This window comes from Agrobacterium larrymoorei (assembly GCF_005145045.1).
In the GTDB taxonomy this organism is placed as follows: domain Bacteria; phylum Pseudomonadota; class Alphaproteobacteria; order Rhizobiales; family Rhizobiaceae; genus Agrobacterium; species Agrobacterium larrymoorei.
The window spans coordinates 315,344-371,073 of the sequence record NZ_CP039691.1 but is presented as its reverse complement, the minus strand read 5'-3'; the positions used below and the strand labels follow the sequence as shown (position 1 = coordinate 371,073).

General features: G+C 57.6%; 55 protein-coding genes (2 of these 55 running past the window's edge). 34 read left to right on the top strand and 21 right to left on the bottom strand.

The window, feature by feature from the left end; translation table 11 throughout:
- Together CFBP5473_RS01720 and CFBP5473_RS01715 are read right to left on the bottom strand one after the other, a co-directional pair.
- On the bottom strand, positions 1-100 hold the 5' end (the start) of the coding sequence (locus tag CFBP5473_RS01720; protein ID WP_027673586.1) for a FadR/GntR family transcriptional regulator. It extends 620 nt beyond the left edge of the window; only the first 100 of its 720 coding nucleotides appear in the window; it begins with the start codon at positions 98-100; its stop codon lies off the left edge, out of view.
- A gap of 46 nt (positions 101-146) precedes the next feature.
- Positions 147-1,523 (bottom strand): FAD-binding oxidoreductase, encoded by a 1,377-nt coding sequence (locus CFBP5473_RS01715; protein ID WP_413228964.1) that lies wholly within the window; start codon positions 1,521-1,523, stop codon positions 147-149.
- A gap of 223 nt (positions 1,524-1,746) precedes the next feature.
- On the opposite strand from CFBP5473_RS01715, the gene denD reads away from it, so the two are divergent.
- From denD to CFBP5473_RS01690, 5 genes are all read left to right on the top strand, one after another.
- Positions 1,747-2,733: a D-erythronate dehydrogenase gene (gene denD, locus CFBP5473_RS01710; protein WP_027673584.1), complete on the top strand. Its 987-nt coding sequence runs from the start codon at positions 1,747-1,749 to the stop codon at positions 2,731-2,733.
- Positions 2,730-3,635: an NAD(P)-dependent oxidoreductase gene (locus tag CFBP5473_RS01705; protein ID WP_027673583.1), complete on the top strand. Its 906-nt coding sequence runs from the start codon at positions 2,730-2,732 to the stop codon at positions 3,633-3,635. The genes denD and CFBP5473_RS01705 overlap by 4 nt, the downstream gene beginning before the upstream one ends.
- A gap of 165 nt (positions 3,636-3,800) precedes the next feature.
- Complete coding sequence (locus CFBP5473_RS01700) at positions 3,801-5,234, top strand: aldehyde dehydrogenase family protein (protein WP_027673582.1); 1,434 nt, start codon at positions 3,801-3,803, stop codon at positions 5,232-5,234.
- Between the two features lie 114 nt (positions 5,235-5,348).
- Positions 5,349-6,323, top strand: coding sequence for a threonine ammonia-lyase (locus CFBP5473_RS01695; RefSeq protein WP_027673581.1), 975 nt, complete (start codon positions 5,349-5,351; stop codon positions 6,321-6,323).
- A gap of 30 nt (positions 6,324-6,353) precedes the next feature.
- Entirely contained in the window at positions 6,354-6,752 is a 399-nt protein-coding gene (locus tag CFBP5473_RS01690; protein WP_027673580.1) for a (R)-mandelonitrile lyase, read from the top strand.
- A gap of 15 nt (positions 6,753-6,767) precedes the next feature.
- Here the strand turns inward: CFBP5473_RS01690 and CFBP5473_RS01685 are convergent, their stop codons facing one another.
- Positions 6,768-7,871 carry an NAD(P)/FAD-dependent oxidoreductase gene (locus CFBP5473_RS01685; RefSeq protein ID WP_027673579.1) on the bottom strand — a complete coding sequence of 368 codons (1,104 nt, stop codon included), beginning with the start codon at positions 7,869-7,871 and terminating at the stop codon, positions 6,768-6,770.
- A gap of 229 nt (positions 7,872-8,100) precedes the next feature.
- On the opposite strand from CFBP5473_RS01685, the gene CFBP5473_RS24985 reads away from it, so the two are divergent.
- Positions 8,101-8,244, top strand: coding sequence for a hypothetical protein (locus CFBP5473_RS24985; protein ID WP_169696864.1), 144 nt, complete (start codon positions 8,101-8,103; stop codon positions 8,242-8,244).
- Positions 8,245-8,273: 29 nt separating this feature from the next.
- Here the strand turns inward: CFBP5473_RS24985 and CFBP5473_RS01680 are convergent, their stop codons facing one another.
- Positions 8,274-9,380 (bottom strand): cobalt-precorrin-5B (C(1))-methyltransferase, encoded by a 1,107-nt coding sequence (locus CFBP5473_RS01680; protein ID WP_027673578.1) that lies wholly within the window; start codon positions 9,378-9,380, stop codon positions 8,274-8,276.
- Positions 9,381-9,470: 90 nt separating this feature from the next.
- On the opposite strand from CFBP5473_RS01680, the gene CFBP5473_RS01675 reads away from it, so the two are divergent.
- The 4 genes from CFBP5473_RS01675 to CFBP5473_RS01660 all read left to right on the top strand — a co-directional run bounded on the left by CFBP5473_RS01675 (position 9,471) and on the right by CFBP5473_RS01660 (position 13,544).
- A complete protein-coding gene (locus CFBP5473_RS01675) occupies positions 9,471-10,784 on the top strand; it encodes a cobyrinic acid a,c-diamide synthase CobB (protein ID WP_027673577.1) in 1,314 nt (437 codons plus the stop codon).
- Between the two features lie 112 nt (positions 10,785-10,896).
- A complete protein-coding gene (gene yghU, locus CFBP5473_RS01670) occupies positions 10,897-11,793 on the top strand; it encodes a glutathione-dependent disulfide-bond oxidoreductase (protein ID WP_027673576.1) in 897 nt (298 codons plus the stop codon).
- Positions 11,794-11,804: 11 nt separating this feature from the next.
- Complete coding sequence (locus CFBP5473_RS01665; protein WP_027673575.1) at positions 11,805-12,182, top strand: hypothetical protein; 378 nt, start codon at positions 11,805-11,807, stop codon at positions 12,180-12,182.
- A gap of 111 nt (positions 12,183-12,293) precedes the next feature.
- Positions 12,294-13,544: a cytochrome-c peroxidase gene (locus CFBP5473_RS01660; protein ID WP_027673574.1), complete on the top strand. Its 1,251-nt coding sequence runs from the start codon at positions 12,294-12,296 to the stop codon at positions 13,542-13,544.
- A gap of 350 nt (positions 13,545-13,894) precedes the next feature.
- Here CFBP5473_RS01660 and leuB read toward each other — a convergent pair whose 3' ends face one another.
- The 3 genes from leuB to CFBP5473_RS01645 all read right to left on the bottom strand — a co-directional run bounded on the left by leuB (position 13,895) and on the right by CFBP5473_RS01645 (position 16,165).
- On the bottom strand, positions 13,895-15,001 hold the full coding sequence (gene leuB / locus CFBP5473_RS01655; protein ID WP_027673573.1) for a 3-isopropylmalate dehydrogenase: 1,107 nt from the start codon (positions 14,999-15,001) through the stop codon (positions 13,895-13,897).
- A 187-nt stretch (positions 15,002-15,188) separates the two neighbouring features.
- Positions 15,189-15,794: a 3-isopropylmalate dehydratase small subunit gene (gene leuD, locus CFBP5473_RS01650; RefSeq protein ID WP_027673572.1), complete on the bottom strand. Its 606-nt coding sequence runs from the start codon at positions 15,792-15,794 to the stop codon at positions 15,189-15,191.
- Positions 15,795-15,928: 134 nt separating this feature from the next.
- Positions 15,929-16,165, bottom strand: a complete 237-nt coding sequence (locus CFBP5473_RS01645; protein WP_027673571.1) for a hypothetical protein — start codon at positions 16,163-16,165, stop codon at positions 15,929-15,931.
- Between the two features lie 111 nt (positions 16,166-16,276).
- Between CFBP5473_RS01645 and CFBP5473_RS01640 the strand changes: the two genes are divergently transcribed.
- Complete coding sequence (locus CFBP5473_RS01640) at positions 16,277-17,179, top strand: HpcH/HpaI aldolase/citrate lyase family protein (RefSeq protein ID WP_027673570.1); 903 nt, start codon at positions 16,277-16,279, stop codon at positions 17,177-17,179.
- A 6-nt stretch (positions 17,180-17,185) separates the two neighbouring features.
- Positions 17,186-17,392 (top strand): DUF1737 domain-containing protein, encoded by a 207-nt coding sequence (locus CFBP5473_RS01635; RefSeq protein ID WP_027673569.1) that lies wholly within the window; start codon positions 17,186-17,188, stop codon positions 17,390-17,392.
- A 111-nt stretch (positions 17,393-17,503) separates the two neighbouring features.
- Here the strand turns inward: CFBP5473_RS01635 and CFBP5473_RS01630 are convergent, their stop codons facing one another.
- Positions 17,504-17,944, bottom strand: coding sequence for a metallopeptidase family protein (locus CFBP5473_RS01630; RefSeq protein WP_027673568.1), 441 nt, complete (start codon positions 17,942-17,944; stop codon positions 17,504-17,506).
- 328 nt (positions 17,945-18,272) lie between these two features.
- Here CFBP5473_RS01630 and rplU point away from each other — a divergent pair, with 328 nt between their 5' ends.
- From rplU to CFBP5473_RS01560, 14 genes are all read left to right on the top strand, one after another.
- On the top strand, positions 18,273-18,587 hold the full coding sequence (gene rplU / locus CFBP5473_RS01625) for a 50S ribosomal protein L21 (protein WP_027673567.1): 315 nt from the start codon (positions 18,273-18,275) through the stop codon (positions 18,585-18,587).
- Between the two features lie 40 nt (positions 18,588-18,627).
- Positions 18,628-18,897, top strand: coding sequence for a 50S ribosomal protein L27 (gene rpmA, locus CFBP5473_RS01620; RefSeq protein ID WP_027673566.1), 270 nt, complete (start codon positions 18,628-18,630; stop codon positions 18,895-18,897).
- Between the two features lie 130 nt (positions 18,898-19,027).
- On the top strand, positions 19,028-19,660 hold the full coding sequence (locus CFBP5473_RS01615) for a GNAT family N-acetyltransferase (RefSeq protein WP_027673565.1): 633 nt from the start codon (positions 19,028-19,030) through the stop codon (positions 19,658-19,660).
- On the top strand, positions 19,657-20,247 hold the full coding sequence (locus CFBP5473_RS01610; protein WP_027673564.1) for a GNAT family N-acetyltransferase: 591 nt from the start codon (positions 19,657-19,659) through the stop codon (positions 20,245-20,247). Before CFBP5473_RS01615 ends, CFBP5473_RS01610 begins: the two co-directional genes overlap by 4 nt.
- A 169-nt stretch (positions 20,248-20,416) precedes the next feature.
- Positions 20,417-21,484 carry a GTPase ObgE gene (obgE, locus tag CFBP5473_RS01605; protein WP_027673563.1) on the top strand — a complete coding sequence of 356 codons (1,068 nt, stop codon included), beginning with the start codon at positions 20,417-20,419 and terminating at the stop codon, positions 21,482-21,484.
- The gene (proB, locus tag CFBP5473_RS01600) at positions 21,481-22,662 is read left to right on the top strand and encodes a glutamate 5-kinase (protein WP_027673562.1); all 1,182 of its coding nucleotides are present in this window, start codon (positions 21,481-21,483) and stop codon (positions 22,660-22,662) included. The genes obgE and proB overlap by 4 nt, the downstream gene beginning before the upstream one ends.
- Positions 22,655-23,941 (top strand): glutamate-5-semialdehyde dehydrogenase, encoded by a 1,287-nt coding sequence (locus CFBP5473_RS01595; protein WP_027673561.1) that lies wholly within the window; start codon positions 22,655-22,657, stop codon positions 23,939-23,941. Before proB ends, CFBP5473_RS01595 begins: the two co-directional genes overlap by 8 nt.
- A 42-nt stretch (positions 23,942-23,983) precedes the next feature.
- Positions 23,984-24,568, top strand: coding sequence for a nicotinate-nucleotide adenylyltransferase (locus tag CFBP5473_RS01590; protein ID WP_106389307.1), 585 nt, complete (start codon positions 23,984-23,986; stop codon positions 24,566-24,568).
- Positions 24,569-24,698: 130 nt separating this feature from the next.
- Entirely contained in the window at positions 24,699-25,136 is a 438-nt protein-coding gene (gene rsfS / locus CFBP5473_RS01585) for a ribosome silencing factor (RefSeq protein WP_027673559.1), read from the top strand.
- Between the two features lie 100 nt (positions 25,137-25,236).
- Positions 25,237-25,719 carry a 23S rRNA (pseudouridine(1915)-N(3))-methyltransferase RlmH gene (gene rlmH / locus CFBP5473_RS01580; protein ID WP_027673558.1) on the top strand — a complete coding sequence of 161 codons (483 nt, stop codon included), beginning with the start codon at positions 25,237-25,239 and terminating at the stop codon, positions 25,717-25,719.
- Between the two features lie 124 nt (positions 25,720-25,843).
- The gene (locus tag CFBP5473_RS01575; RefSeq protein ID WP_027673557.1) at positions 25,844-27,250 is read left to right on the top strand and encodes a murein hydrolase activator EnvC family protein; all 1,407 of its coding nucleotides are present in this window, start codon (positions 25,844-25,846) and stop codon (positions 27,248-27,250) included.
- A complete protein-coding gene (locus CFBP5473_RS01570; RefSeq protein ID WP_027673556.1) occupies positions 27,240-28,568 on the top strand; it encodes a S41 family peptidase in 1,329 nt (442 codons plus the stop codon). The genes CFBP5473_RS01575 and CFBP5473_RS01570 overlap by 11 nt, the downstream gene beginning before the upstream one ends.
- Before the next feature lie 66 nt (positions 28,569-28,634).
- Positions 28,635-29,831: a divergent polysaccharide deacetylase family protein gene (locus CFBP5473_RS01565; protein WP_027673555.1), complete on the top strand. Its 1,197-nt coding sequence runs from the start codon at positions 28,635-28,637 to the stop codon at positions 29,829-29,831.
- Between the two features lie 37 nt (positions 29,832-29,868).
- Positions 29,869-30,381 carry an RNA pyrophosphohydrolase gene (locus CFBP5473_RS01560; RefSeq protein ID WP_027673554.1) on the top strand — a complete coding sequence of 171 codons (513 nt, stop codon included), beginning with the start codon at positions 29,869-29,871 and terminating at the stop codon, positions 30,379-30,381.
- A gap of 52 nt (positions 30,382-30,433) precedes the next feature.
- Here the strand turns inward: CFBP5473_RS01560 and bfr are convergent, their stop codons facing one another.
- The 4 genes from bfr to CFBP5473_RS01540 all read right to left on the bottom strand — a co-directional run bounded on the left by bfr (position 30,434) and on the right by CFBP5473_RS01540 (position 33,416).
- Positions 30,434-30,925, bottom strand: a complete 492-nt coding sequence (gene bfr, locus CFBP5473_RS01555; RefSeq protein WP_027673553.1) for a bacterioferritin — start codon at positions 30,923-30,925, stop codon at positions 30,434-30,436.
- Entirely contained in the window at positions 30,891-31,202 is a 312-nt protein-coding gene (locus tag CFBP5473_RS01550; RefSeq protein ID WP_084631410.1) for a (2Fe-2S)-binding protein, read from the bottom strand. Before CFBP5473_RS01550 ends, bfr begins: the two co-directional genes overlap by 35 nt.
- Positions 31,203-31,438: 236 nt before the next feature.
- The gene (phbB, locus tag CFBP5473_RS01545; protein ID WP_027673551.1) at positions 31,439-32,164 is read right to left on the bottom strand and encodes an acetoacetyl-CoA reductase; all 726 of its coding nucleotides are present in this window, start codon (positions 32,162-32,164) and stop codon (positions 31,439-31,441) included.
- A 70-nt stretch (positions 32,165-32,234) separates the two neighbouring features.
- Complete coding sequence (locus CFBP5473_RS01540) at positions 32,235-33,416, bottom strand: acetyl-CoA C-acetyltransferase (RefSeq protein ID WP_027673550.1); 1,182 nt, start codon at positions 33,414-33,416, stop codon at positions 32,235-32,237.
- Positions 33,417-33,654: 238 nt separating this feature from the next.
- Between CFBP5473_RS01540 and phaR the strand changes: the two genes are divergently transcribed.
- Positions 33,655-34,230, top strand: coding sequence for a polyhydroxyalkanoate synthesis repressor PhaR (gene phaR, locus CFBP5473_RS01535; protein ID WP_027673549.1), 576 nt, complete (start codon positions 33,655-33,657; stop codon positions 34,228-34,230).
- Here phaR and CFBP5473_RS01530 read toward each other — a convergent pair.
- Together CFBP5473_RS01530 and CFBP5473_RS01525 are read right to left on the bottom strand one after the other, a co-directional pair.
- Positions 34,227-35,597 (bottom strand): MFS transporter, encoded by a 1,371-nt coding sequence (locus tag CFBP5473_RS01530; RefSeq protein ID WP_027673548.1) that lies wholly within the window; start codon positions 35,595-35,597, stop codon positions 34,227-34,229. The two genes, phaR and CFBP5473_RS01530, sit on opposite strands and share 4 nt — an antisense overlap.
- 63 nt (positions 35,598-35,660) lie before the next feature.
- On the bottom strand, positions 35,661-40,424 hold the full coding sequence (locus tag CFBP5473_RS01525) for an NAD-glutamate dehydrogenase (RefSeq protein WP_027673547.1): 4,764 nt from the start codon (positions 40,422-40,424) through the stop codon (positions 35,661-35,663).
- Positions 40,425-40,969: 545 nt separating this feature from the next.
- Between CFBP5473_RS01525 and CFBP5473_RS01520 the strand changes: the two genes are divergently transcribed.
- Complete coding sequence (locus CFBP5473_RS01520) at positions 40,970-41,542, top strand: CarD family transcriptional regulator (RefSeq protein ID WP_027673546.1); 573 nt, start codon at positions 40,970-40,972, stop codon at positions 41,540-41,542.
- A 132-nt stretch (positions 41,543-41,674) separates the two neighbouring features.
- Here the strand turns inward: CFBP5473_RS01520 and CFBP5473_RS01515 are convergent, their stop codons facing one another.
- Entirely contained in the window at positions 41,675-42,220 is a 546-nt protein-coding gene (locus tag CFBP5473_RS01515) for a L,D-transpeptidase family protein (RefSeq protein ID WP_037170647.1), read from the bottom strand.
- Between the two features lie 143 nt (positions 42,221-42,363).
- On the opposite strand from CFBP5473_RS01515, the gene CFBP5473_RS01510 reads away from it, so the two are divergent.
- The 4 genes from CFBP5473_RS01510 to CFBP5473_RS01495 all read left to right on the top strand — a co-directional run bounded on the left by CFBP5473_RS01510 (position 42,364) and on the right by CFBP5473_RS01495 (position 44,292).
- Positions 42,364-43,047, top strand: coding sequence for a response regulator transcription factor (locus CFBP5473_RS01510; RefSeq protein ID WP_027673544.1), 684 nt, complete (start codon positions 42,364-42,366; stop codon positions 43,045-43,047).
- Between the two features lie 142 nt (positions 43,048-43,189).
- Positions 43,190-43,645 carry a cyclic nucleotide-binding domain-containing protein gene (locus CFBP5473_RS01505; RefSeq protein ID WP_027673543.1) on the top strand — a complete coding sequence of 152 codons (456 nt, stop codon included), beginning with the start codon at positions 43,190-43,192 and terminating at the stop codon, positions 43,643-43,645.
- A 79-nt stretch (positions 43,646-43,724) separates the two neighbouring features.
- Positions 43,725-43,886 (top strand): type II toxin-antitoxin system HicA family toxin, encoded by a 162-nt coding sequence (locus CFBP5473_RS01500; RefSeq protein ID WP_084631408.1) that lies wholly within the window; start codon positions 43,725-43,727, stop codon positions 43,884-43,886.
- A 4-nt stretch (positions 43,887-43,890) separates the two neighbouring features.
- Positions 43,891-44,292, top strand: a complete 402-nt coding sequence (locus CFBP5473_RS01495) for a type II toxin-antitoxin system HicB family antitoxin (protein ID WP_027673541.1) — start codon at positions 43,891-43,893, stop codon at positions 44,290-44,292.
- A 13-nt stretch (positions 44,293-44,305) separates the two neighbouring features.
- Here CFBP5473_RS01495 and CFBP5473_RS01490 read toward each other — a convergent pair whose 3' ends face one another.
- From CFBP5473_RS01490 to tesB, 6 genes are all read right to left on the bottom strand, one after another.
- The gene (locus CFBP5473_RS01490; RefSeq protein ID WP_027673540.1) at positions 44,306-45,109 is read right to left on the bottom strand and encodes an exodeoxyribonuclease III; all 804 of its coding nucleotides are present in this window, start codon (positions 45,107-45,109) and stop codon (positions 44,306-44,308) included.
- An 88-nt stretch (positions 45,110-45,197) separates the two neighbouring features.
- Positions 45,198-45,872, bottom strand: a complete 675-nt coding sequence (locus CFBP5473_RS01485; protein WP_027673539.1) for an outer membrane lipoprotein carrier protein LolA — start codon at positions 45,870-45,872, stop codon at positions 45,198-45,200.
- A gap of 165 nt (positions 45,873-46,037) precedes the next feature.
- Positions 46,038-48,689, bottom strand: coding sequence for a DNA translocase FtsK (locus tag CFBP5473_RS01480; protein WP_027673538.1), 2,652 nt, complete (start codon positions 48,687-48,689; stop codon positions 46,038-46,040).
- 200 nt (positions 48,690-48,889) lie between these two features.
- Positions 48,890-50,248 (bottom strand): ammonium transporter, encoded by a 1,359-nt coding sequence (locus tag CFBP5473_RS01475; RefSeq protein ID WP_037170646.1) that lies wholly within the window; start codon positions 50,246-50,248, stop codon positions 48,890-48,892.
- Between the two features lie 31 nt (positions 50,249-50,279).
- A complete protein-coding gene (locus tag CFBP5473_RS01470) occupies positions 50,280-50,630 on the bottom strand; it encodes a P-II family nitrogen regulator (RefSeq protein ID WP_027673536.1) in 351 nt (116 codons plus the stop codon).
- Positions 50,631-50,843: 213 nt separating this feature from the next.
- Positions 50,844-51,728, bottom strand: coding sequence for an acyl-CoA thioesterase II (gene tesB, locus CFBP5473_RS01465; protein ID WP_027673535.1), 885 nt, complete (start codon positions 51,726-51,728; stop codon positions 50,844-50,846).
- Between the two features lie 85 nt (positions 51,729-51,813).
- On the opposite strand from tesB, the gene CFBP5473_RS01460 reads away from it, so the two are divergent.
- Together CFBP5473_RS01460 and CFBP5473_RS01455 are read left to right on the top strand one after the other, a co-directional pair.
- Positions 51,814-53,028 (top strand): ubiquinone biosynthesis hydroxylase, encoded by a 1,215-nt coding sequence (locus tag CFBP5473_RS01460; RefSeq protein ID WP_027673534.1) that lies wholly within the window; start codon positions 51,814-51,816, stop codon positions 53,026-53,028.
- Positions 53,029-53,347: 319 nt separating this feature from the next.
- Positions 53,348-55,730 carry the 5' portion of a helicase-related protein gene (locus tag CFBP5473_RS01455; RefSeq protein WP_027673533.1) on the top strand. 671 nt of this gene lie beyond the right edge of the window, so 2,383 of the gene's 3,054 nt are visible here — the first part of the coding sequence; it begins with the start codon at positions 53,348-53,350; the stop codon falls past the right edge of the window.

The following is a 55,730-nucleotide window of genomic DNA, read 5'->3' as shown; positions in this document are numbered from 1 at the left end:
CGGGTGCGAGCTTGCCATCATTGATCTCCCGCGCAATCTCCACCGCTATCCGGCCCGGCAGATGATCGTTGCGGTGAATCTGGTTGAATTCCAGCGTCATGATGGCTCCCGTAGACAGCGCGATGCTTCCCGCGCGCACTTCCTCTCTAGCTAGCTGGTTGAACAGCAAGCTGGCAACCGGGATTCATACGAAGATCGGGGTCGAACGCCTTTTTCAGCCGCAGGATCATATCGCGCTGCACCGCGCCGAGACGGCTTTCGAAATCCTCACGCTTGAGGCGACCGATACCATGCTCCGCGCTGATGCTGCCCGCATAACGATCCAGCACATCGTTGACGATGACCTTGGCCTTGTAGATGGAGCTTTCGCGATCCGCACGGCTGCTTCCATTGGGCGGCAGGACATTCAGGTGGACGTTTCCATCACCCACATGGCCGTAGGAAACCGCCAGACATTCCGGCATCTTCTCGGCAAGCGCCGCCTCTGCCTCAGCCACAAAATCCGCAAGGCGTGAAAGCGGCACGGAAATATCGGTGCGCATATGCGCGCCGCGTAAGGCCTGCCCCTCATTCATGCCTTCGCGAAACAGCCAGAGCGATTGGGCCTGCGCGCGCGACGATGCAATCACGCCGTCAAGCACCAGCCCATCCTCCATCACCCCTTCGAGAAAACGGCTCATCAGATCATTGGTATCGACCAATCCCGAGCCTGAAATCTCCATCAGAACATAGGCCGCATAGTCCCCGGAAATCGGCATCCTGAGGTCGGGAATAGCTTCCATCGCAAGGGTAAAGGCCACCGGCGGCATGAATTCGAAGGCCGACATCAGGTCGCAGCAACCACGCCGCGCCCGTCGATAAAGCTTGATCGCATCATCCAGCGAGTTCAGCCCAAGCAGAGCCGTCTCGACATGTTCGGGATTGGGATGAAGCTTGACCGCAACGGCAGTGATGATGCCGAGCGTTCCTTCCGCCCCGATAAACAGCTGCTTAAGATCGATCCCGCGATTATCCTTGCGCAGCGTCGAAAGCCCGTTCCAGATCGTGCCGTCAGGCAGAACCACTTCAAGACCGAGCACGAGTTCGCGCGTCATTCCATAGCGCAAGACATTTATCCCGCCAGCATTGGTCGAGACATTTCCTCCGATCCGGCAAGACCCTTGCGCGCCAAGAGAAAGAGGAAAAAACATTCCTTTTTCCTGTACCGCATCCTTGAACTCGGACAGGATGCAGCCCGCCTCGACCACGGCGGAGAAATCATCCGTATCGATTGCGCGAATGGCATTCATACGCTCGAGACTGAGAACCACCTGACCCCGAGGTGCATCGGGAATGCCTCCCAGCACAAGACCAGTATTTCCGCCCTGCGGAACGATGGAAAGGCCAAGTTCGCCACAAAAACGCACCGTGGCAGACACCTCTTCGACAGAACGGGGGCGAATGACGGCAATAGCGGAACTCTCGACATCGCCGTGCCAGTCCCGGCAATAACGAAGCATATTTGCCTCGTCAGTCATCACCATCGCCTCATCAAGGCCCGCCTTGAGGGATGCGCGCAAACCCTCAACCGTCTGTGCCTGAACATCGAGCATGCCGCCCTCGCCTCCACCCCTGCCATCGCACTTCTTCGGCGCGACCGCACTATTGTCTCATGTTTTCCAAAAACCTGTTTTCAACGCAATCATATAAGGTTATCAGACAACCTTACAAGTCAATTTTTCTTGGATGCAGTGGAGGAGCAGACAGATGCATATTGCGATTATCGGCGCGGCGGGGATGGTGGGGCGTAAGCTGACCGAGAGGCTGGTCAAGGATGGCGGCCTGGGTGGCAGTCAGATCGATAGGTTCACGCTGATCGACGTGTTTCAGCCGGAAAAGCCTATTGGTTTCAGCGGAACAGTTGATACCCGCGCTGCCGATCTCTCCGCAACCGGCGAAGCGGAAAAGCTCATCGAGACTCGCCCGGATGTGATCTTCCATCTCGCGGCCATCGTCTCGGGTGAAGCAGAGCTGGATTTCGACAAGGGATATCGCATCAATCTCGATGGGACACGATATCTGTTTGATGCGATCCGCATCGCCCATGGGGAAGATGGCTACAAGCCGCGCGTCGTCTTCACATCTTCGATTGCCGTCTTCGGAGCGCCCCTACCCTATCCCATTCCCGACGATTTCCACACGACACCGCTGACGAGCTACGGCACGCAGAAGGCAATCTCCGAACTGCTGCTGTCCGACTATACCAGACGCGGTTTCTTCGAAGGCATCGGAATCCGTTTGCCGACGATCTGCATTCGCCCCGGCAAGCCCAACGCCGCCGCATCCGGTTTCTTTTCCAACATTCTGCGCGAGCCGCTGGTGGGGCAGGAGGCAATTCTGCCGGTCCCTGAAAGCATCCGCCACTGGCACGCCTCGCCACGCTCCGCAGTTGGATTCCTTCTGCATGGCGCAACAATCGACACGGAAAAGGTCGGACCCCGCCGCAATCTTTCCATGCCGGGCCTCAGCGCCACGGTTGGTGAACAGATCGAGGCTCTGCGCAAAGTCGCCGGAGAAGCGGCGGTCAAGCTCATCCGCCGCGAGCCGAACGAGATGATCATGCACATGTGCGAAGGCTGGGCACCCGGCTTCGAGGCGACCCGCGCGCGCGAATTGGGCTTTACAGCCGAGGCTTCTTTCGAAGAGATCATCACGGTCCATATCGAAGACGAATTGGGAGGTTCGCTGAAATGAGCCAGACGCAGGAAACGCAGAGGCGCGTTATCGCCTTTCTCGGCACAGGCCTCATGGGCGGGCCGATGGCTCGCAATTTGCTGAAAGCAGGATTTACAGTCCGCGTCTGGAACCGCAGTTCCGAAAAGGCCGAAGCACTGGTCGCTGAAGGTGCGGTTCTGTCGGCCTCTCCAGCGCAGGCCGCGAAAGGCGCAAACGTCGTCATCACCATGCTGAGCGATGGACATGCCGTCGGCAATGTCCTGTTCGATTTGGGGGTAGCCGACGCGCTGGAGAAAGATGCAATCGTCATCGACAGCAGTTCCATCGCGCCGCCCATTGCGCGCGACCATTCCGCAAGATTGAAGGCACTGGGCATTCACCACGTCGATGCGCCCGTGTCTGGCGGCGTGCCCGGCGCGACGGCAGGCACGCTCGCCATCATGGCAGGTGGCGACGAGGAAACGGTGAAAAATCTTTCCGACGTGTTTTCGGCCATGGGTCGCCTCACCTATGTCGGACCATCCGGCGCAGGGCAGCTCTGCAAGCTCGCCAACCAGCAGATCGTTGCGATCACCATCGGCGCTGTCGCTGAAGCCATGATGCTGGTGGAAGCAGGCGGCGCATCCCGCGAAGGGTTCCGCAATGCCATCCGTGGTGGCTTTGCCGAAAGCCGGATTCTGGAGCTGCATGGCGAGCGCATGGTGCAGAGAAACTTCGTACCCGGCGGCCCATCCAAGTTCCAGCTGAAGGACTTGAACGGTGTTCTGGCCACAGCAAAGGAGCTCGACCTATCGCTTCCGCTGACGCAACAGGTAACGCGTGAATTCGATGATTTCGTCAGCGATGGCGGAGCCGATATGGATCACAGCGCGCTGCTTCTCTATCTGGAGAAACTGAACAACCGCCAGCGCTCTTCCTGAAATTCTGAAAATATTATCATATGGTGACTTTCGTCCATTGGTAATATGACATAGGGTCCGCACCGACTTCGCCGCGCCCTGCCGCGGCGAGATAGCGTTTGACCGTTCGGTTTCAAAAAGGCGTCGCAAAATCGGCGAACGCCTCGGTATTATAGGGAGCTTGCCATGACAATTCATCAGAACCTTATCGGCGGAGAATGGATCGGATCCGACACGTCGAAGAACATCAATCCCTCCGATACGAACGAGGTCGTTGGCCTTTACGCTCAGGCAACGGCGGACGACGCCAAGCAGGCTATTGCCGCGGCAAAGGCAGCCTTCCCTGCATGGTCGCGCTCCGGCATTCTGGAACGCCACGCAATTCTGAAGAAGACGGCAGACGAAATTCTCGCACGCAAGGATGAGCTCGGCGCATTGCTGGCGCGTGAAGAAGGTAAGGTTCTGGCCGAAGGCATCGGCGAAACCATCCGCGCCGCGCAGATTTTCGATTTCTTCGCTGGCGAAGCTCTGCGCCTGGCAGGCGAAGTCATTCCGTCCGCCCGCCCGAACATCGGCGTTGAAATTACCCGCGAGCCGCTCGGCGTCATCGGCATCATCACGCCCTGGAACTTCCCGATCGCCATCCCGGCCTGGAAGATCGCGCCTGCGCTCTGCTACGGCAACACCGTCGTCTTCAAGCCTGCCGATCTGGTTCCTGGCTGCTCCTGGGCGATCGTCGACATCCTGCATCGCGCCGGTCTGCCTAAGGGCGTGCTGAACCTCGTCATGGGTCGTGGCTCCGTCGTCGGTCAGGCCATGCTGGATAGCCCGGACCTTGCAGGCATCACCTTCACCGGCTCCACCGGCACCGGCCAGCGCGTTGCCGCCTCCTCGCTGCCATTCAACCGCAAATTCCAGCTGGAAATGGGCGGCAAGAACCCGTTCGTCGTTCTTGACGATGCGGACCTCAACGTCGCAGTCGAAGCTGCTGCCAATTCCGGTTTCTATTCCACCGGACAGCGCTGCACGGCATCCTCGCGCATCATCGTCACCGAAGGCATTCACGACAAGTTCGTCGCTGCCCTGTCCGAACGCCTCGCCAAGATCAATGTCGGCCATGCGCTGGACAAGGAAACCCATGTCGGTCCGGTTGTCGATGAAAAGCAGCTGAAGCAGGACACCGACTATATCGAGATCGGTAAGAAGGAAGGCGCAAAGCTTGCCTTCGGCGGTGAGGTTCTGGAGCGCGGAACGCCGGGCTTCTTCCTCCAGCCGACGCTTTTCACCGAGGCCACCAACGATATGCGCATTTCGCGCGAGGAAATCTTCGGACCGGTCGCAGCCGTCATCCGCGTGAAGAATTACGACGAGGCTCTGGCCGTTGCCAATGATACGCCATTCGGCCTGTCCTCGGGCATCGCTACCACCAGCCTGAAGCACGCAACCCACTTCAAGCGCAATGCCGAAGCTGGCATGGTGATGGTGAACCTGCCAACCGCAGGCGTGGATTTCCACGTGCCGTTCGGCGGCCGCAAGGCGTCCTCCTTCGGTTCGCGCGAACAGGGCAAATATGCCAACGAGTTCTTCACCACGGTGAAGACCGCTTACACGCTGGCCTGAACCAGATCACAAACAGACAAATCCCCGGTTTCGACCGGGGATTTTTTTATGGCTTCTCGTCGCGGCATTTGCCCTTATGGTGGAACAATTGATTTTGAATGACGCAGGAATGACATGACCGATATTGTAATGATCGAAGCCGCCCGCGACCGCATTGGTAACGAGGCCGTCCGAACTCCGTTGATGTCCTCTCCCTTTCTGGACAAGATCGCGGGGCGCAAGGTCTTCGTCAAAGCCGAATGCCTGCAACGCACCGGCTCCTTCAAGTTTCGTGGCGGCTGGTCTGCGGTCTCCGCATTGGAGCCGGAGGTACGCCAGCGCGGCGTCATCGCCTTCTCTTCCGGCAACCACGCGCAGGGCGTGGCGCTTGCCGCAAGCCTGCACGGCATCCCCTCCGTCATCATCATGCCGCAGGATGCGCCGAGGATCAAAGTCGAGAATACCAGAGCCTATGGCGCAGAAATCGTGCTTTTCGACCGTTCTAAAGACGACCGTGATGCCATTGGAGCGACGATTTCTGCTGAGCGTGGGCTGACACTGATCCGTCCGTTCGATGAACCGCTCGTCATTGCAGGGCAAGGAACCGTCGGGCTGGAAATAGCGGAACAGGGAAAGGAAGCGGGCATCGAAGAGGCTGAGGTGCTGGTGCCCTGCGGCGGCGGTGGCCTGACCTCCGGCGTTGCACTTGCGCTCGAGGCCAAGGCGCCCGGTTTCAAAGTCCGCACCTGCGAGCCTGAAAATTTCGATGACGTGGCACGTTCCCTGAATTCCGGCAAAATCGAGCGGAATGCTGCCTTATCCGGCTCCATATGCGACGCGATCATCACGCCGCAGCCCGGCCACATTACCTTTCCGATCATGGCGACGCTGTGCGGCAAGGGCATTGTGGTATCGGAAGAAGAGGCCCTGCGCGCCATGGTTCTGGCGTTCCAGCGCCTCAAGGTCGTGGTGGAACCGGGTGGTGCAGTGGCGCTGGCCGCAGCCCTGTTCCACGCGGATCAAATGGAAGCCGAAACCGTTATCGCCGTCGCATCCGGTGGCAATGTCGATGCGGACATCATGGCGGCTGCGCTTTCGAAATACGCTTAAGCGCCCTCGAAACAAGACAGGAGCGATATCATGCAAATCACACGCGCAGGCACGAAACCATCGGGAAAAGGACCAGCCGACTGGTTCACCGGAACAGTGCGCATCGATCCTCTTTTCAACCCGCATGATGCGGAACGCGTACAGGGCGCGCAGGTAACCTTCGAACCCGGCGCCCGCACGGCCTGGCACACCCATCCACTCGGACAAACGCTGATCGTCGTCTCCGGATCAGGCCTCGTTCAGCGTGAAGGTGGCCCCATCGAAAAAATCGCACCCGGTGACGTCGTCTGGTTCGCGCCAGAAGAAAAGCACTGGCATGGCGCTTCGCCCGAAACGGCCATGACCCATATCGCCATTCAGGAAGTGAAGGACGGAAAGGTCGTGGACTGGATGGAGCACGTCACGGATGCTCAATATACAGGCGGCTGAGCTCCTAGCGCGGGCTTAAGTGCCAAGCCTGGAAGCAACCTCTGACGCAATGGCAAGCGAAGCCGTCAGACCCGGGCTCTCGATGCCGAAAAGGTTGACGAGGCCTTCAACACCATGGGATTCCGGCCCATCAATGCGGAAATCCATCGCAGCCTCATCCGACCCGGAAATCTTTGGCCTGATGCCTGAATAAGCGGGCTGAAGCGCATCATCCGGCAGGCCCGGCCAATAACGCCTTATGGCATCGTCAAAACCAGCCGAACGGGAAGGATCGACCGCATAATCGATGCTGTCGATCCATTCTATGTCAGGTCCAAAACGGGCCTGACCTGCAATATCCAGCGTCAGGTGCACGCCGAGACCGTGGCTATGCGGCGCGGGGTAAATCAGACGCAAAAAGGGTGATTTTCCCTTCAGCGAGAAATAGGAGCCCTTGGCGTAATAAGCTCTGGGAACATGTGAGGGAGACAGCCCCTCAATCGACCCGGCAACATGGGGCGCGACGAGGCCAGCCGCGTTGATCAGCACGTCACAGGTCAACTCCGCTGGTTCTGCACCGCCGACGAAAACGCGAAAAGCACCGTGTTCCGACACAGCGCGCAGAAAAGGTGCACGATACGCAATGCTTCCGCCTGCATCCTCAAGGTCTCCCAGCAATGCCAGCATATAACCATGGCTATCGATGATGCCGGTTGAGGGGGAATAAAGGGCTGCTTCACAGGCAAGCAAAGGCTCCATGGCAATGGCATCGCGGGCGCTGATCAATGTCAGATCGTCGCATCCATTTGCACTGCCGCGCTGCTGAAGCTGCTCGATCAGGGGAATTTCTTCCGCCGACGTCGCTACGATCAGCTTACCGCAGCGGCGATGAGCCACACCATGGCTGTCGCAATACTCATAAAGCCGCTTCTTTCCTTCAACACAAAGACGCGCTTTCAGACTGCCCTGCGGATAATAGAGCCCGGCATGGATCACCTCGCTGTTGCGTGACGACGTGGCGCTACCGAATTCGCTCTCCTTTTCCAGCAGAATGACGGACTTGCCCGAGAGTGCCAGTTCACGCCCGATGGCAAGGCCGATAACGCCTGCACCTATGATGATCGCATCGATATCCGCCAACTTGCCCTACCGCCTTATTCGCGTTGAACCGAAACAGGGTCCAGACGTTGATAATCGTGACTCCGGTAGATCGATGCTTGTTGGGAGGCAAGTCACGATCAGGATTTTTCCCGGATGAGCTATCTTATGGAATTTTATCTCTACAGGAACACTAGAGAATAGCGATATTCTGTGTGCAATCGGGCTTAACGGTCGGCTTGGCCGATCATGTATCAATAAGGAGGGTGCGATGTCTTATTCCAAGGTTGGAAAAGTAAAAGATTTCACGCCGTCGACCGCGCCGCATCGCGGCTGGCAGGCATCGATACATACGGCACTGGTCGGCATCTGCTTCGCATTCGTTGCAGCCGTCATATTCGGCCTGGTGACTTAAGCAATATCAGGTCTCTTGAGCGACGCGTTTCAAGAATCCGGCAAATCCCTATCCGATGGCGTGGAGCGCGTCCTCCCCTTCAACCGGCCATCGCGATCGAACACAAGAATATCGAGCGCGATATCCGGTCTGTTCAACGCACTTGCTGCTGTGGACCACGCCTTGCGCGCCACGAGACCTCCAAGGTCTATATCCTTATCCCCCGCAATTCCGAACGCATGAGACACCGTGTTGGCGTTACGGATAGCATCGATCAAAATGCCATCCGCACCCGCTTCCCCCGCCAGAACCGACAAGGCTTCAAGGTCGGCAAGGCCCCGCTTGGAATGAACATCCAGCATGCCCTGCGCGAGCTTCGTCATTTTCGCGACCCCACCCGCCACCGTTACCCGTTCCACCGGGTGACTACGCAGATATTTCAGCATCCCACCGATAAAATCACCCATGTCGATCAGGGCGGTTTCCGGCAGACCGTATAGCGCCTGACCGGCCTTTTCCGATGCATTGCCGGTGGCACCCAGAAGATGTGTCAGCCCTTCTGCCCGCGCCACATCGATCCCGCGCCAGATCGAGTGAATCCATGCGGAACAGGAAAACGGAATGACGACACCGGTTGTCCCCAGAATGGAAATGCCGCCAAGAATGCCGAGCCTGCCATTCAGGGTGTTTTCGGCCAGTTTCTCACCGTCACGAACGGAAATTTCGACTTCGAAATCTGCGCCCTCTCCCACGACCTCATGGATTGCCGCCGCAATCATCTTACGCGGTACGGGATTGATGGCCGGTTCCCCCACCGGCAGCGGCAGACCGGGCCGGGTGACCGTTCCCACACCTCTGCCAGCCTTGAAGCTGATACCGTTTCCTCTGGCAGCCTTACGAACCGTGCTTTCGATCAGCGCACCATGGGTCACGTCCGGGTCGTCACCGGCGTCCTTGATGATGCCTGCGCGAGCGAAATCAACGCCTTTCGTCTGCGTTGCCAAAGCAAAGGCAGGTCGGGCCCCGCTTGGAAGTTCGACCTCGACCAGATCAGGAAACGCCCCGGAAACAAGCGCCTCGCATGCGGCTTTCGTCGCGGCGGCAGCGCAAGTGCCCGTGGTCCAGCCACGGCGGAGATTTTTTCCATCACTTTCCATGATTATCCTATAGACCTTGCAGCCTCTGCCGTCATCGGTAAACAACTGACGCAAGCAATGTCGAACGTGCCTTCAAACGAGAATTCTGCAATGACTGCAAAAGCCATCATCATCGGCGCGCCACGCTCCGGATCCGGCAAAACCAGCGTGACCATCGGTCTGCTGAGAGCCTTTGCCCGTCGTGGCGTGAAGGTGCGTGGCATCAAGACGGGGCCGGATTACATCGATCCGGGCTTTCATGCTTTCGCAACGGGCACACCCGGCCTCAATCTGGACAGTTGGGCCATGCAGCCGGATTTGCTGCGTCATCTGCTCGCCCAGCAGGCCGATGGTGCGGAACTGCTCTTGATCGAAAGCGCCATGGGCCTGTTCGATGGCATTCCCGTTGCGGATAATCGCACCGGCTCGGCTGCCGATCTTTCGCGCCTCTTCGGCATTCCCGTGCTGCTGGTGCTGGATGTTTCCGGCCAGTCCCAAACCGCTGCCGCCATGGCGCATGGCTTTGCCCATTACGACCCCGCCGTGAAGATGGCCGCCGTCGTCCTCAACCGCGCAGGCAGCGAGCGCCATCGCAAGCTCTGCACCGAGGCCATCGAAAAGATCGGGCTTCCCGTCGCTGGATGCGTTATGCGCGATCCATCGCTCATCCTCCCCGAACGTCATCTCGGGCTGGTACAGGCGAGCGAGCATCCAGAAATCGACGCACATATCGAGCGCTTGGCCGATACGATGGAGCGGGCAATCGATCTCGATGCGCTGTTTTCCTTAGCAAAGCCCATCACCATTTCCGAAACGTCGCCAGATGCAGGCATTTCGCCCCCCGGCCAACGCATTGCGCTTGCAGACGATGCGGCGTTTACCTTCCTCTACCCGCATCTCAAGCGCCAGTGGCGCGAAGCGGGTGCTGAAATCGTGTCCTTCTCGCCGCTTGCCGATGAAGGCCCAGATCCGTCCTGCGACATCTGCTGGCTGCCCGGCGGATACCCGGAACTATACGCAGGTCAACTGGCCTGCGCCGCAGGCTTCAAGGCTGAGCTCTCACGTTTCGCCGAAAACAAACCGGTTCACGGTGAATGTGGCGGCTACATGGTGCTGGGCGAAGCGCTGGAAGATGCAGACGGCGTAACGCACCCTATGACCGGCCTGCTCTCCCACGCCACCAGCTTTGCCAAGCGCAAGATGAACCTCGGTTATCGTCAGGCGAAAATTGCGACGGACGGCCCACTTGGCAAAGCGGGTGATGTTCTTCGCGGCCATGAATTCCACTACGCCCGCGTCATCGAACCCGGCAATGATCTGCCCTTTGCCGAAATTGCCGATGGGCAAGGCAAACCGCTCGGTACTTCTGGCGAACGGCGCGGCCATGTTTCGGGTACATTTTTCCACGCAATCGCAAAGGGTTAGATGCTTCTTTGCGGTGTTGGCCTAATTCTGTTTTCATAGGAGTGGAGGAAACGCTTCCACCTTCCTATATTGCTTAGGACACCGAACCCACCTGAAACAAGGACGGATTTTCATGGCCGACAAGTCTCCCGAAAACAACTTCCCCGCTGGTTACCAGCCGCCTGAGGTCTGGCAGTGGGAAAAGGGCAATGGTGGCGCTTTTGCCAACATCAACCGTCCGATTGCAGGTTCCACGCATGAGAAGGAACTACCGGTCGGCAAGCACCCGCTTCAGCTTTATTCGCTGGCGACGCCAAATGGCCAGAAGGTTGGCATTCTTTTGGAAGAGCTTCTCGCTGCCGGTCATTCCGGCGCAGAATATGATGCCTGGCTGATCAAGATCGGCGATGGCGACCAGTTCGGCTCCGGCTTTGTCGAGGTCAATCCGAACTCCAAGATCCCTGCGCTGTTCGATCATTCCACGCCGGAGCCGACGCGCGTTTTCGAAAGCGGCGCGATCCTGCTTTATCTCGCGGAAAAATTCGGCGCTTTCCTGCCAAAGGATCATAAGGGCCGGACCGAAGCTTTGAACTGGCTGTTCTGGCAGATGGGTTCTGCCCCCTTCCTCGGCGGCGGTTTTGGCCATTTCTACGCCTATGCGCCGATCCACATCAAATATGCCATCGACCGTTTCGCCATGGAAGCCAAGCGCCAGCTGGATGTGCTCGATCGTCATCTGGCGAATAATCGCTATATGGCAGGCGATGAATATTCCATCGCGGATATCGCCATCTGGCCGTGGTATGGCAACCTCACGCGCGGCCAGTCCTATCCGAATGCCGAAGTGTTTCTGGATGCGGCGAGCTATAAAAATGTAAAGCGCTGGGCCGATGAAATTGCCGAACGTCCCGCCGTCAAACGTGGACGCATGGTCAACAAGGCTTCCGGTGATCCTTCGGAACAGCTACATGAACGTCACGACGCGTCCGATTTCGATACGAAGACGCAGGACAAGATCGGCAAGAGCTGAAGGATAGACGAATGGCGAACCTGCCCGACATGACGAAACACCGTGGCTTTCCATCTGGCATGCCGGGCACGGGTATTCAATTTACTATCCGCCGCGCCAATCCGCGCGGCGTGACCCCCATCAAGCAGATCCCGCGCAAGGCACGTCCCGGCACGCCGGAGCATAAGGTGGACGCTGCCTTCCTACACGCGCTATGGCATCATTTCGGTGCTGAGCCTTTCGAGCGCGGCAATCTCGATGCCGCCCGCCTTAACCTGCTGTTCGGGCGCGAAGTATTGGCCGCCGAGAAGAATTTCGATCCTCTGTCCTATGAGGCAATGCTGGTCATCGATGAGCGCGTGGCACGCCAGAGCTTCCCGGAATCCTTCGAAAATTACTTCGAAGTCTAAAGCAGACCGAACGGCCTGCGGCAAAGTGGAGCGTGCCAAGAAAGTTTCTGTGCTTCGCGTCATGAAGATGCTATAGAGCCTGCCGGTTTCCACTTTTCCGGCGTTTCTGACATGGTCAGGCATTTCTCTCGTTTCCTTGCCGTTGCGGCGCTCATTCTCCTTCCTGTTGCCGTAGGCGGGGGTGTTGCTGCACATAGCGGCGAGAATTATTCGACGCTTGAAAAGCTCGGGGAAGCGCTGTTCCACGACCCCAATCTGTCGATGAACCGGACAATGGCCTGCTCCACCTGCCACACGCAGGCCAATGGCTTCACCGATATCCGCGAGTCGGAAAAGATCGGTCATGCAGTTTCTCTGGGGGATGACGGCACGTCTCTGGGGGATCGCAACGCACCGACAACGGCCTATGCCAGATTCTCTCCGCCCTTCGGCAAGAACGAGCTTGGAGAATATGTCGGCGGCCAGTTCTGGGATGGTCGCGCTGCGACACTCGAAGATCAGGCTGGCGGCCCACCGCTCAACCCCACTGAGATGGGAATGCCGGACAAGACGAGCGTAGTGAAGCGGCTGAAGGAAAACCCGGATTATGCCAGCGCCTTCGGCACGCAATTCGGAGCCGATGTCTTTCAGAATGACGACGCTGCCTTCGCTGCCATGGGCAAGGCGCTCGCCGCTTTCGAACGCACGGATGCGCTCTCCACCTTCGATTCGAAATATGATCGCTTCCTACGTGGCGAAGAGAAGCTGACCGATCAGGAAGAGCTCGGTCGCGTGCTGATGTCCTCCTCGCAATTCACCAATTGCAACACCTGCCATACGATCCAGGGACAGCACGGCCTCTCGGACGGCGTCTTTACCAACCACAAATATTTCAACATCGGCGTTCCCGCCAATAAGGGCGTGCGTGCCGCCAATGGTTCGAAGACGGACGCGATAGATCTGGGCCTTGCGCAGAACCCCGCAGTCGCTGGTGATCCGGCCCAGCGTGGCAAGTTCAAGGTACCGTCCCTGCGCAATGTCGCGGTGACTGGTCCTTACATGCACAATGGCGTGTTCAAGGACTTGCGGACCGTCGTGCTGTTTTATGTGAAGTACAAGAGCAAGAAACCAAGCCGTCAGATCAACCCGGAAACGGGTGAGAAGTGGGATGCACCGGAAGTCCCGGAAAACATCGCCATGACGGAGCTGACCTCCGCGCCCGCTCTGGATGACAAGCGCGTGGACGCTATCGTCGCCTTTCTAAAGACGCTGACCGACAAGCGCTACGAGCCACTGCTGGCAAAGGGCGAAGACATCGGCCAGCCCTCGGAAGAGCCGACCATTCATTCGATTGCGGTTAAGCCGGATGAGACGGGGAAATAACGGGAAGCGCAGCCTCTGCCGAACCCATAGACATCATCCTCGGGCATGTCCCACTGCTGTCCGGTTGAGACTTATTGGCGTGGTATAGGTCTCGGACTCGCCAGTGCAACGCTGGCTATGAATGCGGCAACGGCACTCCCCACTTCCGTCATCCCGAACTTGATCCGGGATCCATTCAGACCAAGTCCTTGGTCTGAAAGACTCTTTCGACGCGCAGACGCGCGTCTGCTGGACCCCGCATCAAGTGCGGGTGACGGATATGAGAGCTGTTCTCGCCCCAAACTACCAACTCAGTTTAAACCGGACAGCGATGGCAAAGGCCGAGAACGACGAAACTCGATGCCAGCCCCTTACAGAGCCTTGAATTCCGCCAGAACTGCATCACCCATTTCAGACGTGCTGACCTGACGCGAGCCTTCCGCCATGATGTCGGCGGTGCGGATGCCTTTTTCGAGGACATTGGCGATTGCCGTCTCAAGCTTCGTCGCATCCTCAACCATGTTGAAGGAATAGCGCAGGCACATGGCAAAGGAGGCGATCATCGCGATGGGGTTGGCAATACCCTTCCCAGCGATATCCGGTGCAGAGCCATGAACGGGCTCATACATGGCCTTGCGCTTGCCGGTCTTGGCATCCGGTGCGCCGAGAGACGCGGATGGCAGCATGCCGAGCGAGCCGGTCAGCATGGCAGCAACATCGGAAAGCATGTCGCCAAACAGGTTGTCCGTCACGATGACATCGAACTGCTTCGGCTTGCGCACCAACTGCATGCCACCGGCATCTGCCAGCATGTGCTCCAGTTGCACATCCTTGTACTTGGCCGCATGCGTTTCGGTCACGACCTGGTTCCACAGCACGCCGGATTTCATGACATTGCGTTTTTCCATGGAGCAGACGCGGTTGTCGCGCGTGCGGGCCAGTTCGAAAGCAACGCTTGCGATGCGCTCGATTTCGAATGTGTCGTAGATCTGCGTGTCGATACCGCGCTTCTGGCCATTGCCGAGATCAATGATCTGCTTCGGCTCGCCGAAGTATACGCCACCCGTCAATTCGCGAACGATGAGGATATCGAGGCCTTCGACCAGCTCAGGCTTCAAGGATGAGGCGGCGGCGAGGGCCGGATAGCAGATGGCTGGACGCAGATTTGCGAACAGTTCCAGATCCTTGCGCAGACGCAGCAGGCCCGCTTCCGGGCGCACTTCATAAGGTACACCATCCCACTTCGGGCCGCCGACGGCGCCGAACAGGATTGCATCGGCAGCAAGCGCCTTTTCCATATCCGCATCGGAAATTGCCACACCATGCGCGTCGTAGGCGCAGCCGCCGACCAGACCTTCTTCGACGGTGAAGCCCGCGCTCTTCTCGCTGTTCATGTAATCGATCAGCTTGCGGACTTCGGCCATGGCCTCTGGGCCAATGCCATCACCGGGCAGCAGGAAGAGCGAGCGCACTGTCATGAAAATCCTCCTTGGCGCGTTGAGGGACTGAGTGCCATTCGAAACGCGCGCGTCAAAATCCGTATGTCGCAACATATCGCTGCGAGATGTCGGCTTCTTAACGCTGGATTTTGTGCATTTCAAGCAAAGCAAAAGCCGATTCGGTACGGGTCGCGCACCAAATCGGCTCTCACGTTTTCAAATCATATCAAGCCCAGGGGCGGGCAGACGCATTGGTCTTTTCAAAGCTGTCGATAGCGCCTGCATGCTCGAGCGTAAGCCCGATGTCATCGAGGCCGTTCAGCAGACAATGGCGCTTGAAGGCATCGATTTCGAAATTGATGCGTCCGCCGTCCGGGCCGCTGATTTCCTGATTTTCCAGATCGACGGTCAGAACCGCGTTGGAACCGCGCGAGGCGTCATCCAGCAGCTTTTCCAGATTTTCCGGGCTGACGACGATCGGCAGAATGCCGTTCTTGAAACAGTTATTGTAAAAAATATCGGCGAAGCTGGTCGAGATGACGCAGCGGATACCGAAATCCAGCAGCGCCCATGGCGCATGCTCACGCGAGGAGCCGCAGCCGAAATTATCACCGGCAACGAGAATCTGGGCGTTCTGATAGGCGGGCTTGTTCAGCACGAAATCCGGGTTCGGCGAGCCGTCTTCAAGGTAACGAGACTCGGCAAACAGACCTTTGCCGAGGCCGGTGCGCTTGATCGTCTTGAGATAATCCTTGGGAATGATCATGTCCGTATCGACATTGACGACCGGCATGGGGGCAGCGACACCCGTCAGCTTGGTGAACTTATCCATCTCTCACTCCGATGTTCTTTAGGACGCCTGTTGGCCCAGTTTTCTGGCCAATAATGCAAAATGGCGCGCTTTTGAAGAGCAAAGCACGCCATTGCGGTACGCCGCGGATGATATCGCGTTAAAGCGTCGGATTTTTAAAGATCGATGATCGTGCCGCGGCCATCGTTCCACACGCGCATATTCTGCTCGCGACGCGGATCGGTCTTGACACGAATGGGAGCCGGTTTGAGGCGGGCGGAAAACATCTTGGCGATGCTGAGGACCGCAAGCGTTCCAACGAATGCAATCGTCAGAGATGCGGTGAAGAGTGCGGCCAGAGCCAGAACTGCGATACTGGAGGCGGCGATGAAGAATGTACGAATGCCCTGCATGTTCCAAACCTTTCTGTCCAGACGAATGTGGGCCTTCTTCATGCGGCTTGCAAGAGGTTTCACATCGCCTATCAGCTTGCGAATGTCACAAAAGATTGACACAAGTGCGGCATGGCCAATTTTTATTTCGATAATACTGTCCGCCCACGCCGCTCGCTCTTGTCTGTTCCGGCAATAAACCTGCGGGCACTCGCAAAACTACACTCACTGGATTGTGATGGCGCGATTTTCGATTTGGAAGATTCAGTCGCCCCGGACATGAAGGACGAGGCACGCGCCAATCTGGTTTCCCTCTTTCAGGATACTCCAGTCACGGAGCGCGAATGCATCATCCGCATCAATCCCCTGTCCACGCCAGCGGGTCGTAAAGATATCGAAGCGGCGCTTGCCTGCAAACCGGATGCCGTTTTGCTGCCCAAGGTGGAGCAGCCTTCGGACATTCACGATGTCGCCGATCTTCTCGCCGAGGCTGACGCGCCGGAAACGATGAAAATCTGGGCGATGATCGAAACCCCGCGCGGCATACTGAATGTCGCGGCGATTGCAGAAGCGGCGCATACCCAAGGCGGACGGCTAGGCGGCTTCGTCGTCGGTCTCAACGATCTGCGCAAGGAAACGCGTGTCCCTGCGAAACCCGGCCGAACCTATCTCATTCCCTGGCTGATGCAGGTCGTGCTGGCTGCGCGCGCCTACGGTCTGGACGTCATCGACAGCGTTTCGAACGATTTCCGCGATCTTCACGCCTTCGCCGAGGAATGCACACAAGGCCGGGATATGGGCTTTGACGGAAAGATGCTGATCCATCCGGCCCAGATCGAAGCTGCAAATGCCGCCTTTGCACCAGATGAGGCAGCGCTCGCGGAAGCACGCGAAATAATCGCCGCTTTCGCAAAACCGGAATCTGTGGGATTGAACGTCATCAACTCCAATGGGCGGATGATCGAGCGGCTGCATGTCGCGCAAGCCGAACGGCTGGTCGCAATGGCCGATATCATCGCCGCAAGAAAGGCTTAAGAGAGCATGAAAGTCTATCGTTTCATCACCGGCCCCGACGACGCCAAGTTTTGTCATCGCGTCACAGAGGCGCTGAACAAGGGTTGGGAACTCGCCGGCTCCCCAAGCTACGCTTTCAACGCCGCAGCCGGTATCATGCACTGCGGCCAGGCTGTGACGAAGACGGTGGAAGGCAAGGAATACGATCCTGAGATGAAGTTGGGTGAGCAGTAAATCCACTCCCGCCGTCATCCTCGGGCTTGACCCGAGGATCCAGACACGTCGCGACAAATGCAACGTCAGCAGATGCTCGGGACAGGCCCGAGCATGACGGAAATGGGTATATTACCGCTCCGCAGCAGCCTCGTCCGCACTTTCCTCGATCCGCTCCATATCATCGTCCGATAGGCCGAAGTGATGGCCGATCTCGTGGATCAGGACGTGGGTGATGATATCGCCGAGCGTCTCTTCGTTCTCCGCCCAGTAATCCAGGATCGGGCGGCGATAGAGGGTGATGCGGTTCACCATCTCGCCGGTTTCCATGGTGAAACGTTCCGAAATGCCGCGGCCTTCGAAAAGGCCCAGCAGGTCGAATGGTGTTTCAAGCGCCATGTCTTCGAAGACGTCATCGGTCGGAAAATCGGCGATCTCGATGATGAGGTCTTTGGTCAGGGCGCGAAATTCTTCCGGCAGGTGGCCATATGCCTCAATGGCAAGCGATTCGAACGCTGAAATTGTCGGCGCGTGGCGATCCCGCCAATCGTCGGTCTTGTCTATGCGGGCCATTTCTGCTCCTTGTTGTGGGGCTCATATAAACCCTTCGCGCAAAAAATTCGAGACCTCTTTGCCACAACGGCAGAAATCACCTGCGATTCCTTGTTTTACGGTTACTTTTAGAGCCCTTCTGCGCTTGACAGAAAACCTCTCCTCGCGTATCCCGCACCCAAATTGATGGCGTATTGCGCCTTCTATTTACTCCGCTTGTTATAAAGCGGCCCACCGGCAGAGTTTTCACGAGCCATAGGCCTCAAGAAATTTCCGCCATTCCGACTGATAAAAAGACGGCCAGACCGCATCTGCGGGCAGAGCCGGAACGAACATGAAAGGATAAAAAATGTTCGCAGTCATCAAGACCGGCGGTAAGCAGTACCGCGTAGCGGCCAACGACGTGCTGACCATCGAAAAGCTGGAAGCAGACGCTGGCGCAACTGTAGAATTCACCGAAGTTCTCGTGATCGGCGTTGGCGCTGACGCAAAGTTCGGCGCTCCTTTCGTTGCTGGCGCAACGGTCAAGGCTGAAGTTGTCGAGCACAATCGCGGCAAGAAGGTCATCGCCTTCAAGAAGCGTCGTCGTCAGAACTCCAAGCGCACGCGCGGTCATCGTCAGCATCACACTGTCGTCCGTATCACGGACATCGTTGCTGCTTAATCGGCGCGACACGGGAAACTAGGTTTAAAGGAGCAATCCAATGGCACACAAAAAAGCTGGCGGTTCTTCGCGTAACGGTCGCGATTCCAACTCCAAGCGCCTTGGCGTGAAGAAGTTCGGCGGCGAAGCCGTCATTCCAGGCAACATTATCGTTCGTCAGCGCGGCACGCAGTGGCATCCCGACGCCAATGTCGGCATGGGCAAAGACCATACGCTTTTTGCACTGACGGCAGGCAACGTGAATTTCCGTACGAAGGGCAACGGTCGCGTATTCGTATCCGTAGCACCGAAAGCGGAAGCCGCAGAATAAAGCCGGTAAGCGTCATATGCAGCCGGTGTCCCAATGACCCGGCTGAGACGTAACAGGTTCAGTCATAAAAAAGGGGAGTTGGGGCACCACCCAACTCCCCTTTTTCTTTAACTCCACGGAGGACTGAACCATGCAAGCTGAATTGTTGAGGGTTGACCAATCACGGTCACCCGAAGAACGGATAAGACCTGAACGGTCAAGGAGCGATTGCCCCGTCTTATTGTCGCAAAGGCTGGTTTTGCGCAAACCCCACGACGAAGACATCGACGCCCTTGCCCATCTTGCCAACAACGCCAATGTAGCGACCATGGTGTCGCGCATGCCGCACCCTTACACGGCGAAAGACGCCGCGGATTTCGTGCGACGTGCAAAAGCAGGCGAGATTGGCAAGTGCGTCTATGCGATTACGCGCATGGACAATGGCGAGTTTATGGGCTGCTGCGGGCTAGAGCCGCAGGAAGACGAAAAGACCCTCGAAATGGGCTATTGGCTTGGCGAACCTTATTGGAACAGAGGTTACACCACCGAAGCCGCGCATGCCCTGATCGACATGGCTTTCCGCACCCGCGAGATCGACCACATCGATGCGCGCTGCCGGGTTACCAACATCGCCTCGCGGCGCGTCATACAAAAGTGCGGTTTCCAGCTTCAGGGTTCCGGCATGGTCGGATCGCTGGCGCTTGGCGGCATGGTTCCGGTCGAATGGTACAGGCTGGATCGCAAGACATGGGTATCATTGAGAAGCTGGGGGGATATGCGATGAGTACGGCGCAGTTGATACGCTCGCGCAGCGTCGAAACCAACCCTCCGCCCGGCCCCTGCCCGACGATTGAAACCAGCCGTCTGGTGCTGCGGCCCCAGCGTTTGGCGGATGCGGGCAGCATCGCGGAATCGCTCAGCGATTTCCAGGTGACCCGCATGCTGGCGCGCGTTCCTGCACCCTATTACAGGCAGGATGCGCTGGAATGGCTGATCCTGCGCACCTCGGGCACATTGCCTGACTGGGATTTCGCCATCACCACCGGCGATGACACCCTGATCGGCGTCGTCTCGGTCGAGCGCCGCCATGGCGAATGGCATCTCGGTTACTGGCTGAACCGCTTCTACTGGGGCAAGGGCTATATGACCGAGGCTGTCGCTGCGGTGGTCGAGCGCTTCTTCCGGCGCATGCCGGGGGAAACCCTGCATTCCGGCGTCTTTGCGGACAATCCGGCATCGCTTCGGGTTCAGCAGAAGCTCGGCTTCCACATCACCGGATGCCGCGAGACCTACGCGGTGGCCCGCTCGAGCATGGTCGCCCATATCGACACGGAGCTGAAGGCGGAAGACTTCGCTGTGCCGCGACCGTAACAACATAGAACGAGGCCGGTTTCGTCGCGAACCGGCCTTGTCGCAAGCGCACTTGCCCACGATAATCTTTGACGCGCGGGGCAAGCGCCTATATTCGAAGCGGCAGAACCTTTTTTGATGCAGCATGGCTTTGCCACAACTGCGAATGAGCTGACAGAACGGCAATCCGATGAAATTTCTCGATGAAGCAAAAGTCTATATCAAGTCCGGCGATGGCGGCGCAGGTGCCGTATCGTTCAGGCGCGAAAAATTCATCGAGTTCGGTGGCCCGGATGGCGGCGATGGCGGACGCGGCGGCGATGTGTGGGTGGAGGTCGTCAACGGCCTCAACACGCTGATCGACTTCCGCTTCCAGCAACACTTCAAGGCCTCCATCGGCCAGCACGGCATGGGCAAGACCCGCACCGGCGCAAAGGGCTCGGATGTGGTGCTGCGCGTGCCCGTGGGCACGCAGATTTTCGAAGAAGACAATGAGACGCTGATCATCGATCTGACGAAGGAAGGCCAGCGCTTCCGTATCGCCGCAGGCGGCAATGGCGGCTTCGGCAATGCCTATTTCAAATCCTCCACCAATCAGGCACCCACGCATGCAAATCCGGGCCTTGCCGGTGAAGAGAAGACGATCTGGCTTCGTCTGAAGCTGATTGCGGATGCCGGTCTCGTCGGTCTGCCGAATGCGGGCAAGTCCACCTTCCTTGCGACGGTGACGCGCGCGCGCCCGAAAATCGCAAACTATCCATTCACCACGCTGCACCCCAACCTTGGCGTCGCCACCATCGATGGCCGCGAATTCGTTCTGGCGGATATTCCGGGTCTCATCGAAGGCGCGCATGAAGGTGTCGGCATTGGTGACCGTTTTCTTGGACATGTGGAGCGCACCCGTGTACTGCTGCACCTCGTTTCCGCTCAGGAAGAAAAGGTCGGTCAGGCCTATAAGACGGTGAAGGCGGAGCTCGATGCCTATGGCGGCGGTCTTACCGACAAGAAGGAAATCGTAGCACTGTCGCAGATCGATGTGCTGGACGAGAAGGAATTGAAGAAGAAGGCCAAGGAGCTTGAGAAAGCCTGCGGACGTCCGCCTCTCCTCCTTTCGGCTGCTGCACACATCGGCATGACCGAGGCGTTGCGCGCACTGCGCGACGTGATTGTCGATGCCAGCGGAGGCGGTGAAACCGCCCTTCCCGACCGTTCCATGCCTGTCGATGAGGAGCTTGAAGACGGAGATGACCGTCTATGAGCGAAACCTCCGCATCGGCGCGAAAACCGCTGGGCAGCCACCATCGCATCGTCATCAAGATCGGCTCCGCGCTTCTGGTGGATCGTAAGACCGGGCTGAAAAAAGATTGGCTCGATGCGATCTGCGATGACATCGCGGAACTGAAAAAGAATGGCGCGGATGTGCAGGTGGTCTCCTCAGGCGCCATCGCGCTTGGCCGCACGGTCCTCAATCTGCCATCGGGCGCCTTGAAGCTGGAAGAAAGCCAGGCTGCAGCAGCCGTTGGCCAGATCACACTGGCGCGCGCATGGTCGGAAAGCCTGTCCAAGCACGATATCGTTGCTGGCCAGATCCTGCTGACACTCTCCGACACGGAAGAGCGCCGCCGCTATCTCAACGCGCGCGCGACGATCAATCAGTTGCTGAAGATCGGCGCGACCCCGATCATCAATGAAAACGACACCGTTGCCACCACAGAAATTCGCTATGGCGACAATGATCGTCTGGCCGCGCGCGTGGCGACGATGACAGGTGCCGATCTGCTGATCCTGTTGTCGGATATCGACGGTCTTTACACCGCTCCTCCGCATCTCGACCCGGAAGCGAAGTTTCTCGAAACCATCGCCGAAATCACGCCTGAGATCGAGGCCATGGCGGGCGGTGCGGCATCGGAACTGTCGCGCGGCGGCATGCGCACCAAGATCGATGCGGGCAAGATTGCGACGGCTGCGGGCTGCGGTATGATCATCGCGTCCGGCAAGACGCTGAACCCGTTGAAAGCCATCGAAAACGGTGCGCGTTCTTCGTGGTTTGCGCCATCCGGAACGCCTGTCACCGCGCGCAAAACATGGATTGCCGGGCAGCTTCAGCCTGCGGGCGAATTGCATGTGGATGCGGGCGCCGAAAAGGCGCTTTATCAGGGCAAGAGCTTGCTGCCAGCCGGAGTTCGGCTGGTGAAGGGCAATTTCGGTCGCGGCGATGCGGTTGCAATTATCGGCTCGGAAGGTCGTGAGATAGCCCGTGGTCTGGCTGGTTACGATGCCGACGAGGCGCGCCAGATCAATGGCCACAAGTCCAACGAGATCGAGGCGATCCTCGGTTATGTCGGTCGCTCTGCGATGATCCATCGCGATGATCTGGTGATGACGGGAACATCCGTCAAAGTGAAAAACGTGAAGAAGGACGAAGTCGATGCCTGAACAGGCCGTGAAGCAGAGCCAGAATATTGATGCACTGATGATGAACATCGGCGCTCAGGCGAAAGCTGCTTCGCGACCGTTGTCCATCGCTTCCACCGACCAGAAGAACCGCGCGCTGCTGGCAATGGCATCCGCCATCGATGCCTCGGTCGATAGAATTCTGGAGGCAAACGCCAGGGATGTCGACGCTGCCGAAACTTCCGGTGTTGCCGCATCCTTCATCGACCGGCTCAAGCTAGACCGCTCCCGCATTGCCGGAATTTCCGAAGGTATTCGCGCCATCGCTGGCCTTGCCGATCCTGTCGGTGAAGTCATCTCCGCCTGGGAACGCCCCAACGGCCTGAAGATCGAGCGCGTCCGCACGCCGCTCGGCGTGATCGGCGTGATCTATGAGAGCCGCCCAAATGTGACTGCCGATGCTGGCGCTCTTTGCCTGAAGGCCGGTAACGCCGTCATCCTGCGTGGCGGCTCGGATTCGCAATATTCATCGCGCGCTATCCATGCCTGCCTTGTCGAAGGCCTGAGGATCGTAGGGCTTCCAGAGCATGCTATCCAACTGGTGCCGGTCACAGACCGTGCCGCCGTTGGCGCTCTGCTCGGCGGTCTTGGCGGCACTGTGGATGTCATCGTTCCCCGTGGCGGCAAGAGCCTTGTCGCACGTGTGCAGTCCGAGGCCCGCGTGCCGGTTTTCGCGCATCTGGAAGGCATCTGCCACGTCTATGTCGACAAATCCGCTGATCTGGACATGGCCAGAAAAATCGTGCTGAACGCCAAGATGCGCCGCACCGGCATTTGCGGTTCCGCCGAGACGCTGCTGGTGGATGGAGCTGTCGCTTCGACGCATCTCGAGCCGCTGGTGAAGATTTTGCTGGAAGCAGGCTGCGAGGTGCGCGGCTCCGAACAGGTCCAGCAAGCCGTTACAGGCGTCAAAGCCGCAACAGAAGAAGACTGGCGCACCGAATATCTCGATGCAATCATTTCCGTCACGCTGGTGGATGGTATCTCCGGTGCAATCGAACACATCGGCACCTACTCCTCCAACCACACGGAAGCGGTTGTTGCCGAGGACCAGCAAGTCGTTGCCCGTTTCTTCAACGAGATCGATTCCGCCATCCTTCTGCACAATGCTTCTACGCAGTTTGCCGACGGTGGAGAGTTCGGCATGGGTGCGGAAATCGGCATCGCGACCGGCAAGATGCATGCGCGCGGACCTGTCGGCGTCGAACAGCTGACATCCTTCAAATACCGCGTGCACGGCACCGGCCAGACGCGGACCTGATATTTGGCCGCTGACAGAGCCCTAGACCAGCGCTACCTCACCATGCCGCACACCGAGCGCGGCATGGTCATCGGCCTTTTCGGCGGCTCGTTCAACCCGCCTCATGCGGGCCATGCGCTGGTAGCGGAAATCGCGCTCAGGCGTCTCGGTCTCGATCAACTCTGGTGGATGGTCACACCCGGCAACCCGTTGAAGAGCAAGGCGGAGCTCGCTCCTCTGGCGGAGCGGATTGCGGCCTGCGAACATCTCGTCACCGACCCGCGCATCAAGATCACCGCTTTCGAGCAAAAGCTCGGCATCAGCTACACCGCCAACACGCTGGCGAAGGTGAAGGCGCTGAACCCGCATGTGCGTTTCATCTGGGTCATGGGTGCGGATAATTTGAGAACTTTCCACCATTGGCAGAAGTGGCGCACGATTGCGCAGACCTTCCCGATTGCGGTGATCGACCGACCGGGCGCGACGCTCGCCTATCTCTCCTCCACCATGGCGCAGGCCTTCAGCCACGCGCGCGTGGATGAGGACGACGCCGGTGTGCTCTGGAAGAAGGATGCGCCTGCCTGGGTGTTCATTCACGGGCCGCGTTCGACACTGAGTTCCACCGCACTTCGCAATGGCCGCAAGTAGTTCATGCCCGACATCCAAGAAACGAACCCTTGTATGATGCGTATCGTGATCTGCCCACATCTTGAAAATTTAAAACATTGATGCCACCTTTATTGTGTGTCGTGAGACGAATCGACACGCAGTATCTGTTTTGTCATTTCGGAAAGGAAAACCTCTGACAACAGTACACACCAAGGGAAGAGCTTTCAGCGCTATCCCGAAGGGCCAGGAGAGTGGCGTCGATGCCGCCCGTCGTGCCCTAGACACCGTCCTCGCGAGTGTCGAGGACTCCAAGGCAGAAGATATCGTATCCCTGAACATTGCCGGAAAATCGGCGCTGGCGGACTACATGGTAGTCGTGTCCGGGCGGTCGAGCAGGCATGTCATGGCAATCTGCGAGCATCTCATCACTGATCTGAAGGATGAGGGTTTTGGCGGTCCCCGCGTTGAAGGTCTTGAGGCCGGAGACTGGGTGCTGATCGACGCAGGCGATGTCATCATCCACGTGTTCCGTCCAGAAGTGCGGGAGTTCTACAACATCGAAAAGATGTGGGCCGCTCCTGACATCGAGGAAGAAACGCTGCATTGATGCGGGTTCAGGCCGGATGAAAAGTCCGGCCACATAGAAATCCGTGCCCGGCTCTGTTATGAGCGCAACCGGATGAGGTTGCGGACAGGCGGATTTGTGAATGCGGATTTCGATTTTTGCGGTGGGACGGCTGAAATCCGGCCCCGAGAAGGACCTTGCGTCTCGCTATCTTGATCGTTTTGCAAAGGCCGGTCCGGCAATCGGGCTGGAGTTCGCCAAGATGATCGAGGTGCAGGAAAGTCGTGCCTCCAACGCCGATACCCGCAAGCGCGAAGAAGCAGCGATACTGGAAAAGCATCTGGCCGACGGCGCTGCTTTGATCCTCCTTGATGAGCGCGGCAAAGCGCTCGATAGCCCCGCTTTCGCTGACCTCTTCGGTACCATGCGTGACAATGGCAAGCGCGACGTCGTCATTACAATCGGCGGTGCGGATGGCCTCGACCCCGCTCTTTACGAGAAAGCAATTGCGACCCTGTGCCTCGGCAAGCTCACATGGCCGCATCAAATCGTGCGCATCCTGATCGCCGAACAGCTATACCGAGCAGTCACCATTCTTTCAGGCCATCCCTATCACCGCGTATAATTAATCGACTGCCCCGCTTTTGTCGCAAACACGGTCTTGTGTCGCTTCAAAGTGAGTCTCATTGGCGCGAAGCGGCGAAGCAGCGTATGGTCGCCAATCTTTTCAGGTTTGAAGAAACATCATCATGAAACAAGCGTGCGGCAAATTCAGGCATGCGCTCCTTGCGAGCGTGGCTATTGTCGTTGGCTTGCAAAGCTATTCTTCACAGTCGGTACAGGCGCAAGAAGATGCGCCGCCGCCTCCTGTCACGGAACAACAGGCCGCTCAACCTGACGGTTTGCAGGAACTGGAAAAACGCCGCGACCAGAACCGGGAAGACCTTCAGGAACTGGTCGACAGCATCGGTCTTTCCGAGGACAAATCCCGCCAGCTGGAAGAGAGCATCGCCGCGCTCAATCAGGATACCGCGCGGATCAAGGAAGAGCTCATCGCCTCGGCACAGAGGCGCAAGGACCTCGAAGCCAAGATCAGCGATGGCGAAGACCGGCTGGCGAAACTCTCCGTGCGCGAAGATGGCGTCAAGGCATCGTTGCGCGAACGTCGCGGCGTGCTGGCGGAAGTGCTGGCCGCCCTCCAGCGCATGGGCCGAAACCCGCCGCCTGCCCTCCTCGTGTCGCCGGAAGATGCGCTTGCTTCGGTCAGAAGCGCAATTCTTCTTGGCGCCGTGGTGCCGGGCATACGCGCCGAGACGGACAAGCTGGTTGCCGCTCTCAAAGAGTTGACCGACCTGCGGCAGGCGATTGCCAGCGAGCGCGAACAGCTGACCGGCATGATGACGGCAAGCCTCGAAGAGGAAAAGCGCCTCGATCTGCTGCGCGCCGAAAACGACAAGAAGAGCAGCCAGACGACAGCCGATCTGGAGGCAGAACGTCAACGATCTGAAGAACTTGCCAGTAAGGCGACGAGCCTCGAAGGCCTCGTTTCGTCGCTCGAAAACGAGATTTCCTCGGTGCGTGAAGCGAAAGAAAAGGCGCGTCTCGAAGAGCAGCGGATTGCCCGTCTTCCGGATGCAGAACGGGACAAGTTGCAGGCCCAGACCGATGCCGGAATGCCCGATAAAAACCGCATTGCGCCCGCATATCCGTTTTCGAGTCTGAAGGGTAAGCTGGCGATGCCGGTTTCGGGCGAGGTGCTGCGACGCTTCGGCGATGCCGATGGAACAGGGCATTACTCAAAGGGAACTGTTGTTGCGACCGGCCCGGAAGCGCTGGTGACGGCGCCTGCGGACGGCTTTGTCGTGTTTGCGGGAGAGTTTCGCAGCTATGGCCGCATGATTATCTTAAATGCCGGAGACGGTTATCATCTTGTGCTGACGGGCATGGACAATGTGAGGACGCGACAGGGCATGTTCGTTTTCTCCGGTGAACCCATCGCTTCCATGGGCGCAAAAAGAGTGGCGAGTGCAGCGGCTTTGGCGCTGGAAACTGACAAGCCAACGCTCTACATTGAATTCAGGAAAGACGGAGTACCAGTTGATTCTCAACCGTGGTGGACCGCAAAAAATACCGGAAGGGCGCGCAATGATTCGTAAGGCTTCACTTCTTCTCATCGGTGGACTTATGGGTGCCACAGCGATGAGCGTTATCTATTCTGCAAGCATGCCGGCCCAGGCCGCCGGTCCTTCCACCTACAAGGAGCTTGCAATTTTCGGTGACGTCTTCGAACGCGTGCGCGCCCAATATGTTACGCCGCCGGATGACAAGAAGCTGGTCGAAAACGCCATCAACGGCATGCTGAGCTCGCTCGATCCGCATTCGAGCTTCCTTAATGCCGACGATGCCAACGACATGCGCACCCAGACCAAGGGTGAGTTCGGCGGTCTTGGTATCGAAGTCACCATGGAAAACGAGCTGATCAAAGTCATCTCGCCAATGGACGATACGCCAGCCGCCAAGGCCGGTATTCTTGCCGGCGACTTCATCTCCGAAATCGACGGTCAACCCGTCCGCGGCCTGAAGCTGGAAGAAGCCGTCGAAAAAATGCGCGGCGCCGTCAAGACGCCGATCAAGTTGACCGTTATCCGTCAGGGTGCCGACAAGCCGCTCGACATAACCGTCATGCGTGACATCATTGCCGTTCGCGCCGTCAAGTCGCGTGTCGAAGGTGGCGATGTCGGTTATCTGCGCGTTATCTCCTTCACCGAGAAGACCTACGACGATCTCGAAAAGGCGATCAAGAAGATCAAGGAAGACGTTCCGGCCGACAAGCTGAAGGGCTACGTGCTTGACCTACGCCTCAACCCGGGCGGTCTGCTCGATCAGGCGATCAACGTTTCGGACGCCTTCCTCGAGCGTGGCGAAGTGGTTTCCACCCGTGGCCGCAATCCGGATGAGACGCGCCGCTTCAATGCAACGGCGGGCGATCTGACCGACGGCAAGCCGGTCATCGTTCTCGTCAATGGCGGCTCGGCGTCTGCATCGGAAATCGTTGCCGGTGCCCTTCAGGATCTGCGTCGTGCGACTGTGGTCGGCACGCGTTCCTTCGGCAAGGGCTCGGTTCAAACGATCATCCCGCTTGGCGAAACCGGTGCGCTGCGTCTGACGACGGCGCTTTATTACACACCATCGGGCAAGTCCATTCAGGGCACGGGCATCACGCCTGACATCAAGGTCGAGCAGCCGCTTCCGCCGGAGCTTCAGGGCCGTGTCCGTGCCGAGGGCGAATCCAGCCTCCGTGGACATATTCAGGGCCAGAGCGAGACGGACGAAGGTTCGGGCTCCGCAGCTTACGTCCCGCCGGAAGCCAAGGACGATATCCAGCTGAACTACGCGCTGGACCTGATGCATGGCACGAAGACGGATCCGTCTTTCCCGCCAAATCCTGAAAAGGCAGTCGTCAACAAGCAGTAAGAACGAGGGCACCGGTCAAGCCGGTGCTTTCTTTCATCTGGTTGGGCGTCAGTTACGGATAGAGCATTGTCATCAGACCTGCGTAAGCCGCTTATGGGTCGGAAGCGTAAACAGAGCGCCGGATTGCTCCGGCGCTTTTCTGTAATGTCGTCCGTCGCCGTTCTGGCTGCTGGCGGAATTATCGGCCTCTCGGTCTACACCGCACTTTCCCCCGGCAATCTGGAAAGCAACTCTACCGCTCCCAATGCGGTGCCGGAGGCGCCCGCGCAGACGGCAGCGAATGCAAGCCCCGCCAACACAAGCGATGTGGATGGTCTTGCGCTTCAAAATGGCCGGTCCGGTGCCAGTGTCCAGCGCAACGCCATGCCGGACGGCAATGTCGTTTCCGTCTTTTCACCGAAAGATCGCACAGCTGATGGCCCGGTCCTGATGACAGGTCAGACGTTCGGTCAGGATCCGCGCGTTGCGATGCGTCCGAATGAGGAGTTGCTGGAAGACAGTCCGTTTGGAAAGCTTCCGATCTCCAGCCCGGATGGCTTGAGGCCAATGGATCAATATGCCCGCCCATGGTCGGGCGCACGCGGCACCCGTATCGCTATCGTCGTTGGCGGGCTGGGGCTGAGCCAGACGGGCACACAGAAAGCCATCCGAGACCTTCCGCCAGAGGTAACGCTTGGTTTTGCCGCCTCCGGCAACAGCCTGCAACGCTGGATGCAGGAAGGCCGCCGTGAGGGGCACGAAATTCTCCTCCAAATTCCTCTGGAGCCCTTCGGTTATCCCGGCACCAATCCCGGACCTGATACGCTGCTGGTTTCCGACGCGCCTAAACTCAACATCGAGCGGCTCCACCGCTCCATGGCGAAGATCACCAATTACACCGGCATCATGAACTATCTCGGCGCGCGCTTCATGGCGGATGACAAGGCGCTGGAACCTGTTCTTCGTGACGTTGGAGAGCGCGGCCTGCTGTTTCTGGATGACGGCTCTTCCGCACAATCCAGAACCGCCACGATAGCGAAGGCGGTTTCCACGCCGACAGGCTTTGCCGACCTGCAACTGGACGATCAGGTGAACGAGGCTGCGATATTGCGCAAGCTGGACGATCTGGAGCGTGTTGCCCGCCGCAACGGCTCAGCAATCGGCGTCGCATCGGCATTCGATGAGAGTGTTGCGGCCATTGCCAAATGGAGCGTGGAAGCCGCGGCACGCGGCATCGAAATCGTTGGCGTTTCGGCTCTTGTATCGCAGCAGGGCCGACAGTAAACCTGTCTCAACTTCACCCAACACATCAGGTTTGACGATGACGATCAAAGCAGAAGATCTGCCATACCGCCCCTGCGCCGGGATAATGGTTCTGAATTCGAAGGGACTGGTCTGGGCGGGACGCCGGATTTCACAGGGCAACTCCGAATTCGACGGTTCACCGCAACTCTGGCAAATGCCGCAGGGCGGCATCGATGAGGGCGAGAAGCCGCTGACGGCGGCTATCCGCGAACTCTATGAAGAAACGGGTATGAAGACCGTCACGCTTCTGGCGGAGGCGCGTGACTGGATCCATTACGACCTACCGCCACAACTGATCGGCATCGGTCTGAGAGGCAAATATCGCGGCCAGGCACAGCGCTGGTTCGCCTTCCGCTTCGATGGAGACGAAAGCGAAATCCAGATCGACCCACCGCCCGGCAATCATGAGGCCGAGTTCGATGCCTGGGACTGGAAGCCGATGGAAAGCCTGCCGGAGCTTATCGTGCCCTTCAAGCGGGCGGTCTATGAGCAGGTCGTCGCGGAGTTTCGCCATCTGGCAGCAAACTGAGAGCAATAAAAAAGGCGGCAGAGATGCCGCCTTTTTCTTTTAAATCAATCGATTACTCGGATTCGGCAGAATCTGCCGAGTCAGCGTTGAGCTGGCCGTACTTGGCTTCACCGATCTTGTTGAGAAGATCGAGCTGTGTCTCGAGGAAGTCGATATGACCTTCTTCGTCGATCAACAGCTGCTCGAACAGCTTCATGGAAACGTAGTCACCGGCATCGTGACAGATGTCGCGAGACTTCTTGTAAGCCGTGCGGGCGTCATACTCGCCAGCGAGGTCGGCTTCCAGAACTTCCTTGACGTTCTGGCCGATGCGCAGAGGTGCAACGGTCTGAAGGTTCGGATGGCCTTCGAGGAAGATGATGCGGTCGATGATCTTATCGGCGTGCTGCATCTCTTCGATCGACTCGGCGCGCTCTTTCTTGGCGAGCTTCGTATAGCCCCAGTCGTTCAAAAGCCGGTAATGAAGCCAGTACTGGTTGACTGCACCGAGTTCGAGGAACAATGCCTCGTTAAGCTGCTCGATGACTCTTTTGTCGCCTTTCAATGTCCGCTCTCCTGTTGTCTTCATGCAATTGTTTCAGGCGGGACATAAAATCAAAAACTTCTGCTTCCGTCGAGTGCCGACGAGCATGATATTCTTCCGTGGTCTTGATAATCAGGTCAACGACAGTGGGAAAGCAGCCGCAGCAGCGACCGCGCTTCTGCATTGCGTGATAAACCTTCGCAGGCACGATAAGCTGCCAACAGTCCTCGTCAAGCATCTCATTGATGACGTCGCGGATGTCATTATCGGTGATGTAATTGCAGCTGCAAACGAGCATGGTTCATTGCCTGTGTGACGCAACACGTTGTTTTCGCTGTTAAACCAAAATAAGACATTCGATGTCAAGAAAAACATCTAATATTCAGAAGCCGCACATATTAGAGCGCTTCTAAACTATACGAAAATTATCGTATTTTCAGAAATTTAGGCGTTCAAAAGTGAGCATTTTTGCCGATCAACTTTTTGTAGATCGGCTTTTAAAAAAGCCGTGCAAGACGTGTGATCGGCGCTCACTCAAGCGAAATACTGCCCGCCGTTCGCGGTTAGCGTGGAACCGGTAATGAAACCCGCATCATCCGAGGCGAGAAAAAGAGCGCAGCGCGCAATCTCTTCCGGTTCGCCAAGTCTTCCCACGGGAATTTGCGGCAGGATGCGCTCGTTCAAAACGGCTTCGGGAACGGCCCGAACCATCTCCGTGCCGATATAGCCGGGGCAGATGGCGTTGACAGTGATATTGCGCGATGCGCCTTCCTGCGCCAGAGCCTTCGTAAGCCCAATATCACCCGCTTTGGCGGCGGAATAATTGACCTGACCCGCCTGCCCCTTCTGTCCATTGATCGACGAGATGGTGATGATGCGTCCAAAGCCGCGCTCACGCATTCCCGGCCACACGGGATGCGTCATGTTGAAGACACCGGTGAGATTGGTGTCGACCACATCGCGCCACTGCTGCGGCGTCATTTTGTGAAACATGGCATCGCGGGTAATACCGGCATTATTGACCAGAATTTCCACGGGCCCAAGTGTTCGCTCGACTTCCGCCACGCCAGCCACACAGGCATCGTAATCACGAACGTCCCACTGGAATGCGGGAATGCCAGTCGTCTGCCGAAACGCCTCCGCACGATCTTCAGTAAAGGCATAGTTCACGGCCACCTTGTAGCCTGCCTTATGGAAAGCCTTGGCAATCGCCGCGCCGATACCGCTCGTTCCACCTGTTACCAACGCCACCCGGCTCATTTTGAAGGCTCTCCATTTCGCTGAATTAGCCTCTAGATGGGCCAAAGTGGCATTTCAATGATGAGGTGTGTCAGAGGCCTTCGATACACATGGCAATACCCATGCCGCCACCGATGCAGAGCGTGGCAAGCCCCTTGGCAGCGTTCCGACGCTTCATTTCGAACAGAAGCGTATTCAGCACGCGCGCACCGGATGCGCCAATGGGATGGCCGATGGCGATTGCGCCACCATTGACGTTGACGATCTCGGGATCAAGCGCAAGATCGCGCACCACCGCGCAGGATTGCGCCGCAAAAGCCTCATTGGCTTCCACCAGATTGAGATCGCCGACGGACCAGCCTGCTTTCGCAAGCGCTTTTCGGGAGGCGGGGATCGGCCCGGTGCCCATGATTTGCGGATCGACGCCAGCCGTTGCCCAAGATGCGATGCGTGCCAAAGGCTGGATATTGCGCTTGATCGCCTCTTCTTCCGTCATCAGAAGCACGGCAGCAGCGCCGTCATTGAGCCCGGATGCGTTGCCCGCAGTCACGCTGCCATCCTTGTCGAAAGCAGGGCGAAGCTTTGCCATGGTTTCGAGTGAGGCGCCTGCACGAATATACTCGTCAGCCGACACGGTGATGTCGCCCTTGCGTCCCTTGATGACAAAGGGGACGATCTCATCGGCAAAACGGCCAGCCGCCTGCGCCGCTTCCGCGCGGTTTTGCGAGCGCACGGCATATTCATCCTGCTCGTCGCGAGAAAGCTGCCATTGGCGCGCGATGTTTTCAGCCGTGATACCCATGTGATAGCCGTAAAAGGCGTCGGTCAGACCGTCCTTCAGCATGGTATCCACCATTTTGAAGTCACCCATCTTCACCCCACCGCGCAAATGCGCGCAATGCGGTGCCATGGACATGGATTCCTGGCCGCCCGCAATCACGATGGATGCGTCGCCCGTCGCAATCTGCTGCATTCCAAGCGCTACCGCACGCAGACCCGAACCGCAAAGCTGGTTGATGCCCAGCGCAGTCGCTTCCTGCGGGACGCCTGCCTTCATTGCTGCCTGACGCGCCGGGTTCTGTCCTTCGCCAGCAGTCAGCACCTGACCGAGGATCACCTCATCGACCTGCTGCGGCTCGACCCCTGCCCGCTCCAGAACAGCCCGCATTGCGGTAGCTCCAAGTTCGTGGGCTGGCGTATTGGCAAAGCTGCCATTGAATGAGCCGACTGCAGTGCGGGCAGCGCTGGCGATAACGATGGACGGCGAAGGCATGTTTCTCTCCCATATTGCAGCGCGAGACTGTCAAAGCTTCAGCCCCAAGTCAATTTGGCTCTGAATATTTGTCGAACAGGGAAATAAAAGGCGACCGGGGGGAAAATGCTGCGCAAAAATTTGACTGTTGCATCGCACAAACCATTTGTCAGCGCGCTCTATTTGAGCATAATCTTGAAGATGGGAAGAGCAAAAACACCAAGAAAAAAGAAAATACCAGCATCGCGAGGAGGCGAGCATGGCAAAACACAGCGGCGAGACCATCATCAAGAAATACGCCAATCGGCGGCTCTACAATACGGGCACCAGCACCTATGTAACGCTGGAAGATCTGGCCAAGATGGTAAAGCGCGGCGAAGAGTTCAAAGTTCAGGATGCCAAGACGTCCGAAGACATTACCCATGCCGTTCTGACGCAGATCATCGTGGAGCAGGAAGCAAAGACCGGTAATACGCTTCTACCCACCGCTTTTCTGAGGCAGCTCATCTCCTATTACGGCGACCAGATGCAGATGGTGGTGCCGACCTTCCTCGAACATTCGATGAAGACGTTTTCGGAACAGCAGAGCCAGATGCAGGAGCATATGGGCAAGGCTTTCGGGGATGCCTCGCTCGCCAAGAATTTCTCGGCGCCGTTTCAGCTGATGGAAGAGCAGGTGAAGCGGAATACCGAACTGTTCAAGCAGACGATGCAGATGTTCACGCCCTTCGCCATGCCGCAGGCGCAGAAGGAACAGCGCAAGCCGGATGCTTCTGAAATTGACGAATTGAAAGCGCAACTGCGAACGCTTCAGACCAAGCTCGATCAGCTTTAAATCTTTTCCGGCACACGCAGAAGCAAGACAAACCCGGCACCAAGAAACAGCGTAAGCGTCGCCATTCCGATATGGGCGGAGCCAGTGGCGTATGTTGCTGCCGAAAACAGAAGCGTTGCCATGAAGCTGGTCGCACGACCCGATAGGGCATAAATGCCGAAATAGCGTCCCGCCTCCGCAACCGTGATATTGCGCGCAAGATAGGAGCGGGACGAAGCCTGTACGGGGCCAAAGGCCACACCGATCAGCACCCCATAGACCAGATAGGCCTTCTCCGCACCGCTGGCGAAGAGGCCATGCGCTTGCTCGCTGGAAAATTGCAGCAATCCGAACAGTGTCGATGTTTTTTGCGTCGAGACGATACCGAGCGTCGCGATCAGTAGCAGCGCAAGGCTGATGGTGATCGTGGTTCGGGACCCGAGCCTTTGATCAAGGCGGCCCGCAGCAAAGCAGCCGCCAATGGCAACGACGTTGAGGATAATGCCGTAAATTCCGATTTCCATGGTCGCCCAGCCGAACATGCCAGCCGCAAACGCACCACCGAGGATCAAAAGTCCGTTCACACCGTCCTGATAGAGCATTCGCGCGATAAGAAAACGCGTGATGAGCGGGCGATGGCGCAGCTCCTTCAACGTAGCTTTCAGCTCGCTCAATCCCGAGCGCACGGCAGGTCCAAGCGGCAAACCCTTCGTTGCGTCGGGCGTGAAAAGGAACATCGGAATTATGAAGACGAGATACCAGAGCCCGGCAATCGGCCCGGTGATGCGTGCGTCTTCTCCCGTTGCCGGATCGAGGCCGAAGAGCGCAGGAACGCCCAAAATCGTCACGCCGGTTTGCGGATTGGCCGCCAGAAAAAGGACGACAAATATGAGAACGACCATGCCACCGAGATAACCAAGCCCCCATGCAGTATTGGAGATGCGCCCGACATTCTCCGGGTTCGTCAGCCGCGGCATCATGGAATCGTTGAAAACGATGGAGAACTCCGCCGCAATCGACGCCAGTATCATGAAGATGGCCGTCCAGAGGACGGGCGAGCCGGGTGCCGCAAACCACAGCATGGCAAGACTTGCGATCTTGATTGTGGCGAAGAAGCCGATCCACGGCTTTCGCGCACCGGATTGATCGGCAATCGAACCAAGGATGGGCGAGAAAATCGCAATCACCAGCGACGAAATCGTCGCGATATTGCTCCATGTCGTCTGGGCAGCAACCGGATCATCCGTCAGACGCGCGACGAAATACGGACCGAAGATGAATGTGGTGACCACCGTAAAAAAAGGCTGGGCCGCCCAGTCGAACAGCATCCAGCCCCAGATGCCTTTGGCGGTTACCTGCGGTTCTGTCGTGCGGGAAGAAGAGTTCATTCGATTGCCTTTCCGCACGCGACGACCCGACCAACAGTAGCCGGGTCGTTTGAATGTTTTACGTCAGACGCTTCTGGTCTGGACTATATCCGAAAGAAGACCGGCGGCAACGGTCAGGCGCGCAAGGTTCGTCTCTCCGCTGTCGCTCAATGCGGCAAGTTCGGAGACGATGCGATTGACCCGAACGCGGTCGGCTGCGTACCACGCCTGCACCGGGTTCTTTTCCCTGGTGTAATCGGTCAGCGCAGAGACCACGATCCTGCGGCGCGACGATGCGATCTGATCCTGGCTGCGCAAGAGGGCGAGGCTCTCATAATGATCCGCCGGGCTGACCCGCTGGCTTGCATCCAGCAGACGCGCAACGCGGAACGTGGTCGACACAGCCGCGTAGCTTTCGGCTGCACGCGCGAGCGTCGTGTTGGCCTGTTCCGCGATCAGCATGATTTCCGGCACATAGATCAGCAATCTCAGCGTCTCCAGTTCCTTGATCAGCGAAGGAGAAACGCCCTCGATTTCGGCAAGGCCGATCTCTTCCTGATATTTTGCGGCAGCAGGAGACAAGGTCTTGATGGCGCTCTTCAGACGTTCGATTTCCTCCCGCATAGCACCGGTAATGGTGCCTGCGGTCTGGAGATAGAGGCGCGTCGCATCCGCGAAGATGCCCATGACCTTTGCGTAAAGATCATTTTGAACGTCTCCCGGAATGCGACCGTCAAGCGCATCGATTTCGCTCCAAAGCCGCTTCAGCCCGAAACCATCCTCCACGATCATCGCGGCTTTCACCACGGCAGGCGCAAGAAGACCGCTGGCATCCACCAGCTTCTGCACGAAGCCTGGGCCACCACGATTGACGACCTGGTTTGCCAGTGACGTCGCAACGATTTCACGATGCAGGCGATGGCCAGCAATATCTCCTGCATAGGCCTTCTGCATCTTGCTCGGGAAGTAGTCCGTCAGAAGATGCTGGAGATAGGGCTCATCCGGCAGGGTGCTGGCAACCAGCGTATCGAACAGCGTAAGCTTGGCATAGGAGAGGAGAACGCCGATCTCAGGCCGCGTCAACGGCTTGCCCGCGGCGTAACGCTCGCTGAATTCCGCATCGTTCGGCAAGGTCTCCACCTTGCGGTTCAACTGGCCGGACGATTCCAGCGCGCCCATGAGGCGGCTCAATTCTTCGCGGTTTCCCGCACCCTTGCGCTCTGTAAGAGAGATTGCAAGCGATTGAAGATAGTTGTTGCGCAGGACGAGCTGCGCCACTTCCGACGTCATGGATGCGAGAAGCTGGTTGCGCTTTGGCAGCGTCAGGCGTCCATCATTCACAGCCGATGCGAGGGCAATCTTGATATTGACCTCGACGTCCGAGGAGTTCACGCCAGCGGAGTTATCGATGGCGTCAGAATTGCATCGCCCACCGGACAGTGCGTAGGCAATACGTCCCTTCTGGGTGATGCCGAGGTTTGCACCTTCGCCGATAACCTTTGCGCGCACCTCTGTCGCATTGATGCGGATCGGGTCGTTGGCTCTATCGCCCACTTCGGCATTGGTTTCGACCGCGGCCTTTACGTAAGTTCCGATACCGCCGAACCAGAGAAGATCGGCAGGCGCCTTGAGGATTGCCGTCATGATCTCGAAAGGTGTCGCAACAGCCTTGTCGATGCCGATTGCGGCTACGGCCTCGGGCGTCAGCGTGACGGATTTTTCCGCACGCGAGATGATCATCGCGCCTTTGGAGAGGGTCGAGCGGTCATAATCCTGCCAGCTGGAACGCGGCAGTTCGAACAGGCGCTTTCTTTCCGCGAAAGAAACATCCGTGTCAGGGGCTGGATCGATGAAGATATCACGGTGATCGAAAGCAGCGATCAGTTCGATCTTCTCCGACAACAACATACCATTGCCGAAGACGTCACCTGACATATCGCCGACGCCGACCACCTTGAATGGGGTTGTCTGGATATCGGTGTCGATTTCCCGGAAATGACGTTTTACCGTTTCCCAGGCACCCCGGGCCGTAATGCCCATCTTCTTGTGGTCGTAACCGGCAGAGCCGCCGGATGCAAAAGCATCGTCCAGCCAGAAGCCGGCCTCGCGGGCAAGACCGTTCGCCGTATCGGAGAAGGTTGCCGTGCCCTTGTCAGCCGCGACGACGAAATAGGGATCGTCGCCATCGAGCCGAACCGTATCCCCCGGTGCTACGATTTCATCGCCAACGATGTTGTCGGTGATGGATAGCAGCGTGCGGATATAGGTCTTGTAGGCGTCCTTGCCTGCGTTGAAAATCTCGTCTCGATTGCCGCCCGCTGGCAGCAGTTTCGGGAAAAAACCACCCTTCGCACCGACCGGCACGATCACCGCGTTCTTCACCTGCTGCGCCTTTACCAGACCCAGCACTTCCGTTCGATAATCCTGGCCGCGATCCGACCAGCGAAGGCCGCCGCGCGCGACCTTGCCGAAGCGCAGATGCACGCCTTCGACTTCCGTGCCGTAAACGAAGATTTCGCGGAAAGGGCGCGGATCCGGCAGACCATCCAGCAGCTTCGGATCGAATTTGAACGCCAGCATCGCCTTCGGCGATCCGTCCTCGTTTCGCTGGAAGTAGTTCGTGCGCAATGTGGAATCCACCGCATTCACATAGCGGCGCAGCGTGCGGTCCTCATCCAGATTGGGAACGCCCGAAAGATCGGCCTCGATAGCCTTGTGCAATTCAGAAAGCTTGCGCAGGCGCGTCTTCTCGGCCAGCTTCGGATCGAAACCTTGCGCGAAAAGATCGAAGATGCGGCGAGCAATGGCCGGATATTTGAACAGCGTTTCGGAAATGTGCTCCTGCGAGTAGACGATGCCTGTCTGTCGCAGGTAGCGGGCGTAGGCGCGCAGGACGGAAACTTCCCGTACCGTCAGCCCGGCGGAAACGATCAGACGGTTGAAATTGTCATTATCGACCGTGCCATCGAAGGCAGCGAGAAACGCCTCTTCGAGACGCGGACCATAGGTCGATAGATCGAGTTTGACGCCCTGCTGAACCCGAAGCTCCATATCATGCAGAACGATGACCCTGGTTTCATCGCCGGACACCACGCCGACATCGAATGTCCGCTCGCTGATGACGCTGAAGCCGAGATTTTCCAGAAGCGGCACGCGGCGCGAAAGCGGCAGATGGCCATCACGGTGGAAAATCTTCAGTGAAAGGATGCCGTCTGCCTGATCGGCGGTTCGGTAGAATTCGATGCGAACCGGCTCACCATTCGCGGTCGCCACGATATCCGGCATATCGCCTATGGCTTCCTCTGGCGTGAAAGCCTCCTGATAGGCCTGATCGACGTCCAGCAGCGGCGCTCCCGCCTGCGACAGTCCCATGAAGTGATCGATCCAGCGCGCGGCGATATCGCTGACGGCATCTTCCAGCCTGTCCTGCGCGATGCGCGGTGTCTTGCCGTTGGCGCGACCGACGATGAAGTGAACGCGAGCAACGGCGCCTTCCGGAAAGGCCGGATAGTAGGCGGAGATATGGCCGTCATATACTCGCGCCAGATAATCGCCGATCTTCTCGCGGACGTAGGAATTATATTCCTCACGCGGCACATAGATGATGACGGAGACGAACCGGTCGAAGCGGTCGATACGCGCCAGCACCCTCACCCGTGGGCGGTCGGCAAGCTCCATGATCTGTTCGATGAAACGCACCAGAAGATCCGTCTCGATCTGGAAAAGATCGTCGCGTGGATAGGCTTCCAGCGTGTTTTGCAGGATGCGGCCCGAGTGGCTGTTGGGATCGAAACCGAAATGATGCTCGACCTCGGCAACCTTTGCCCGCAGAAGCGGGATTTGCTTGACGGAGCGCGTATATGCCGTGGCGGTGAAAAGACCGACGATACGCAGCTCGCCAATGACATTGCCATCGGCATCGAAGCGCTTGATGCCGATATAATCCATATAGGCGCGGCGGTGGACGATGGACTTGACGTTCGCCTTGGTGACGATAAGGAAATCCGGTCCGTCCAGAAACGCCAGAATTTCCGGCGTCGTCGTTACGGCATCCTTGCCCAGACGCAAAACGCGCACATCCGGGTCGCTGAGAATACCGAGCCCCACGCCGTCACCACGCTCGACCTTGGCGTCGCTTCCCTTGCCGGAATAGCTGTAGTCACGCATGCCGAGGAAGGTGAAATTATCCTTGCGCAGCCAGTCGAGGAATTCTGCGGCCTCTGCCCGCTCCACCTTGCGGCGGCTGGAGCCACGTTCCTTCAGCTCTCCCAGCGCCTCATCGAGCTTGGCCAGCATCGGCTTCCAGTCGCTGTAAGCGGACTGCACCTGCACGAGAACGAAGCGAAGCCGCTCTTCAAGCGCTTCTGCTGCCTGGGGAGCCACCGGCGCGATATGCAGTTGAATGAGACTGATATTGTCTTCCGGCTTGTCGGTTTCGGGATCCGCCAGACGATATCCACCCGCAACCTTGGCATCCGCCACCATGATGGGGTGAACGGCGAGATACAGACTACGGTAGCTACTGGTCACCTCCCCCATGATGGAGTCATACAGGAACGGCATGTTCCGGCCGATGATCGTCAGAATGGAAACCGGAACGTCACGCGGTGCGACACCTTCGACCTGCGAAATACCGATGAAGGGCGTATCCACCTTCCAGCGCGATAGTTCCTTCAGGGCGTGCGTAGACGCGGCTGCGAGCATCTCTGGAGAATAATATTCGATATCGTCGACGCTAGCGCGACTAAAAAGTGTATTCGGATCGAGAAAAGGCTTGTCCGTGGCTTCCGCCAGCTTTTTCGCTTTTTCAAGCTGTTTGTCGCGTTTTGGATTGTTCCGGTAGCCCATTTTGCCTTTTTTCCTCCAAAAGGATGCTCGGTCTCAGCGAAAATGCGCGAAAAGCGGTCATTTTCACAAAATTCGAATCGGATATTGGCGCGGAATTATGAATAGTTTAAGTGGCAATCGATCCTTTAGACGAGGATAGAAATTTTCATTCGATTTAATGCACAACTTCTTTCTGAGTTATGCGTTTACGACATTGCAATTGGCACAAACTGTTAATAACCAGTAGACCCTATTGTGACTCCAGAGTCACGGTAGAAGCAAATTATTGATTTCCACGTATTTTTGTGGTAGACAGAAAAAACTGATCCACAGCGTGGCATTTGCGTGCCCAAAAACACCACGAAAGCAAATCATCAATTGCACGCGGTTTCCGTGACATATCCAACTTTTGTGTTATCGAATTCCGAATTGCGAGATGGTTTCTTTTTGCGTGCACGGCTGGACCAGTGTGGAGTCACCTGACGGCTTTCCCCCGTCTCATCCGGGCCTGACCGACCCGACCCCGGCGACCCCCGGGTGTATGTAACAGGGAGTTTTTAGAACGAATGACGACCCAGCAGAAGAAATCTCCAGCGCGTCACGGTTTCAAGACCGGTGAAGCGATCGTTTATCCCGCTCACGGCGTCGGCACTATTTCGGCCATCGAAGAACAGGAAGTTGCGGGCATGAAGCTCGAGCTTTTCGTCATCGATTTCGAAAAAGACAAGATGCGCCTCAAGGTTCCAGTGGCAAAAGCTGTGAGCATTGGCATGCGCAAGCTGTCCGAAGGGGATTTCGTCGAGCGCGCGCTGAAGGTTGTTCAGGGCAAGGCTCGCGTCAAGCGCACCATGTGGTCGCGTCGCGCGCAGGAATATGATGCCAAAATCAATTCCGGCGATCTGATCGCCATCGCAGAAGTGGTTCGCGATCTCTATCGCGCCGAAAACCAGCCTGAGCAGTCTTACTCCGAGCGCCAGCTTTACGAAGCTGCACTTGATCGCATGGCCCGCGAAATCGCAGCCGTGAACAAGATGTCCGAGACCGAAGCCGTTCGCCTCGTTGAAGTCAATCTCAACAAGGGCCCCAAGCGCGGCAAGGCTGTCGAGGAAGACGACGCACCAGAAGAAGAAGCCGCATAAGGTATCTTCGAAACCATCATGTCAAAAAACCCGCCCGCTTCGTGGCGGGTTTTTTGTTTCTACGGCAAAGATGGCGGTTATGTGGAATAACCCATTTCGGAATTTCCAGATGGCTTACATCTCTTCCGCTTTTCAGAGAACCTGAAGAACCCGCCCCTTCCGCAAATAAGGAAGTATGCGCCTCATATCCTTAGGGTGAAGAGCGACGCACCCAGCCGTCGGCTCATATCCCGGCCTGATCATGTGCATGAATATTGCCGAACCGAGGTTGCGTCGCCGGTCGCTGATGTTCCAGTCGAGCACAAGGCAGACATCGTAAAGCCCGTCGTGCCGCTGCATTTCCTCATGGCTTGGTTTGAACGGCACCCTGACCAGACGATTATAATTCGGATCGCGCGGCGCGTCGCACCAAAGCATGTTTTTCGCAGTGGGATACATCGCAAGCGATGTTTGCAGTCCGCGAACACGATCTCCACGATAAAATCCGTAAAGCAGAGGCACGGACGCGATCGGCGTCTTGCCGTCACCTTCGCGCTTCAATGCTGTGCGGCCATTGCGACCAATTGCAGCGTGAAACGTTAGATGACCAAACTGAACGATAGCTCTACTTTTATTTCGCGGTGCGGGGCGAACGAGCAGTTTTAACGATGACTTTTGCGGGTTAGTCTTGCTGACCATCACTCTTTTTCACGAGATTTTGCTTTGAAGATGCATCGACGTGACGTCATAGCACTTCCTAATCGCTTCACAAAGGGTTGACGCGGAGCGCGCAAACCGCTGAATTGGTTTATGAATATGAAAAAGAAAGGCTGAGATATCCCATGACGGCCCGTACACTGCTTCTGGTAGATGACGATGACGACCTGCGTGAGACCCTTGCGGAGCAATTGTCTCCCTATGAAGAATTCTCGCTTTTGACCGGGGCGAACGCCAATTCTGCCATTCAGACAACCAAATCCGCGCAAGTCGATCTGCTGATCATGGATGTTGGTCTGCCTGATATGGATGGCCGCGAGGCCGTCAAGCTTATGCGCAAGAACGGCTTCAAGGCTCCGATCATCATGCTCACCGGCCATGATACCGATTCAGACACGATCCTCGGTCTGGAAGCCGGCGCCAACGACTATGTCACGAAGCCCTTCCGCTTTGCCGTACTTCTGGCACGCATCCGCGCGCAGCTGCGCCAATATGAACAGAGCGAAGATGCCGTTTTCACTGTCGGCCCCTACCAGTTCAAGCCGAGCCAGAAGCTTCTGACCACCGAAGACGGCAAGAAAATCCGTCTGACGGAGAAGGAAGCTGCGATCATCCGCTATCTTTACCGCGCTGGAAGCACGGTGGTTACGCGCGATGTTCTGCTGGAAGAGGTATGGGGCTACAATTCCGGCGTCACCACGCATACGCTCGAAACGCACGTCTATCGCCTGCGCCAGAAAATCGAACGCGACCCATCCAACGCCGAAATCCTGGTGACGGAAAACGGCGGTTACAAGATCGTTCCTTGAACGTGAACTTCCGCGCCTGGTCTTGTCTCGCGCTCGCTTTTGATCGAAAACCAGAGAGCGTCTTCGTCATGCCGATGGAGACGCTCTTTTCCTGTCTGCCTTTCCCGGCAGGCCGGGTCCAGCTTCTTGAGGTGACAGCGCCATGGCTCTAACGGACGACATTCAGCTTCTCGCGCAGGTGCCGCTCTTTCAGGGCTTTACCGATGACCAGCTGCGGCTGATCGCTTTTGGCGCAGAGAAGCGCAAGATTGCCGAGGGACAGGCCCTGTTTCGCGAGCACTCGCCAGCCGAATGCGCCTTCGTCATCGCACGCGGCAGCTTCGATCTCTGGAGCGGCGAGCGCGACGGCAAGGCAACCATCAAGGCCACCACCGGCAACGGCACCATGCTTTCGGAACTTGCTCTTTTCACGCTGTGCGAACGCAAATTCACAGCCATTGCCAAAGAGGATTCCGAAGTCATCCGCATCACCCGCATCCTCTTCCATCGCATGGTGGAAGAATTCCCGGATGTCGCCGACGTTGTCTTTTCAAGGATCAAAGGCAACATCGCCGCACTTGCTTCAGGTGCTGTGGCGATGCAGGGGCGGTTTATCTGAATTATTTTTATAACATTTAGCCGAACGAGGCGCTCTTGCTCCAATTGACACAAAACTCCAATGTTGTGTATTTATACACATGAAGAGCACTGATATTATAGCGGCACTTCGCAAGGGCAGTCATGTCCAGTTCAAGCATGCTTCGAAACCCGGACGTGTCACCGTCCCGCATCCCAAGAGAGACTTGCCCATCGGTACGCTTAAAAGCATAGAGAAGCAGGCCGGGTTGAAACTGAGGTAGTGACATGCGGAATTACATCGGACTGATCCACAAGCACGCTGATAGCGATTACGGAGTATCGTTCCCCGACTTCCCAGGCGTCGTGACTGCTGGAACGGATTTGGATGACGCACGTCTGATGGCCGAGGAAGCGCTATCCCTTCATGTCGAGGGGCTGCTGGAAGATGGCGACGCCATTCCCGAGCCATCGAGTCTGGATGACGTTATGAAAGATGGCGAAAACAAAAAGGCTGTCGCAATCCTCGTTTCGCTGAAGTCCGAGAGCAAGAGAGCCGTTCGCCTTAACATCACCTTGCCTGAAGACGTTCTGCGGGACATCGATGCTTACGCACAAGCGCACGGATTGACCCGTTCGGGCTTCCTGGCGCGCGCCGCGAAACACGAAATCTCCTCTGCGAGTGCCTGATCGCAAAAACTGATTAGAACTTGAAGTGCGCCGTCACCGGAACATGATCGGACGGTCTGTTCCAGCCGCGGGCTTCCTTCAGGATTTCGATGCGATCGAGCGATGGACCCAGATCCTGCGATGACCAGATATGGTCGAGGCGGCGGCCACGGTTGGCGGCTTCCCAATCTTTCGCGCGGTAGCTCCACCACGTGTAGATTTTTTCTGTTTCTGGAACGTTGAGCCGCATCAGATCGAGCCAGTTGCCGCGTTTCATAATGTCCAACAGGCCTTCGGTTTCGACAGGCGTATGGCTGACGATCTTCAGCAGCTGCTTGTGAGACCAGACATCGTTTTCGAGTGGCGCGATATTGAGATCACCAACAAGAATGGACGAGGTTCCCGGGACGCCATCGGCACTTAGTGCCTGCATCTCCTCGACGAAATCCAGCTTGTGACCGAATTTCGGATTGATCGAGCGATCCGGCTCGTCGCCACCCGCAGGGACATAGAAATTGTGGAGGCGGATGCGACGGTTGCCGACCTGCACGATTGCGGAGATATGGCGTGCGTCGCCCACGCCGCAATAGTCCTGCCGATGATCTTCGGTCAGCGGCAGTTTCGAGGCAATTGCAACGCCGTGATAGCCTTTCTGACCGTGGATGATGACGTGATCATATCCAAGCGCTCTCAAAGGCTTCAGCGGAAACTCGCCATTCGGGCACTTCGTCTCTTGCAGGCACAGAACATCGGGTTTGTAACGCACGAGAAACTGTTCCACGATGGGCATGCGGAGCCGCACCGAGTTGATGTTCCAGGTGGTTATCGAGAAAGTCATGCCTGCGCTCCGTCATCCTTCAGAAGGTGGAGGCAGGCTTATAACATTGGGCTTGAAACAGAAATCTTTTTCTATCGCCCAGTCCGCATCAACCGCGACCGCGAACTTCTTCGTAATTGATGGCAAAAACCTTGTCGTCCAGGCTGACGCCGCTCTGCACGTTGAAGATCATGACAGTGGTGTCCTTGTTCTGGGCATCCGTCGTCGTCCACTGGCGCAGATCGAAGGTCTTCGGATCGAACATCAAGGTGATGGTGGAATCGCCGAATACGCTCTTGTCACCGAGAACGATCGTGATCAGATCGGACTCTTCCTTGACGTCCCGGACCTTCTGGTTGCTCAGGTCGATCTTGTCCGACAGCAGCAGGCTGAGCGGCGTCTTGGACAGCGGATAGAGATCCCAGGTCTTCAGCTTCATGTTGCCGATAACGACATTGCGGCCATCGGCGATGACGCGCATAGGGGACGGATCTTCGTAGTTGAAGCGCAGCTTGCCGGGGCGGGCGATGTAGAATTTGCCGCCGGTCTGCTCACCGCGCGGGCCGAACTGCACGAACTCGCCCATCATGGTTTTGACGGAAGAGAAGTGGCTTGCGATCTTCTGGGCGGTTGCGCCCTCTGCTGCGCCCTGCGCGAAAGCGCTCATCGGCTGGAAAGCTGCGAAGGCGGCAGCGGCGGAAAACAGGGTCATCACACCGCGGCGCGTCATGTTGTTCTCGAGGCCGGGATTCTGCGCTGAAACGACCGAGGTGGTATTCTTCATTTTATTCTCCTTCATCGCATCCCATGTGCCGAAAACGCGGCGGCTTCATGACGTAGAGCGTTGGCTATAACGCTGGAACCCTGTCTTGGTTGCTGACATTACCGTGAAGGACGATGCCCTTCTTTTGTCCTTAACCACTCCGGGCAAACACCCCGTCCTTCAGCACTAATCACTTTCGGTGGGTACGAGAATTTCACGTTTTCCGGCATGGTTGGCAGGGCCGATAATGCCTTCCTGTTCCATGCGCTCGATCAGCGAGGCTGCGCGGTTGTAACCGATGCCCAGACGCCGCTGGACGTAAGACGTCGATGCCTTGCCATCTCGAAGAACGACGGCCACGGCCTGATCGTAAGGATCATCGGATTCGGCCATGTTGCCGGTTCCCGCAGGACCGCCACCATCCTCGTCCTCATCTTCCTCGGTAATCGCTTCGAGATAATCTGGCGAGCCCTGGCTCTTGAGGTAGGCAACGATTTCGTCGACCTCATTGTCCGAAACGAATGGCCCGTGGACACGCTGGATACGCCCGCCACCGGCCATGTAGAGCATATCGCCCATGCCGAGCAGCTGTTCGGCACCCTGCTCGCCGAGAATGGTGCGGCTATCGATCTTTGAGGTGACCTGGAAGGAGATACGGGTCGGGAAGTTGGCCTTGATCGTGCCGGTGATGACGTCGACAGAAGGACGCTGTGTCGCCATGATGACGTGGATGCCCGCGGCGCGCGCCATCTGCGCCAGACGCTGCACGGCACCTTCGATATCCTTGCCCGCGACCATCATCAGGTCCGCCATTTCGTCGATAATGACGACGATATAGGGCAACGGCTTCAGATCGAACTCTTCCGTCTCATACATAGCTTCGCCGGTCTGGCGGTCGAAACCGGTCTGCACGGTTCTCGTCAGCACTTCGCCCTTGTCCAGCGCCTGCTGGACACGGGTATTGAAGCCATCGATGTTGCGAACGCCGATCTTGGACATTTTCTTGTAGCGTTCTTCCATCTCGCGCACTGTCCATTTCAGCGCAACGACGGCCTTCTTCGGATCGGTAACAACGGGAGAGAGAAGATGCGGAATGCCGTCATAGATCGACAGTTCGAGCATTTTCGGATCGATCATGATCAGGCGGCACTGTTCCGGCGTCATGCGGTAGGTCAGCGACAGGATCATGGTGTTGATGGCAACAGACTTACCCGAACCGGTGGTACCGGCCACGAGAAGATGCGGCATCTTCGCCAGATCGGCAATCACGGCTTCGCCGCCGATCGTCTTGCCCAGCGCCATGGGCAGCTTCGCCTTGCTGCTTTCGAAATCGCGCGAGCCGACCAGTTCGCGAAGGTAAACCGTTTCACGAGAACGGTTCGGCAATTCGATACCGATGGCATTGCGGCCCGGAACGACCGCGACGCGGGCCGCAATTGCGCTCATGGAGCGAGCAATATCATCCGCCAGTCCGATGACGCGGGAGGATTTGATGCCAGGTGCTGGCTCAAGCTCGTATAGTGTCACAACTGGGCCTGGGCGAACGTGGATGATCTCACCCTTGACGCCGAAGTCTTCCAGCACGCCTTCCAGCCTGCGGGCGTTCTTCTCCAGCACGTCTTCGTTCAGAGTGTTGTCCCGAACCACATTCTTCGGCTCTGCCAGAAGATGGATTGAGGGCAACTGGAAGCCTTCCGGCGAGATGAAAGATGCCTGAGCTTCCCGCGCAACGCGCTCGCTTGGCTTCGGGCGCGCAGGAGGCGCGGTGATACGGGTCGGGCTTCCCGCGGGAGGACGGGCGCTGAACTTCGCGTCACCGGAGAGAACACCATCCGGCAGGTGATCCTCGTCATCGAATGACGGCTCATCGAAATCGGCATTATCGCCCATCGAGATCGGCGGCGGCGACATCTGCCGGCGGGCGCGTGCTTCCGCCCGCTCTTCGAAGGAAGGCTCCGCCCTTTGATCGAGGCGGTTGATTGCCGTCTTCAGTCGAGACGGCTCGTTCAGCGTGCCGAATTCATAATCGTTGAAATCATAGGGCTGCTCGAATTCGTTCGAGCGAGATTTCGGCTTCACTCCCAATGCGCGGCGCAGCCGCGCCTGCGTGATGTACCAGTAATGGGTCAGTGCGCCAAAGGCGAGGAAGCTGCCGAAGAAACCATCTCCTTCATCCTCGTCATCCTCATCCACCTCCTGAACCTTGCGCGTCTTGCTGGCTGCAGCAGGCTGAGGTGCAAAATCCTCCTCCGCGTCCGCATCGGACGAGCCGATCAGGCCGGAAGCGACGAGCATAAGCCACGCGGCAGGCGCCGCCAGAATAGCACCGAGCACGGTCGCAGCCGTGCCGGTCGGGTAAGCACCGATGAAGAGCGCCGGAAACCGTAGGATCATGTCTCCGATCACGCCACCGATCCCGTTCGGCAACGGCCATGTCGCGGGAGCGGGGAAGCAGCCGAGAGAGGCGGAGGCAATGAAGGCACCGCCGATCCAGGCCACAAGGCGCGCAGGAATACGCGTAAACCGACGTCCCGAAATCAGGATGAACGCCCAGGAAAGGATCGGCAGCATCGCAATCAAGGATGACAGGCCGAGGAACTGCATCATGATATCGGCAAAGATCGCGCCGCTGTGGCCGAGCAGATTGGTCGGCTCGTTGGCGGTGGCATAGGAAAGGCTTGGATCGGCGACATTCCATGTTGCAAGCGCGGTTACGCCGAGCGCCAGTGCTGCCAGAACGGCAAAGCCGCACAGCGCCATGATCTGGCGCATGACGAATGCCGTCAGCACGAAGCGGTTATCACGGCCCTCGAATGTCGGAGAATTCACTCTGCCCATATGTTGAACCTGTCGTTCTTTGTTTTTCCGGAGCTTCGCGACTGAAGCAGGGATGACAGGGCAAAATAGCGGCATGGTGGTTAATGCGGCATTAACCACACGAAAACTCGTTTACCACCGGCAAATGCGCCGCGAAAAAGAAAAAGCCCGGCGTCACCGCCGGGCTTGATAGGGCATGCCGCAACGGCACACCAACCATATCAGGAGTGGTAAGCCGCTTCGCCGTGAGAGGCGAGGTCGAGACCTTCGCGTTCTGCTTCCACCGGAACACGCAGACCAACGATAAGGTCGACGATCTTGTAAAGGATGATGGAAACGATGGCGCACCAGACGATGGTGATCGCAACAGCAACGAACTGCGTCCAGACCTGTGCAGCGATGGAGAAGTCCGGCTTGCCCGTGCCACCCAGCAGCGGCGAGGTGAAGATGCCAGTGCCGAGAGCGCCGAAGATACCGCCAACGCCATGGACGCCGAAGACGTCAGCCGTGTCGTCATAGCCGAACTTGTTCTTCACCACAGAGACGAAGAAGTAGCAGAGCGGAGACACGATGAGGCCGAGAACGATTGCACCCATCGGGCCGACAGAACCGGCAGCAGGGGTTACGGCAACGAGACCGGCGATCATGCCGGATGCTGCGCCGAGCATCGAGGCCTTGCCGCGCGTGAAGCTTTCAACCAGCGACCAGGAGACGATGGCAGCAGCCGTTGCGACGAAGGTGTTGATGGTTGCCAGAACCGCACCACCGGATGCCTCGAGGTTGGAACCGGCGTTGAAGCCGAACCAGCCGAACCAGAGCATGGCAGCACCGACGAGCGTCAGCGTCATGGAGTGAGGCGCCATCATGTCCTTGCCGTAGCCGGTACGCTTGCCAACCATGATCGCGCCGATAAGGCCTGCGACACCGGCATTGATGTGAACGACGGTACCACCGGCGAAATCGAGAGCGCCCATGCCGAAGATCAGGCCGTTTGCATCCCAAACCATGTGAGCAATCGGGAAGTAGACGAAAGTCGCCCAGAGAACGGTGAAGAGGATGACAGCGGAGAACTTGATGCGTTCGGCAAAAGCGCCGATGATCAGGGCAGGCGTCAGGGCAGCGAAGGTCATCTGGAAGATGACGAAGCTGTATTCAGGAATGACCACACCCTGCGAGAAGGTCGCAGCGGTGCTTTCCAACGTGATACCGGACAGGAAGATTTTGGCAAAGCCGCCGAAATAGGCGTTGGTCGAACCGCCGAAAGCGAAGGAATAGCCGTAAGCGACCCAGATCAGCATCATGACGGCGCCGATGACCGTGCACTGCATGAGAACGGAAAGCATGTTCTTGGCGCGAACAAGACCGCCATAGAAGAGTGCAAGGCCCGGGATCAGCATGAAAAACACGAGGATCGTGGCGAGAAACATGAATGCCGTATCGGCTTTTTCCGGAACAGGCGCTGCTGCTGCAGCGGCGGCTGCCGGAGCTGCAGCATCCTGCGCAAAAGCGATGACCGGCGCCAGAAGGCTGGCCGCACCGGCACCAAGCGCGCTGAGTGTGGAAATTTTCTTGAAGTTCATAATGTGAGGACTCCCCTGTCAGCCGAGCTCTTTACAGCGCTTCTGTGTTCGTTTCGCCAGTACGGATGCGCACGGCCTGTTCAATCGAATAGACAAAAATCTTGCCGTCGCCGATCTGCCCCGTCTTTGCAGCTGACGCGATGGCCTCGACCGCTTTTTCGACAACGTCGGACGCAACCGCGATTTCGATCTTCAGCTTCGGAAGAAAGCTCACCGCATATTCGGTGCCGCGATAGATTTCGGTATGTCCCTTCTGACGTCCGTAACCCTTTACCTCGGTTACGGTCAGGCCCTGGATGCCGACCGCGGTGAGAGCCTCGCGCACCTCATCCAGCTTGAACGGCTTGATAATGGCCATCACAATTTTCATCTGGTTTCCCATCCTTTGTTTGCCTCGGCACGGGGCCGACTCTCCTTGACGCTGGAAGATCGATAACAGCGACTACAGAGCTACATTCAAAGGCCGTGCCAGTTTGACGGGCAGCCGGATAACTTATTGAAAAGTAAAGATTATAAAAGATGAAGCCTTAAAACGGGCAGTTGTTCGCGCTTTAGGCGAGCAAATAATGAGCATTTTTTAAAAATAGCCCATTATTTAATCAATTGCCCGTTTGCGAATCAATCCTTCCTGCGCCATCGAGGCGATCAGCACGCCGTCGCGTGTGAACAGGCTTCCACGGGTGAGCCCCCTTGCACCGGAAGCACTGGGGCTGTCCTGCGTGTAGAGAAGCCAGTCCTCAAGCTTGCAGGGCCGGTGGAACCACATGGCGTGGTCAAGGCTCGCAACCTGTATCGTCGGATCGAAAATCGTTGTTCCATGGGCATAGAGCGACGTATCGAGCAGTGTCATGTCGGAGAGGTAAGCCAGAACCGCTGCCTGATAATGCCGGTCATCCGGCACCAAGCCGACGGCCCGCACCCAGATATCCTGCTGCGGCTCCAGCTTTTCCTTGGAAATATAATGGGTCAGCGAAACCGGCCGGATTTCGATGGGGCGCTTGTTTTCCCAGTATTTGCGGATTGCGGGTGGCGCCTTGGCTAGAAACGCTTCCTGCATCTGCGCTTCGCTCATCAACTGTTCCGGCTGCGGCACCTTTGGAATGATGCTCTGATGATCGAACCCGCCCTCTTCGATCTGGAACGAGGCGGACATGGAGAATATGGCGTGCCCGTGCTGGATCGCGACGATGCGCCGCGTCGCAAAGCTTGATCCGTCGCGGATTCGATCTACCTGATAGATGATCGGAACCAACGGATCGCCAGGACGCATGAAATAGGCATGGAGAGAGTGAACATAACGATCATCATCAACCGTGCGCTGAGCGGCCATCAGGGCCTGGGCGATGACCTGACCGCCGAAAACGCGCTGCCATCCCACTTGCGGGCTGATGCCGCGGAAGAGGTTTTCCTCAAGCTTTTCAAGGTCGAGCGTGGAAAGCAGATTTTCCATGGGACTTGACGACTGTGAAGTGCGCGACATTTCGGCAGGCTCCGGCTGTATGAAGACGTAAACTGATGGTCTATAGTGCGGCGTGTATATTCACAAGAATGCAGGAGAAGACGCAATGCATGATGTCGTGATTGCCGGAGGCGGATATGTCGGCCTGAGTGTTGCCGTCGCCATCAAACAGGCTTCTCCGCATCTTGATGTTCAGGTGATCGAGGCTGCGCCCGAGGACGTCTGGAAAAAAGACGTTCGCGCCTCCGCCATCATTGCTGCAGCCACACGCATGCTTGAAGTCTTTGGCATCTGGGAAGAGTTGAAACCGGAAGCGCAGCCGATCAATAAGATGATCGTGACCGATTCCAGAACCTCCGACCCGGTACGTCCCGTCTTCCTGACCTTCGACGGCGATGTCGCCGATGGCCAGCCATTTGCGCATATGATTCCGAATGTCGCCATGGTCGGCGCGTTGCGCGGTGTTTGCGAACGCCTCGGCATCACTATCCGTCATGGCCTAAGCGTTTCCGGCTTTAGTGCGGGTGCGCAAAGCAATGTGATTTCCCTTTCCGATGGTTCTTCGTTGGAAACCCGTCTCCTTGTTGCCTGCGACGGCGTTCGTTCCGCCCTGCGGACCATGGCTGGCATCAAGACGGTGGAATGGAAATACGACCAGTCCGGCATCGTCACGACCGTCGAGCACGAGCGTCCCCACGATGGCTGTGCGGAAGAGCATTTCCTGCCTTCCGGCCCCTTTGCAATCCTGCCGCTCAAGGGCAACCGCTCCTCCCTCGTCTGGACTGAGCGGACTGCTGACGCTGACCGATTGGTCGCTTCGGACGATCTGGTTTTCGAAGAAGAACTGGAACGCCGCTTCGGCCATAAACTCGGAACGGTACGGCCCGTTGGCCCTCGCCGTGCGTTTCCTCTTGGCCTGACGCTCGCCCGAGCCTTCGTGGCACCGCGCATTGCGCTTGCGGGTGATGCGGCCCACGGCATCCATCCGATTTCCGGTCAGGGCCTCAATCTTGGTTTCAAGGATGTAGCCGCTTTGGCGGAAACCGTTGTCGAAGCAGATCGCCTCGGCCTCGATATCGGCTCCCTGAACGTTCTCGAGCGATACCAGTCCTGGCGCCGCTTCGATACGGTGCGGATGGGCGTCACCACCGATGTCCTGAACCGGTTGTTCTCCAACGATGTCGGGCCGATCCGCATCGCGCGCGATTTCGGACTCGGTGTCGTGGACAGAATTCCGGGTTTGAAATCCTATTTCATCGGTCAGGCCGCAGGCACGGCAGACCGCAACGGACCGAAGCTTTTGACCGGGCAACCGCTTTAAAACAGGATTTTCTGATTCAGCATCTGGTGTTGGGTTGAATAACGAGACCCACATCTTGCCGTGAACAAATCCTGAATCATCACGAGTCAGCGATTCGTCTCCGATTCGTTCTCAACCTGTTCTTCAGCCACTGCTATTCGGCGTTTTAGCCGGTTTTTACAGATGAAATTGCATCCGCGGCGAGCATTCTCGCTTTCCGCCTTGCCTTTGCCGCTCGCGATTGCCATGTGTGGAGAAAGAGGCCGAATGCTCTGCACGCATCTGGCTTCAAACATTGAGTGTCTTCGATTTCGCGGATAGTACGTTGAATTTTCGCCCCATGATCTTGAGCGGCCGCGGTGTGACGGCCGTTCTTGGACCGACAAATACCGGCAAGACCCATTATGCCATCGAACGCATGGTGGCGCATGGAAGCGGCGTTATCGGTCTGCCACTGCGCCTCTTGGCCCGCGAGGTCTATACGCGGCTGGTGGAAAAGGTCGGTGCGCCCAATGTGGCGCTGATTACCGGCGAAGAGAAGATTTCCCCTCCACGCGCCAAATATTCTGTCTGCACCGTGGAAGCCATGCCGCGCGAGACGAATGCCGCTTTCGTTGCCATCGACGAAGTGCAGCTGGCGGGTGATCTGGAACGCGGGCATATCTTCACCGACCGCGTACTCCATCTGCGCGGCAGGGAAGAAACACTGCTGCTGGGTGCGGGAACCATGCGCCCGATCCTCGAAAAGCTGCTGCCCGGCATCGTCATGGTCGAGCGCCCTCGCCTGTCGCAGCTATTTTACGCCGGCTCGAAGAAAATCACCCGCCTGCCCCAGCGCACGGCCATCGTGGCTTTCTCTGCAGACGAGGTTTACGCCATCGCGGAGCTGGTCCGCCGTCAGCGCGGCGGGGCTGCGGTGGTGCTTGGCGCCCTCTCCCCGCGCACCCGCAATGCGCAGGTTGGCCTCTATCAGAACGGTGATGTCGAATATCTGGTAGCGACCGACGCTATCGGCATGGGCCTCAATCTCGATGTCGACCATGTCGCCTTCGCCCAGGATCGCAAATTTGACGGCTACCAGTTCCGCAATCTTAATCCGGCTGAAATGGGCCAGATCGCCGGGCGCGCGGGTCGCCATCTGCGCGACGGCACGTTTGGCGTGACGGGTCGCGTCGATCCGCTGGATGACGAGCTGGTCGAGCGCATCGAATCACATGAGTTCGATCCGGTCAAAGTGCTGCAATGGCGCACGAAGAACTTCGATTTCTCGTCTATCAGAAATCTTCAGGCGAGCCTCGATGCCGCGCCAACGGTTCAGGGACTGTCCAGAGCGCTTCCCGCTATCGACCAGCAATCGCTGGAATATCTGTCGCGCTATCCCGAGATCATCGACATTACGACAACCGCCGAACGTGTTGAAAGATTGTGGGAAGCCTGCGCCTTGCCGGATTATCGCCGCATCGCGCCTGCACAACATGCCGATCTGATTTCGACGCTCTATTTCGATCTCGTCAAACGCGGCACGGTCAATGAGAATTTCATGGCCGAACAGGTGCGCCGAGCAGACCGGACGGACGGCGAGATCGATACGCTTTCTGCAAGGATTGCGCAGATCAGAACATGGACGTATGTATCGAACCGCCCAGGATGGCTTGCCGATCCGACACACTGGCAAGAAAAGACACGGGAAATCGAGGATCGATTGTCCGATGCGCTACATGAAAGGTTGACGAAACGCTTTGTTGATCGCAGGACATCTGTGCTCATGAGGCGCCTAAGAGAGAATGCGATGCTTGAAGCTGAAATCAGTGTGAATGGTGATGTCTTCGTAGAAGGACATCATGTCGGTCAATTGGCGGGATTCCGGTTTACGCCGGTTGCGGGAACCGAAGGTCCAGATGCCAAGGCCGTGCAAGCGGCTGCGCAAAAGGCGCTGGCGTTGGAATTCGAGGCTCGCGCTGCGCGTCTCCATGCCAGCGGCAATGGCGATCTCGCCTTGAGCTCGGACGGTTTGGTCCGTTGGCTGGGCGACCCGGTCGCACGCCTGACCGCCGGTGACAATATCATGAAGCCGCGCGTCATCATTCTGGCGGACGAGCAGCTGAACGGCAATGCGCGCGATCACGCCGTTGCCCGTATCGAGCGCTTCGTAAACCACCAGATTGCCACCGTGCTGAAGCCTCTGGACGATATTTCCCGTGCCGAAGACCTTCAGGGCCTGGCAAAGGGCCTTGCCTTCCAGCTGGTCGAAAATCTCGGCGTGCTTTTCCGTCGCGATGTGGCGGAAGAGGTCAAGACGCTGGATCAGGATGCGCGCGCCTCCATGCGCCGCTATGGCATCCGCTTCGGCGCTTACCATGTTTTCCTGCCTGCGCTGCTAAAGCCGGCACCCGCAGAACTCGTTACGCTTCTCTGGGCGTTGAAAAATGATGGTCTCGGCAAGCCCGGCTATGGCGATCTCATCCCGGTTCTGGCAGCCGGTCGTACCTCTGTCGTTACGGATTCCAGCTATGAACGCATGTTCTACAAGCTGGCCGGTTTCCGCTTCCTCGGCAAACGCGCCGTCCGCATCGATATTCTTGAGCGTCTGGCCGACCTGATCCGTCCGCTGCTCCAGTGGAAGCCCGGCACACAGCCGCGCCCTGAAGGCGCATATGACGGTCGCCGCTTCACCACCACGACAGCGATGCTGTCGATCCTTGGTGCGACGCTGGACGATATGG

What these genes read in the sequence shown, in the direction of transcription:
- CFBP5473_RS01715 (WP_413228964.1), bottom strand. Translation starts at nt 1,523, where the DNA reads ATGGTGATGACTGACGAGGCAAATATGCTTCGTTATTGCCGGGACTGG.
- denD (WP_027673584.1), top strand. Translation starts at nt 1,747, where the DNA reads ATGCATATTGCGATTATCGGCGCGGCGGGGATGGTGGGGCGTAAGCTG.
- CFBP5473_RS01705 (WP_027673583.1), top strand. Translation starts at nt 2,730, where the DNA reads ATGAGCCAGACGCAGGAAACGCAGAGGCGCGTTATCGCCTTTCTCGGC.
- CFBP5473_RS01700 (WP_027673582.1), top strand. Translation starts at nt 3,801, where the DNA reads ATGACAATTCATCAGAACCTTATCGGCGGAGAATGGATCGGATCCGAC.
- CFBP5473_RS01695 (WP_027673581.1), top strand. Translation starts at nt 5,349, where the DNA reads ATGACCGATATTGTAATGATCGAAGCCGCCCGCGACCGCATTGGTAAC.
- CFBP5473_RS01690 (WP_027673580.1), top strand. Translation starts at nt 6,354, where the DNA reads ATGCAAATCACACGCGCAGGCACGAAACCATCGGGAAAAGGACCAGCC.
- CFBP5473_RS24985 (WP_169696864.1), top strand. Translation starts at nt 8,101, where the DNA reads ATGTCTTATTCCAAGGTTGGAAAAGTAAAAGATTTCACGCCGTCGACC.
- CFBP5473_RS01680 (WP_027673578.1), bottom strand. Translation starts at nt 9,380, where the DNA reads ATGGAAAGTGATGGAAAAAATCTCCGCCGTGGCTGGACCACGGGCACT.
- CFBP5473_RS01675 (WP_027673577.1), top strand. Translation starts at nt 9,471, where the DNA reads ATGACTGCAAAAGCCATCATCATCGGCGCGCCACGCTCCGGATCCGGC.
- yghU (WP_027673576.1), top strand. Translation starts at nt 10,897, where the DNA reads ATGGCCGACAAGTCTCCCGAAAACAACTTCCCCGCTGGTTACCAGCCG.
- CFBP5473_RS01665 (WP_027673575.1), top strand. Translation starts at nt 11,805, where the DNA reads ATGGCGAACCTGCCCGACATGACGAAACACCGTGGCTTTCCATCTGGC.
- CFBP5473_RS01660 (WP_027673574.1), top strand. Translation starts at nt 12,294, where the DNA reads ATGGTCAGGCATTTCTCTCGTTTCCTTGCCGTTGCGGCGCTCATTCTC.
- leuB (WP_027673573.1), bottom strand. Translation starts at nt 15,001, where the DNA reads ATGACAGTGCGCTCGCTCTTCCTGCTGCCCGGTGATGGCATTGGCCCA.
- leuD (WP_027673572.1), bottom strand. Translation starts at nt 15,794, where the DNA reads ATGGATAAGTTCACCAAGCTGACGGGTGTCGCTGCCCCCATGCCGGTC.
- CFBP5473_RS01645 (WP_027673571.1), bottom strand. Translation starts at nt 16,165, where the DNA reads ATGCAGGGCATTCGTACATTCTTCATCGCCGCCTCCAGTATCGCAGTT.
- CFBP5473_RS01640 (WP_027673570.1), top strand. Translation starts at nt 16,277, where the DNA reads ATGGCCAATTTTTATTTCGATAATACTGTCCGCCCACGCCGCTCGCTC.
- CFBP5473_RS01635 (WP_027673569.1), top strand. Translation starts at nt 17,186, where the DNA reads ATGAAAGTCTATCGTTTCATCACCGGCCCCGACGACGCCAAGTTTTGT.
- CFBP5473_RS01630 (WP_027673568.1), bottom strand. Translation starts at nt 17,944, where the DNA reads ATGGCCCGCATAGACAAGACCGACGATTGGCGGGATCGCCACGCGCCG.
- rplU (WP_027673567.1), top strand. Translation starts at nt 18,273, where the DNA reads ATGTTCGCAGTCATCAAGACCGGCGGTAAGCAGTACCGCGTAGCGGCC.
- rpmA (WP_027673566.1), top strand. Translation starts at nt 18,628, where the DNA reads ATGGCACACAAAAAAGCTGGCGGTTCTTCGCGTAACGGTCGCGATTCC.
- CFBP5473_RS01615 (WP_027673565.1), top strand. Translation starts at nt 19,028, where the DNA reads ATGCAAGCTGAATTGTTGAGGGTTGACCAATCACGGTCACCCGAAGAA.
- CFBP5473_RS01610 (WP_027673564.1), top strand. Translation starts at nt 19,657, where the DNA reads ATGAGTACGGCGCAGTTGATACGCTCGCGCAGCGTCGAAACCAACCCT.
- obgE (WP_027673563.1), top strand. Translation starts at nt 20,417, where the DNA reads ATGAAATTTCTCGATGAAGCAAAAGTCTATATCAAGTCCGGCGATGGC.
- proB (WP_027673562.1), top strand. Translation starts at nt 21,481, where the DNA reads ATGAGCGAAACCTCCGCATCGGCGCGAAAACCGCTGGGCAGCCACCAT.
- CFBP5473_RS01595 (WP_027673561.1), top strand. Translation starts at nt 22,655, where the DNA reads ATGCCTGAACAGGCCGTGAAGCAGAGCCAGAATATTGATGCACTGATG.
- CFBP5473_RS01590 (WP_106389307.1), top strand. Translation starts at nt 23,984, where the DNA reads ATGCCGCACACCGAGCGCGGCATGGTCATCGGCCTTTTCGGCGGCTCG.
- rlmH (WP_027673558.1), top strand. Translation starts at nt 25,237, where the DNA reads ATGCGGATTTCGATTTTTGCGGTGGGACGGCTGAAATCCGGCCCCGAG.
- CFBP5473_RS01575 (WP_027673557.1), top strand. Translation starts at nt 25,844, where the DNA reads ATGAAACAAGCGTGCGGCAAATTCAGGCATGCGCTCCTTGCGAGCGTG.
- CFBP5473_RS01570 (WP_027673556.1), top strand. Translation starts at nt 27,240, where the DNA reads ATGATTCGTAAGGCTTCACTTCTTCTCATCGGTGGACTTATGGGTGCC.
- CFBP5473_RS01560 (WP_027673554.1), top strand. Translation starts at nt 29,869, where the DNA reads ATGACGATCAAAGCAGAAGATCTGCCATACCGCCCCTGCGCCGGGATA.
- CFBP5473_RS01550 (WP_084631410.1), bottom strand. Translation starts at nt 31,202, where the DNA reads ATGCTCGTTTGCAGCTGCAATTACATCACCGATAATGACATCCGCGAC.
- phbB (WP_027673551.1), bottom strand. Translation starts at nt 32,164, where the DNA reads ATGAGCCGGGTGGCGTTGGTAACAGGTGGAACGAGCGGTATCGGCGCG.
- CFBP5473_RS01540 (WP_027673550.1), bottom strand. Translation starts at nt 33,416, where the DNA reads ATGCCTTCGCCGTCCATCGTTATCGCCAGCGCTGCCCGCACTGCAGTC.
- phaR (WP_027673549.1), top strand. Translation starts at nt 33,655, where the DNA reads ATGGCAAAACACAGCGGCGAGACCATCATCAAGAAATACGCCAATCGG.
- CFBP5473_RS01530 (WP_027673548.1), bottom strand. Translation starts at nt 35,597, where the DNA reads ATGAACTCTTCTTCCCGCACGACAGAACCGCAGGTAACCGCCAAAGGC.
- CFBP5473_RS01525 (WP_027673547.1), bottom strand. Translation starts at nt 40,424, where the DNA reads ATGGGCTACCGGAACAATCCAAAACGCGACAAACAGCTTGAAAAAGCG.
- CFBP5473_RS01520 (WP_027673546.1), top strand. Translation starts at nt 40,970, where the DNA reads ATGACGACCCAGCAGAAGAAATCTCCAGCGCGTCACGGTTTCAAGACC.
- CFBP5473_RS01515 (WP_037170647.1), bottom strand. Translation starts at nt 42,220, where the DNA reads ATGGTCAGCAAGACTAACCCGCAAAAGTCATCGTTAAAACTGCTCGTT.
- CFBP5473_RS01510 (WP_027673544.1), top strand. Translation starts at nt 42,364, where the DNA reads ATGACGGCCCGTACACTGCTTCTGGTAGATGACGATGACGACCTGCGT.
- CFBP5473_RS01505 (WP_027673543.1), top strand. Translation starts at nt 43,190, where the DNA reads ATGGCTCTAACGGACGACATTCAGCTTCTCGCGCAGGTGCCGCTCTTT.
- CFBP5473_RS01500 (WP_084631408.1), top strand. Translation starts at nt 43,725, where the DNA reads ATGAAGAGCACTGATATTATAGCGGCACTTCGCAAGGGCAGTCATGTC.
- CFBP5473_RS01495 (WP_027673541.1), top strand. Translation starts at nt 43,891, where the DNA reads ATGCGGAATTACATCGGACTGATCCACAAGCACGCTGATAGCGATTAC.
- CFBP5473_RS01490 (WP_027673540.1), bottom strand. Translation starts at nt 45,109, where the DNA reads ATGACTTTCTCGATAACCACCTGGAACATCAACTCGGTGCGGCTCCGC.
- CFBP5473_RS01485 (WP_027673539.1), bottom strand. Translation starts at nt 45,872, where the DNA reads ATGAAGAATACCACCTCGGTCGTTTCAGCGCAGAATCCCGGCCTCGAG.
- CFBP5473_RS01480 (WP_027673538.1), bottom strand. Translation starts at nt 48,689, where the DNA reads ATGGGCAGAGTGAATTCTCCGACATTCGAGGGCCGTGATAACCGCTTC.
- CFBP5473_RS01475 (WP_037170646.1), bottom strand. Translation starts at nt 50,248, where the DNA reads ATGAACTTCAAGAAAATTTCCACACTCAGCGCGCTTGGTGCCGGTGCG.
- CFBP5473_RS01470 (WP_027673536.1), bottom strand. Translation starts at nt 50,630, where the DNA reads ATGGGAAACCAGATGAAAATTGTGATGGCCATTATCAAGCCGTTCAAG.
- tesB (WP_027673535.1), bottom strand. Translation starts at nt 51,728, where the DNA reads ATGTCGCGCACTTCACAGTCGTCAAGTCCCATGGAAAATCTGCTTTCC.
- CFBP5473_RS01460 (WP_027673534.1), top strand. Translation starts at nt 51,814, where the DNA reads ATGCATGATGTCGTGATTGCCGGAGGCGGATATGTCGGCCTGAGTGTT.